Genomic DNA, 55,704 nt, shown 5'->3' on the forward strand with positions numbered 1-55,704 from the left:
CATAGTGTTTCGGTGGTCATAGCGTGAGGGAAACGCCCGGTTACATTCCGAACCCGGAAGCTAAGCCTTACAGCGCCGATGGTACTGCAGGGGGGACCCTGTGGGAGAGTAGGACGCCGCCGAACTATTTTTGAGGGAAAGCCCCGCACCAATGGTGCGGGGCTTTCCTGCGTTATGCCCTTATGCCCTCCTGCCGTTATGCACTCCTACCGTTATGCCTTCATGCGGACGGCTTCACCAATTGGGTGTCGTACGCCAGGATCACCGCCTGGACGCGGTCGCGGGCGCCGGTCTTCGCCAGGATGCGGCCCACATGCGTTTTCACTGTGGACTCGGCGAGATGAAAGCGTTCGGCGATTTCCGTGTTCGTCCAGCCCTGGCCGATGGCCGTGAGGATTTCGCGTTCGCGGTCGGTGAGGGCGGTCAGCCGGGGGTCCTCGGCGCGGTGTTCGGCGGTGCCCGACGGCAGCTGGTCGGCGTAGGCGTCGAGGAGACGGCGGGTCAGGCTGGGGGTGACCACCGCGTCGCCGGAGGCCACCGCCCGGATACCGGCGAGGAGTTCCTCCGGCTGGGCGTCCTTCACCAGGAAACCGGAGGCGCCGGCGCGGAGGCCCGCGTACGCGTACTCGTCGAGGTCGAACGTGGTGAGGATCAGGACTCGGGTGCGGTCACCGGAGGCGACGATGCGGCGGGTGGCCTCGATGCCGTCGAGACCCGGCATGCGGATGTCCATCAGGACGACGTCCGGGAGGAGTTGGGCGGTCATACGGACCGCTTCGCTGCCGTTGCCCGCCTCGCCCGCCACCGTCATGTCGTCCTGGCTCTCCAGGAGCATACGGAAGCCGAAGCGCTGCATGGGCTGGTCGTCGACGATCAGGACGGCGGTCACGGGGCGGGTTCCTCCGGTAGGTGCATTCGGACCCGCCAGCCGCCGGTCGGCTGTGGGAGCGGGCCGGCTTCAAGTGTGCCGTTGTACAGGGCTGTTCGCTCGCGCATGCCGGTGATGCCGCGGCCGCCGGGTGCCTCGGCGCGGCCGCCCGGAGTCACCGTGGGAGCGCCGCGGCCGTCGTCGGTGACGGTGACCGTCACGCCCGTGTCCGAGTGCGAGACGTCGACCGTGGCCGTGGCGCCGGGGCCCGCGTGCTTGAGGGTGTTCGTCAGGGCCTCCTGGACCACGCGGTACACGGTGAGTTCACGGCCCGCTGTGTCCGAGTCGTGGGCCGGGGTGCCGCGCACGGTCATACGGACCGGCAGACCCGCCGAACGTACGCCGTCGACGAGGGAGTTCAGATCGGTGAGGCCGGGCTGCGGGGTGAGATCGGCGTTCGGGGTGTCGTCGCGCAGCACGCCGAGGAGCCGGCGGAGCTCCGTCAGGGCCTCGCGGCTGGTGCCGGCAATGGCCGTGAGGGCCTGGCCGGCGCGCTCGGGGTTCTTCTTGGCGGCGTACGAACCGCCGTCGGCGAGGCCGGTGATGACCGAGAGGTTGTGGCCGATGATGTCGTGCATCTCGCGGGCGATACGGGTGCGTTCGGCCGCGGCCGCCAGCCGGGCCTGCTGGTCGCGCTCCACCTCCAGCTGCCGGGCGCGCTCGACAAGGGAGGCCAGATACTCCTTGCGCGTACGCACCGCCACGGCGAGCAGCACGACCATCACGAAGCCCCACAGCGTGGGCAGGATCTGCTGGTCCCAGCTGTCCTCCGGGTAGCGGACCGCGCCGATCACCGTGGGGACCGCGATCACGGCGAAGGCTCGTAGGAGGGTCATCGGGGAGCGGTGCAGGGCGATGTTGAAGACGACGATGAACTGGAGCAGGGCCGCCTGGGCGATGATGCCGTCCCAGGCGTTGGCGAGGGCCGCGGGGGCCATGGCCAGGAGCGCCGCCACCGGGTGCGTGCGCCGCCACAGCAGCGGCAGCGAGAAGCCCAGGCAGATGAGGAGCACCAGGGTTTCCGACGCATCGCGGTTGCGGGCGACCGTGTGCCAGCCGCCGCTGCTGTAGTCGATGAGTGAGGCCGTCACGTAGAAGGCGGTGAGGAGCAGGTCCCAGACCAGTGGGTGGCGGTGGTCGAAGGCCCGCAGCCGCTGGAGCAGCCGCTGCACATGGGCGGTGAGGGCGGAGGTGTCGCCCTTCGCCGCCGTGGTCTGTGGCCTGGGGGCTTGTGCGGTCACGGGATCATCCTCCTACGCTGCGGCGCGTACCTCACACGTCCCGGCGCTTCAGGAGCAGGCCCGCGGGCCACAGGGTCGCCAGGGCCCACAGGACCAGGGCGAGCAGGGCGGGCCCGGGGGACGCGGCGTCGGCGGGCGGATGCGCGGAGCCGAGGACGCCGGACGCCTGGGCGGGGAAGTAGTCGAGTGCGGTGCGCAGGGCGCTGGAGGGGATCGCGCCGAGTACTTCGGGCAGGACGAGCACCAGGCCGACGAAGGCGCCGATGCCGGCGGGGATCGAGCGCACCAGCGCGCCGAGGCCGAGGGCGATCAGGCTGAGCAGGGTGATCCCGGCGGCGTTCCCGGCCAGGGCGCGCAGGACGCCGGGATCGGTGAGCGAGGCCGCCTTGTCGGTGCCGGCGAGGAGGGGCTGGGTGGCGAGGAACGTGACCAGGTTGGCGGTCAGGGTGACGGTGAGGGCGACCGCCGTGAACAGCGCGGCCTTGCACCACAGGACCGGTGTGCGGCGGGGAACGGCGGTGAGAGAGGCACGGATCAGGCCCGTCGAGTACTCGCCTGCGGTGACCAGGATGCCGAGGACGGCGACGCAGATCGTGCTGATCTGGGTGCCGAGCAGGACGTAGGTGACGGTGTCGATCTCGGAGTCGTCGCCGTCGTAGGACCCGGCCATGACGAAGCCGATGGCCAGGGTGAAGACGGCGGCGGCGAGCAGCGTGATCCAGGTGGAGCGCAGGGTCCACAGCTTGTGCCACTCGGAGCGCAGGACGCGCCGGGAGGTCAGGCGGGGGAGCGGGGTATGGGGGAGCCGGGTGTGGGGGAGCCGGGTGTGGGGGGTGGTCGAGGGGGTTGCGGTGGTCATGCTGCGGCTCCCGTCGCGGAGGTCCCGGAGGTCGTCGTGGTCCTGGAGGTGGCGGTCGGCGCCTGGTATTCGACGGTGTCGCGGGTCAGGTCCATGAAGGCCTGCTCCAACGAGGCGCTGCGCGGGGTGAGTTCGTACAGGGGGATGCCGTGGGCGGCGGCGGTGCGGCCGATGTGCTCGGCGTCGGTGCCGTGGACGTCGAGAACGCCGGGCGTCTCGCTGGAGATCTGGACGCCGGGGGCGGCGAGCCGCTCGCTGAGGGCGGCCGCCTCGGGCGTGACGACCTTGACGGTGGCGGTGCCCGATGAGCGTACGAACGCGTCGACGGTCGTGTCGGCGAGGAGCCGGCCGCGCCCGATGATGATCAGGTGCTCGGCGGTCAGGGCCATCTCGCTCATCAGGTGTGAGGAGACGAAGACCGTACGGCCTTCCGCGGCAAGGGACTTGAGGAGGGTACGGATCCACAGCACGCCCTCGGGGTCGAGGCCGTTGACCGGCTCGTCGAGGATCACGGTGGCCGGGTCGCCGAGGAGCGCGGCGGCGATGCCGAGGCGCTGGCCCATGCCGAGCGAGAAGCCCTTCACGCGGCGCGTGGCGACCTCGCGGATGCCGGCGAGGTCGAGGACCTGCTCGACACGGGAGCGCGGGATGCCGTGGGTGTGGGCCAGGGCCATGAGGTGGTGGAAGGCGCTGCGGCCCGGATGTACGGAGCGGGCCTCCAGGAGGGCGCCGACCTCGTGCAGGGGCGCCGGGTGGGCGGCGTAGGAGCGGTTGCCGATGGTGGCGCGGCCGCGGGTGGGTGCGTCGAGGCCGAGGAGCATCCGCATGGTGGTGGACTTGCCGGCGCCGTTGGGGCCGAGGAAGCCGGTGACGGTGCCGGGGCGGACCTCGAAGGTGAGGTCCTCGACGACTGTCTTGTCGCCGTAGCGTTTGGTGAGTCCGTGTGCCCGAATCATGTCTTCGATGCTGCTGTGCGCGGGGGCGCTGGGCGTCGGACCGGGGGCGGGAGCGTGGCGGAGGGCGTAGTACCGGGGTACGACGGGGGCCCTGACGTGGGGTGGGGGCGCGAGGCGGGGATACGAGGCAGAGGCGCGAGGCAGGGGTGTGGCGGGCTTCAGACCGGTACGTCGTCGTGCGGCCAGCGGGACCGTACCTGTTCGCGGGAGCGCAGCAGTGCCAGGGTCGGCAGGCCGCGGTCCGCTCCGGTGGCGAGCAGTTCGGGCAGCTGCGGCAGCGGGGCCACCGCCGCCACGTCGTCGAGGACGAGGGTGAGTGGTGGGTCGAGCCGACCGGAGGATGACCGTTCGGCCATGCGCCGGCCGTGCTCGACCACGCTTGCGGCGAGCGCCGTGAGGAGGGGCATCGCGCCGGGTTTCGTCTTCGGGTCCTCGATGGGTTCACCCACCACGTAAAGCGTGCCCCCTTCGGCGATGAAGGAATCCAGCGTCAGGGCATCTGTCCGGTTCGGAGTGCAGGCCTCGCGGATGTGCACCGAGAACAGCGAGGACAGGGCACGGGCCGTCAACTCCTGGGCCATGTCGCGGCGTTCGGGGTGCGCGGTGAGTTCGGCTTCGAGTTCACCGCCGGAGCCGCTCGCCGCCTTGGCGTTCGTCCGCAGGATGCGTACCGCCTCCTGGACCTGGCTGCCCTGGGCCCAGCGGTGGACGTGCTTGAACTGGCGGCCGTCCACAGCGGCGGCATGCAGATAGCAGCGCAGCAGGGTCTCGGCGGTGGTGGCCGTCGCCGCGTCCAGCTTGGCGGTGGGGCGTACGGGGGCGAGCAGGGCGCGGGCCCGCGAGGCGGCCGTCTCGCGGTCCTCGCAGCCGCTGCTGGGGGACCAGTGCATACGGGCCGGAGTGTCGCAGAGGTGGGAGGGGTCGTAGAGGAGTACGGGGCCGAGTTTGGCGCGGGCGTCCTTGGTCTCCTCCCAGAGGGTGGGGTCGGAGGTCAGGACGAGGGCTGCGCTCTCGGACTCCTGGATGGCCTGTACGGCGGCGTGGCGGCGGTCTTCGGGAGGGCCGAGGAAGAGGGGGCTACGGGGGGCTGGGACCGTCACCGGTGCCGTGACCGTCGGCTCGGTCGCCGGGCTTCGCACCTCCGGTGCGGGGTCCGGTGCGGTCGGCGCGCGGGAGCTTTGCACCTCCGGTGCCTCCTGCTTTCGCACCTCCGGTGCGTTCTTCTCCGCGCCTCCGGCGCGGTGCTCCCACCCGGCCCGCCCCTCGTCCGCCTCCGGCGCAAGCTTCTCCGGGCCTCCGGCCCGTACCTCTTCCACCTCCGCGCCTCCGGCCCGCCGGGACTTCCGTACCGCTCGCCACCGCGCCAGCGTCCCCATCACAAACACCGTCAGGACCGTGAGGACCATCAACTGCCCGATGAACAGGCCCCAGAAGAGTCCGTAGCCGGAGAAGGCGGAGGCGGGGCTGTCGGGCCAGGCGCCTGCGATGTCGTGCGGCTGGGAGATCAGATGGCGCATCGCGACCGGCGTACGCGCGAAGGTGACGCCCGTGGGCCAGGCGCCCTTGGCGAAGAGGGCGGCCAGGCCCGTCGCCGTCCACACGAGGAGGGTCAGGCCGAGCAGGAAGGCCAGGAGGCCCACGAGCAGGCCGTCGGGGATGCCGCCGTCCCTCTCCGGGCCCCTGTCCGGGCGGCGATCGTGTCGGCGATCGTGACGGCCGTCGAATCGCCGCTCGTGGCCGCGGCCGTATTCAGGCATCACGCCACCGTCGCGTCCGAGCCGCCGAGCTCTTCGTACCGTTCCATTTCCATGCGGGCCGCGCGTTCCTCCGCCTCGCGTTCGGCGGCGAGGAGGAGGTCGTCCTCTTCTTCGACGAGGGTGGACTCGGTCATGGCCCGGTCGGTGTAGACGAGGGGGCGTTCCATCTCGGTGATCAAATGCTTCACCACTTGTACGTTGCCGTTGACGTCCCAGACGGCGATGCCGGGGGTGAGGGTCGGGATGATTTCGACCGCCCAGCGGGGCAGGCCGAGTACCCGGCCCGTGGCCCGTGCCTCGTCGGCTTTCTGGGCGTAGATGGTTCTGGTGGAGGCCATCTTGAGGATCGCCGCGGCCTCCTTCGCCGCCGCGCCGTCGACCACGTCGCTGAGGTGGTGGACGACCGCCACGAAGGACAGGCCGAGCCGCCGGCCGAACTTCAGGAGGCGCTGGAAGAGCTGGGCGACGAAGGGGGAGTTGATGATGTGCCAGGCCTCTTCGACCAGGAAGATGCGCTTCTTGCGGTCCGGGCGGATCCAGGTGTGCTCCAGCCAGACGCCGACGATCGCCATCAGGATCGGCATGGCGATGGAGTTGCGGTCGATATGGGACAGGTCGAAGACGATCAGGGGTGCGTCGAGGTCGATGCCGACCGTGGTCGGGCCGTCGAACATGCCGCGCAGGTCGCCGTCGACCAGGCGGTCGAGGACGAGGGCGACGTCGAGGCCCCAGGCGCGTACGTCCTCTATCGCGACGTTCATCGCCTCCGCCGACTCCGGCTCCGGGTGGCGCAGTTGCTCGACGATGTCGGTGAGGACCGGCTGGCGCTCGACGATGGTCTCGTTGACGTAGGCGTGCGCGACCTTCAGGGCGAAGCCGGAGCGCTCGTCGAGGCCATGGCCCATGGCGACTTCGATGATGGTGCGGAGCAGCGCGAGCTGGCCCGTCGTCGTGATGGACGGGTCGAGGGGGTTGAGGCGGATGCCGGTGTCGAGGGCGACCGTGGGGTCGAGGCGGATCGGCGTTATGCCGAGTTCCTGGGCGATCAGGTTCCACTCGCCGACGCCGTCCTCGCCCTGGGCGTCGAGGACGACGACCTGGCGGTCACGGAACCTCAACTGACGTAGTACGTACGTCTTTTCCAGGGCCGACTTGCCGTTTCCCGACTCGCCGAGCACCAGCCAGTGGGGGGCCGGGAGCTGCTGGCCGTAGAGCTGGAAGGGGTCGTAGATATAGCCCTTGCCGCTGTAGACCTCGCGGCCGATGATCACGCCGGAGTCGCCGAGTCCGGGTGCGGCGGTCGGCAGGTAGACGGCTTGGGCCTGGCCGGTGGAGGTGCGTACCGGAAGGCGGGTCGTCTCCACCTTTCCGAAGAGGAAGGAGGTGAAGGCATCGGTCAGCATGGACAGCGGATCTCGCATGGGCCTGGCGCCTACCTTCTACCTTTACCGTCGGATGCCGGTCGCGAACGGCAGGGTGTTCACAAAGGCCCGGTGGTGCTCACGGTCGCACCACTCCAGCTTGAGATACGACTTGCCTGCCGAGGCCCGGATGGTCCGCTTGTCGCGGGCGAGGGACTCGGGGGAGCGGGCAGAGACCGTGATGTAACCGACCAGGTTGACGCCCGCGGCGCCGCTCGCCAGGTCCTCGCCGCGCTGGTCGAGGCGGGAGTGGGCGGCGATGTCGCGGGGGTCGACGGTGCGGTTCATCTTGGCCTGGCGGCTCGCCTCCGCCTCGTCGTTGGTCTTCTCGGTGAGCATCCGCTCGATGGCGATCTCGGTGGGCTCCAGGTCCATGGTGACGGCCACGGTGCGGATGACATCCGGGGTGTGGACCAGGAGGGGCGCCAGGAAGTTCACGCCGACCGGGGTCATGGGCCACTCCTTGACCCAGGCGGTGGCGTGGCACCAGGGCGCGCGGGTGGAGGACTCGCGGGTCTTGGCCTGGAGGAACGTGGGCTCCATGGCGTCGAGTTCGGCGGGCCAGGCGTTGCGCTTCGTCATGGCCTGGATGTGGTCGATGGGGTGGTCGGGGTCGTACATGGAGTGCACGAGGGACGCGAGCCGGCCCTGCCCGAGCGGCTGGCGTACGCGGATGTCCGCCTCCTGCAGGCGTGAGCAGATGTCGGTGAGTTCACGTGCCATGACGACGGCGAGACCGGCGTCCTTGTCGACCTTGCGGCCCGAGTGCGGGCGCGAGGCGCGGGCCATGGCCTGGGCCTCGGCGGCGAGTTCGCGGGTGTAGTGCATACAGGCCACGAGGTAGGCACGGTGCTGCTCGCTGCTGGTGGAGACCATGGACTGCAGCTGGTCGTAGGAGTTCCGCAGCCAGCCGGGGGATCTGTCGTCGCCGCGCATCGCGACGTCCTTGGCGTGTGCGTCGGGGTCGGCGGGCAGGGTGCGGGCCAGCATCTGCAGCCGGGTCACGAAGCCGTCGCCGTTCGCGACATGCTTGAGCAGGGTGCCGAAGCGGTCGACGAGGGCTTCCTGGTCCTCGCTGTCCCGAAGCCCGACGCCGGGGCCCTCGATCTCGATGGCGGCGGTGACGGTACGGCGGTCGGCGTGCAGCAGTACGGCGATCTCGTCCGGGCCGAAGGGGGCGGCGAGCCAGGTGATCCGGCCGATGCCCGGGGGCGGGCCGACCTCGACCTCGCGCCCGTCGAAGCGGATGCCGGCCTCGGGGGCGGCGGAGCGGTAGGCGGTGCCCGAGCGCAGGCTGCGCTTGTAACTCCGGTTGATCTCGAACCACTTGAAGAAGGTGCGTCCCTTGTACGGGATGTACACCGCCGCGATCGCCAGCATCGGAAAGCCCATGAGGAGCACGATGCGCAGGGACAGGACCGGCACGAGAAGGCCGCACATCATGCCGAGGAAGGCCCCGGCGATGATCAGGGCGATCTCGCCGGTCTCGCGGTTCTTGCCGACGATCGCGTTCGGCCGCGCTCGGCCGATCAGATATGTGCGGCGGGGCGCGACCTGGTGGGACTGGGTCGTCAACGCCCTTCACCTCCCGTGCGGTTGGTCGTGCCTCTGGTGCCGGTGGTGCTGCTCGTGGGACGTGAGCTGTGAGTACTCGTACGGGGTGAGGGTGCGGCGGAGGGGACAGTTCCGCCGCCGCTTGAGGGGGCTGTGCCGCTGGAGCCGCGGCTGCTGTGCGCGGCGACACCGCCGCTGGCGGGGTTCGCGGGGCGCGGTGCGCTGCTCTGCGAGCCGCCGCTGTCGTCGCCGCCGCGGCCACGGCTCGAGTGGGTCTTGATGCCTTGCGAGACGAGCGCCGCCGGGGAGCTGATGACGGCGGCGGCCTTGCCTTCGGCGCTCTGCATGATGCGGTTGCTGCGGCCCGCGGCGATCTCGTCGCCGAAGCCGGGCACGAAGCGGTAGATCATCGCCGAGGCGAAGATGGCGAGCAGGATGATGGCGAGTCCTGACACCACGGCCGAGAACGAGTCCGGGCCCTGGTCGCCGGAGAGGGCCCCGGCGAGCCCGAGCACGATGACGATCACTGGTTTCACCAGAATCACCGCGATCATGATTCCGGCCCAGCGGCGGACGTGGGACCAGAGGTTCTTGTCGACGAGTCCCGCGTACACGACGGTGCCGAGCAGCGCTCCTACGTAGAGCAGGGCGGCCCTGATGACGAGTTCGAGCCAGAGGACACCGGCCGCGAGGATCGACACCAGGGACACCACGATCAGCATGATCGGGCCGCCGCCGATGTCCTCGCCCTTCTTGAGGGCCTCCGAGAACGAGCCGAAGAACACGTCCGTCTGCCCGCCCGTGGTCTTCGCCAGGACCTGGGACACCCCGTCCGTGGCGGACACCACGGTGTAGAGGATCAGCGGTGTGAAGGCGGAGGCGAGCACGGTCAGCCAGAGGAACCCGATGGCCTCGCTGATGGCGGTGGCCAACGGCACCCCGCGCACGGCCCGCTTGGCGATGGCGAGCAGCCACAGGAGCAGGGTCAGGATCGTCGACGCGGCGAACACCACGGCGTACTGCTGCAGGAACTTGGGGTTCGTGAAGTCGACGTTCGCGGTCTCCTTCACGGCGGCGCTGAGCTTGTCGACGGTCCAGGAGGCGGCGTCCGCGCAGCCCTTGGCCAGGGAGGAGAGCGGATCGAGGGCGCCGAGGGCGTCGTCGGCGGGGGATTTGGGGGCGCCGCCTGCGCCGTCTTTGCCGTTTTCGCAGTACTTCTTTGCCGGGCCGATCAGCAGGTCGCAGGGGTCGTCGGACGGCTTGGGCGTGGGTTCGGCGGCAGCGCGCGTGGCCAGCAGGACGGCGGTCGTTTGTACCGCTGCCATGGTGGCGGCGAGCGAGAGGGCACGGTGGCTCTTACCGGGCATACGTGAACCCTCCGTACTGTTCAACGGCCTCGCTGATGTCCTTGGAGGTGGCGGCCGGTTCATCGCCCGGGACCGGGGCGGGGCCGTCCTTCTGCGAGTCTTTGGTGATCTTCCAGTCGTCGCCGGTCCACGTCAGCTCGAACGTCCAGGTCTTCCAGGTCGTCCGTACCGGATCGGTGGAGTTGGTGCCGGACATGCCGATCAGGCCGGTGTACCAAACCGACACCGTGGCGCTGTCGGCGTCATGGCGTACGGCCTTCGTGCCGACAGGGACCGTCCGGGAGACGAAGGTGCTCCCCTTCGGGGGATTGCCGTCGGCGTCCAGGCCCATCCGCGCGAGGAACTCCGGCGAGTAGGCCTTGTCCATGGGCTTCTTGAGCTTGGCAGCCGCCGCACGCGTGTAGATGGAGTCGAGGATCTCGTGGCGGGTACCGGCGTTGAACATGTCGTCGGAACCAAGAGCCACGGCATAGTTCGCCGCCGCACTCTCCGCCCCCTGCCGATCATGAGCGAACCCCGAAGACACCGCCTTCTTGCCGGAGGCCTCCGTGGGGGCGGCGTTCGGGCCGGACTCGTTGCCGTCGTCGGTGGAACTGCCGCCTCCGTCGCCCCGGTTCGCGAACGCGATAGCCGCGATCAGGAGGACGATCACGGTCACGACCGTGATGAGGCTGCGTGGGGAGCGGGCCGCCGGGCGGCGTGGGCCGCCGTAGACGCCGCCGTCGCCTTCGGGGAGCCGGGTGCGGGTCTGGCCCGTGCCGCCCACGCCAGTGCCGTCGTCGAGACTCATAGCGCGTACGCCCCCTCAAGCAATTGCGGAACCGCGTAGTACGACGGTAGCCGTGCTGGTTCCCGCGCGGGCGCGGTGTGGTGACTCGACATCAGGGAGACGCAACCTCTGCCGGTGGGCACGACGGGCGGACGGGTCGGGGACGGGGGCCGGGGCGGTGGGAGGCGCCCGGGGCGGGGACTGCGTGGTCGGTCAGACGGCCATCCCGTACACGATGGTGAACACCGTGCCGAGTGAGCCGATGATGAAGACTCCGGTCAGGCCCGCGATGATCAGCCCCTTGCCCTGCTCTGCGCTGAAGGTGTCGCGAAGCGCCGTCGCGCCGATGCGCTGCTTGGCCGCACCCCAGATCGCGATGCCGAGGCAGAGCAGGATGGCGATGGCCATCACCACCTCGATCATCACGCGCGCTTCGTTGCCCAGGCTCCCGAAGGGACCCCAGTCCGGGGCGATCCCGCCGATGATGGTGGTGATGTCGCCCTTTTCGGCTGCCATAAGCATGTAACTCACCGCCCCTATTGGGTAGTTCTGCACCCTCTGCCGATGTGCAGAGGTCAGGCCTATTCTCGCCGAGAATGCCGCTGTCGCATGACGACTTGGAGTCATTCATTGGCGGAGTTCGTATGGGTTCCGTACGCGCCGCCGCCGGCCGCCCCGCGCAAGGGCACAGGACGGTATACAGAGGCGCGTATGGTCACTCTGTGTATCACGAGGGGTGACGCCGGGCAATGAACAGGCTGTAGTCGTTACGGCGCGTAGGCCCTGGTCGGGGCTGGGTGCGGCGGTGAATGGCCGGTTCTTTGCGGTGGCGGGGCCGGTGCCCGGTGCGCCGTGCCGTAAGTGCCCGTTTTATGGCGTAGTCCGAGCGGATCTTGTCTAGCCTCGCGGGATGCAGACAGGTACTGAACCCACACTTTTGCGTACGGGGCCCACGCTGTCTCGTACCGGGCCCACGTCTTCCCGTTCCGGACCCGCGCTCTCGCGCCGGGGGCTGCTCGGCGCCGCCGTGCTCGCTGGTCCGCTCGCGCTCGCCCTGCCCGGCGCCCAGGCCGATGCCGCCGACGCCGTGAATGCCGCCGGTGCCGCCGGTGCCGCCGACGGTGCGCGGCGGCGGTTACGGCGGCTGGAGGCCGACTACCCGGGGCGTATCGGGGTCGCGGTGCTCGACACCGGGAGCGGACGGTTCCTCGGCTACCGTGCGCGCGAGCGGTTCGCGATGTGCTCGACGTTCAAGGCGCCCGCGGTGGCGGCGGTGCTGCGGGTGGCGCGGCGGGAGGATCCGGGGCTGCTCGACCGGCTCGTGCGGTACACGGCCGCCGATGTGGAGCAGGCCGGTGGTGGCGCAGTTACCAGCAAGCATGTCGAAACCGGGCTGACCGTACGGGAGTTGTGCGATGCGGCCATCACGTACAGCGACAACTGTGCGGCGAATCTGCTGATGCGGCGGATCGGCGGGCCCGGCGCGGTCACGGGATTTCTGCGGACGCTCGGCGACCGGCACTCCCGACTCGACCGCTGGGAACCCGAGTTGAACACCAACCTGCCCGGCGATCCGAGGGACACCACCACGCCCGCGGCGATGGCGCGGAGTCTGGGTCTCATGAGCCTGGGAGGCGCCCTCGCTCCGCCTGACCGCGCGCAGCTGAATGCCTGGCTGGTGGCCAACACCACCGGGGACAAGCGGATCCGGTCGGTGCTGCCCGGGAGTTGGCGCGTCGGCGACAAGACGGGCACCGGTGAGCGCGGCTCCATGAACGACATCGCCGTGGCGTGGCCGCCCGGCGCGGCGCCGCTCGTCATCTGTGTCTATACGACGCGGCTCGACGCGGAGACGCCGGGCGACGACCGGGTGGTGGCCGAAGCGGCGGACATTGCGGTTTCTGCGGTTTCTGCGGTTTCTGTGGGTTCCGCCTTGGTTTGAGGGGGAGTTGCGCACCCTCCGGTCATGTTGTCCACAGGCTATGGACAACATGACCGGAGGAGGCGGCCCCAGGCGGGGCCCGGCAAGATCCATCGCGCCGTCATTAGCAGGTCAGACGGCGCGAAGGCGCCAACTCGCGGCCGCGTAAGGCAATTTCATCCGGTTCGCCCATTGGCGGTAACCCGATGGCCCAATGGTTCAGTCATCGCGTACAACAGCCGACAAACGCACCATGATGACTACGCAGCCCTTGCTTGCCCCCTCTGCGATCGACGCGCTGAGGGACGTACTGACGTCACACGGCTACACGCGCGAGGGCATCGTCGCGCGGGTCGGGATCGAGGCCGCGCAAGGACTCAACCGCTACGACCCCACGCTCGCCCTGCAACTCCTCGGCGAGGGCGATCCGTTGGCAGTGCTGATCCAGCTCTTCATGTGCGGCCGCACGGTGCGGCTCAGGTCCGTGGAGCCCGGGGTCGTACCGCTGCTCGAAACCGCGGGCGAGGGCCTGGTGCGGGCCGCCGTGTATCTCCATCCGTACGAGAAATGGTGGGCGCTCTCCGACTTCCCGCGGTTTCTGCGGCCGGATCCGCAGGACCGCAGGGCCGACGGCGTCCAGCCGATCGGGCCCGATGCGACCCTCCTGCGCCGGGCCACCCTGACGCACCGCGTCGAGTCCGCGCTCGATCTGGGCACCGGCGGCGGGGTGCAGGCGCTGCACCTGAGCGGGCAGGCGGCGCGGGTCACGGCCACCGATCTGTCGCCGCGCGCCGTCAGGTTCGCCGCCACCACCGCCGCGCTCAACGGCCTGGACTGGGAGGTCCTGCACGGTGACATGGCGCAGCCGGTCGCCGGACGGCGCTTCGACCTGGTGGTGAGCAACCCGCCGTTCGCCGTCGGCCCGGGGACCGTGCACTGCGTACACCGCGACTCCGGCCGGCCCGGCGACGGGCTCTGTGCCGAACTGGCGGGCAACGCGCCCGAGTTGCTCACCGAGGGCGGGTATCTGCAGTTCCGGGCGCACTGGCTGCACCGCGCCGGGGAGGACTGGCGGGAGCGGGTCGCCGACTGGATTCCGGGCGGCGCGGGCCTTGACGCGTGGATCGTGCAGCGGTCGGCCGCCGGTGTCGTGCCGTACGTCGACCAGTGGCTGGAGCTCGGCGGCGGCGAGGAGGCGCTCGGCCAACGCGAGGCGTGGCTGCGCTGGTTCGAGGGGCAGAAGGCCGAGGCCGTGGGCATGGGCACCGTGGTCGTACGGCGCAGCGGGCGCGAGCGGTCCGCCGTACGCGTCGAGGAGCTGTCCGCGGAGGCGGGGGAGCTCACCGGCGCCCAGGTCGCGGGGTGGTTCGCCCGGCAGGACTGGCTGCGCGCCCACGATCCGCTCGCCGAGCGCCTCACGCCGGGCCACGGCCTGACCCTGTGGCAGCAGGCCGACCACCGGGACGGCGCGGGCTGGCAGTTGGCGCAGCAGGTGCTCAAGGTGCCCGGTGACGGACTGAATTGGAGCGAGCGGGTCTCGCCGCTCGCCGTGGCGCTGCTCGGCGGGGCGGGCCGGGACGCCACCATCGGCGAGCAGGTCGCACGGCTCGCGGAGGCCGAGGGCACGGAGCCTGGGCGGCTCGCGGAGGCGGCGTTGCCGGAGGTGGCGCGGCTCGTGGAGAGGGGCGCGCTGGTGCCCACGGCGCCGGATGCCACCGGGCCGGGCGGACCCGATGCCGTCCGGCCGGGCGGGCCCGATGCCGCACGGCTGAGCGCGCCGGATGCCCTGGGCTGACCGATACCGGCGCCACCGGCACCCACCAGCGAGGCGCCCGCACGCCTCAGCGAGGACACCCGGTCCCGCCAGCGAGGAACACTGCGTCCGCTCGCGTCGGCGAGAAGTGCCGGGCTTCGTCAGCGGGGCGTCCGCTTCGCGCCAGCGCGAAGCGCCGGGCCCCGCCAGCGCGAAGTACCGGGCCCTGCCAGCGAATAGCCCCCGCCCCGACAGGAAGAAGCCCCCGCTCGCGCCAGCGCGAAGTACCGGGCCCTGCCAGCGAATAGCCCCCGCCCCGACAGGAAGAAGCCCCCGCTCTCACCACCGAGAAGCCCCCGCCCCGCCGGCAAGAACCCCCCCGCTCTCACCACCGAGAAGCCCCCGCCCCGCCGGCAAGAACCCCCCGCTCTCACCAGCGGAAAGCACCCGGCCCCACCGAACAAGGTGTACCCAGGCCCACCCCGCACTGGCCGCGTACGCCCAATGTGGCGCCGCCCGTCCGACCGTAACTTCGAAGTCAACGAAGCAACGAGGTCGACGAGGTCAACGAGGCGCAGAGAGTGCCGGATGTGCCGGGATGTTCCGGACGGAGAGGAAACACCATGTTTCGTAAGAGCGGGAACGAGCCGGCCAGGAACACCTCTGAGGCTCTGCGCCTGGTGAAGGTCAGCAAGGTCTACGGTTCGGGGGACGGCGCGGTCACCGCCCTCGACGGGGTGAGCCTGAGCCTGGCCGCGGGTACCTTCACCGCGGTGATGGGGCCCTCCGGCTCCGGCAAGTCCACGCTGCTGCAGTGCGCGGCCGGTCTCGACCGTCCCGACCGCGGCATCGTGATGGTTGACGGCGCGGAGCTGACGGGCGGCACCGAGGCGGAGCTCACCCGGTTCCGCCGGAGCCACATCGGGTTCGTCTTCCAGCAGTACAACCTGCTGCCCACGCTCACCGTCGCGCAGAACACCGTTTTGCCCCTGAAGCTCGCCGGACGGCGCGTGGACCGGCGCCGGGCCACTCAGATCCTCGACCAGGTCGGCCTCGGCGACCGGCTCGGCCACCGCCCCGACCAGCTCTCCGGCGGTCAGCGCCAGCGCGTCGCGATCGCCAGGGCCCTGGTCACCGAGCCCGGCGTGATCTTCGCGGACGAGCCGACCGGTGCGCTCGACAGCCAGAGCGCACGCGATGTGCTGCGGCTGCTCCAGGAGGCCGTGCGGGTGCACGGACAGACCGTGGTGATGGTGACGCACGACCCGGTCGCCGCCTCGTACGCCGACTCCGTACTGTTCCTCGCCGACGGCCGGATCGCCGGCGAGATGCACGCGCCGACGGTGGACGCGGTCGCCGAGCGCCTGGCGCACCTGGGCGACGAGCGCCCGGCCATGCCGGTGGGGGTGTGAGCGATGCTCTCTCTGGCGATGCGGTCGATCAGACAGCGGCCCGGACGGTTCCTGGCCACGCTGCTCTCCGCCTTCCTCGGCGCCGCGATCATCATGACGTTCAACTCGATGCACGACACGGCGGCAGCGGCGGGAGTGGACGATGTCAGTGCGGAAACGCTCACGCTCACCGCCAGCGTGGTCGGCGGCTACGGCACGCTCCTGGTGTTCTTCGCCATCGCCTCGACCCTGACGGTCAATGTGCGCCAGCGGGAACAGGAACTCCTGCTCCTGCGCAACACCGGGGCGACACCCGCGCAGATCAAGCGCATGGTCGTCGGTGAGGCGGTCGCCGTGGCACTCGCCGGCGCGCTGCTCGCCATCGGCCCGGCGATGCTCGGCGGCCAGGCGCTGCTGCAGGTCTTCAAGGACACCGGGCAGGTCGCGGAGTCCGTGGACCACACGTTCGGTACGGCCGCCCTGATGTCGGGGATCGACATCACCCTGCTCGCGGCTGTCGGCGCCGCGTTCCTCGCGGTACGCAGGGCGACGCGGGCCTTCTCCGGCCGGGGCGGCCAAGTGCTCGGCCGGTGGCGGGTGTTCTCCGGCAAGGCGGCGCTCGGGCTCGGTGCGGTCCTGGTGCTGTCGGCGTTTGTCTTCGACCCCACGGACGAGGCCCTGATGGCCGGTCCCGCCTACGGTGCGATCCTGATCGCGGTCGGCTGCGCGGTCTTCTCGCCCCGGCTCCTTCGCGCTCTGCTCGACGCTCTGGACGGCGCGTTGTCGTCGCTTGCCGGTGCGAGCGGCTATCTGACGGTGCGCACCATGCGGCCGCGGGTCGAGCAGTACTCCGGCATCCTCATGCCGCTGATCCTCTTCACGGGCATGGCCACGGCGACGCTGACGATGCAGTCGGTCGAGAACGACGAGATCAAGGCGTCGGGCCTGGCCAAGACCGTGGACGCGAAGAACCTGGAGACCCTCAACCTGACCGTCGTCGGCATCATCGTGGCCTTCTGCTGCGTGATGCTGATCAACACCCTGTACGCGGCGACCTCTTACCGCAGCCGTGAGTTCGGCCAGCAGCGTCTGGCAGGGGCCACTCCGGGGCAGGTGCTCGGCACGGTCGCGACGGAGAGCGCGGTCCTCACGGCCGCCGGTGTCTTCTTCGGCACGCTGGCGGCGCTCGCCGGGACACTCCCCTTCACCTACGTCCGCACGGACGGCGCGACACTCCTGCCGGACCAGTTCACGGGCGTCTGGTTCGCGGTGGTGGCGGTCGCGGCGGTGGTGACGCTGGTGACGAGCGTCGGGACGGCACGGAAGGTGATGCGCACGCCGGCGGTGGAGACGGTGGCGCTGGCCGCGTAGCAGGAGACGTACAGGTACCAGGAGACGTACAGGTACCAGGAGACGTACAGGTATCAGGCGATGTACGGGTGCCAGGAGACGTACGGGTGCGCGGAGCGGAACTCCCCCGGGGCGGCTGCCAGTTGAGGCAGCCGCCCGCCGCGTTGTCCGTGCCGTGTGGAACAGTTGATCCGGTGGATGCGCTGAGACCTCAGGACCCGGCCCGGATAGGTGCCCACGCGCTTCTCGCCCGGATCGGCGCCGGCGGCATGGGCCAGGTGTATCTCGGACGCTCGCCCGGCGGCCGGCTCGTCGCCATCAAGGTCATCAAGGACGAGATCACCGGGCACCCCGAGGCGCTGGCCCGGTTCCGGCGCGAGGCGGAGACGGTCCGCGCGGTGCGCAGCGCGTACACCGCGAACCTGATCGACGCGCACCTGGACGCCGCACCGTTCTGGCTCGCCACGGAGTATGTGGCGGGGCCCACGCTGAGCGGGGCGGTGAGCGGGCGCGGGGCGCTGCCGCCCGAGACCTGCCGGGCGCTGTTCGCTGCGCTCGCCGAGGCGTTGGCGAGCGTGCACGCGTACGGCGTCACGCACCGCGACCTCAAGCCGCAGAACATCATCCTGTCCACGCAGGGCCCGCAGCTGATCGACTTCGGTATCGCGCGGGGCGCCGGGCACACGGCGCTCACCCGCACCGGTGTGGCGCCGGGGACACCGGGCTTCACCGCCCCCGAGGTGCTGCTGCGCAACGAAGTGGGCGCGGCGGCCGATGTGTTCGCGCTCGGCGCCACGCTCGCGTACGCGGCCACGGGCCGGTCCCCGTTCGGCTCGGGACCGATGGACGCCGTCTCGTACCGGGCCGTGCACGAGCCGGTCGACGTGGCGGGTGTCGAGCCCGCACTCGCGGCGCTCATCGAGTCCTGCGCGGCCAAGGAGGCCGCGGACCGGCCGTCGCCTGGCGAGATCATCGCCCGCTGCGGTGTGACGTCCGCGCTGACCGAGGACGCCTTCTACGGCGGCCTGACCGGTCTCGGCGCGGCGGCCCCGCGCGATCTGCCGACAGCTGTGGCGGCCGGTCTCGTGCCCCAGGGGCACGGTCAGCCCGAGCTCGCGCAGCAGCCGACGGCCGGAGCGGGGTACGTACCGACGCGTGCCGGAGCGGGGTACGTCCCGACGCTGGCGCCGCAAGCCCAGGTCAACACCTTGCGGCGGCGCTCACGGCGGACCCCGTGGCTGGTGGCGGGGACCGTCGCCCTGGTCACAGGCCTGACCGTCGCCCTGACCCTGCAGCTGCTCCCCGACGGCGAGGAAGGCGGGGAGAACCCCTCGAAGAACCCATCAGGCAGCGCCTCCGCGCCGAAGCCGCCCGCGTACATCGAGAACGACCGTGTCTCGCGCGACTTCTGGACCCTCTCGGAGGACGAGACGGAGGCCTTGCACGGCAAGGGCCAGTGCAATCAGGTCGCCGAAGAGCGGCCGCCCGGTGCCGATATGCAGGTGTCGGTGACGGATGCCGACAGCCCGGACAGTGCCACGGTCGCCCGCCGCGCGAAGATCGAGATGCGGATCAAGTACGCCGAGCTGAACGAGAAGAAGCCCGCTCCGTACTACGTGTCCGTGGGAGTCAAACCCCCGCACGACATCGACGCGGAGACGGGCCGGCCCTTCGAGGACCTGCTGACCGAGAACAAGACGATCGGCTACACCAGCAAGCCGGTGGACATCTACTCCAAGTGGAAGACCGGCGGTTACGTCGAGCTGACCTACCCGGACGACTTCGAGAGCCACGCGGCGGGCAGGACCTGGCCCTCCATCCCGGTGCGGAACGACCCCGGCGACTGGACCGTGCTCTTCTACCATGTCAAAGGCGGCCCCAAGGACTACGCGAGCATCATGTGCTCGGGATTCCGAGTGCGGTGACGGGCCGTCACATGGGCGAAATGGCGGTGAACCACGCCCGCATGGGGGAGGGTTGAGTCGTGCGAAAAGTCTGGGTCGTGTCGGGAGTCGGAGCCGGGCTCGCCCTGAGCTTCGTGGCGCTGCTCGTCGTCGGGACGTACATGGTGGCGGGCAACCTCGCCAATGGCATCGGCAAGGGCGCGGTGGGCCTGGCCAAGGGGGCCGTGCCCGCGCAGTACCAGAACCTGGTGCAGAAGTGGGGCAATCTGTGCCCCGCCATCAACCCCGCGCTCCTGGCCGCGCAGTTGTACCAGGAGAGCGGCTGGGACCCGACCGCGAAGAGCCCCGCCGACGCCCGCGGTATCGCCCAGTTCATCCCCGGCACCTGGGCCACGCACGGCATCGACGGCGACAAGGACGGTGACCGCAACATCTGGGACCCGGCCGACGCGATCCCGTCCGCGGCCACCTACGACTGCACGCTCGCCGGATACGTCGAGGACGTGGGCGGCAACGCGACGCACAACATGCTCGCCGCGTACAACGCGGGTTCCTACGCCGTCATAAAGTACGGCGGCGTCCCGCCGTACAGCGAGACGCAGAACTACGTGAAGACGATCACGAATCTGTCGAAGAGCTTCGCCAGGCCCGTCGGCAGGGTCAGCCCTTCGCGCCAGGCCGCCGGGGCGATCTCCTTCGCCCAGGAGCACCTCGGGGAGCCCTATCTGTGGGGCGGTGACGGGACGCCGGAGGACGGCGGCCGGTTCGACTGCTCGGGACTGACGAAGGCCGCGTACAAGTCGGTGGGTGTGACACTGCCGCGGGTGGCCAACGACCAGTACAACGCGGGGCAGCACCCGAAGCGGGACGAACTGCTCCCCGGGGACCTGGTGTTCTTCTCGGACGACCTCACCAACTCGCGGGCCATCCGGCACGTGGGGATCTACGTCGGCGGCGGCTACATGATCGACGCGCCCCGCACCGGCGCGGTGATCCGGTTCACGCCGATCGATACGCCGGATTACTTCGGAGCCACCCGGGTCACCGAAGATGGCGCGAAAGCACTCGCCCAGGGATAGCGGCGGCGAGGCCAGGAGCTGCGACGGCAGCTGCGCGGGCAGCCGGACCGCACGCTCGCGTGGCCGGAACTCTTCGCTTCACCAGGCCTCTGAGCTGCGACGATGAGTCACTCTTCGATAACGTCTGAGTGATCTTTCGGTTGAGTGTGGAACGTAGAGAGGGGAATCGAGCGTTCCCTTGACTGCGGATGACTACAGATGACTGCGGAAGCAGCACACGCAGCACACGCAGCACCGACACGGCGACAGCAGCACTGACCAGCTCTGAAGCACGGGGGTAGACAGGGCGCGCACCAGGCGCGTCCGCGGGCGACTACGGACAAGGGGCCGCGGCACCATGGCTGGACCAGAGGCTGGACCTGAGACCTCAGGGTCGAACCCCGACGTCGGCCTGCTCTACGACATCAACGGCATCGCCAAGGACGCCCCGCACTGGGCCGACCGGATCGTCTCCTTCGTCGGTGAGTACGGCCTGTTGCTCGCCATGGTGCTGCTCGTGCTGTGGTGCTGGCGCAGTGTGCGGCGCCGCGAGGACGCCGAGGTGGCGGTCGCGGGGCTGGTGTGGGCGCCGCTCGCCGCCGGTGTCGCGGTGCTGATCAATATCCCGATCCGTGAGTTCGTGGAGCGGCCCCGGCCCTTCAAGGACCATCTGGGCCTCGAAGTCCTGGTCAAGGGCAAGACCGACTTCTCGTTCGTCAGTGACCACGCCACGCTCGCCATGGCCCTGGGCGTCGGACTCTTCGTGGCCAACCGGAAGTTCGGGCTCATCGGGATCGGGCTCGCCCTCGTCGAAGGGTTCTGCCGGGTCTACATGGGCGTGCACTACCCGACGGACGTCGTCGGCGGCTTCGCGCTCGGCACCGCCGTCGCCCTGCTCCTCGCGCCGCTCGCCATGGCCCTGCTCACCCCGCTCACCAAGGCCGTCTCCCGCTCCGCGCGAGTGGGCCGGCTGGTGCGGGCGCGCACCTCGGACTCCGTGGTTCAGGGCGCGGTCGGGCTGCCGGGGCCGCGCACCGAGCCGTCGGCGGAGTCCGGCGAGAACGACCTGGCGGCCTGACCCCGCGTCTCCTGCACGGCGGACACGACGACATTCGAGTCCCAGTGGCCGCTCCGGTCGAGCGCGCCCCCGCACGTGATGAGCCGCAACTGCGAGTCGGGCACCGGCCCGTACACCTCACGCGTCGGGAACGCCGTCGTCTTGTACGTGTCCACCGACGTCACCCGGAACTGCAGCAGCCGTCCGTCCGCGGCCCGCGTCTCCACCAGGTCGCCCGGAACGAGCCGCCCCAGGCGCGCGAAGACGGCGTCGCGGTAGCGGCCACGCGCGGTCGCGGGGGCGTCCCGGTGCCCCACGAGGACGGTGGGTCCCGGCACCCCGGGGCGGGCGCCGAGCGTGTACCAGCCGACCTTCATCGCGTCCTCGAAACCCGGCACTTGAAGGGCCCTGTCGTCCTCGAGCCCGAGCGGCAGCACCTCCGCGTCCACCTCGATGGCGGGGATGTGGATCCGGCGCGGCGCGCTCGCGAGCTCGGGCACCTGCGCGAGCCGCGGGGTGCGGTCCTGTACGACCGGTGCCCGCGGCGCGGCCCTGCGCGGTGTGCCGTCCCGCGACAGATCGGCGACGGACGCCGTGACCGCCGACTTGACGGACGTGTCCAGCCAGGGGAACTGGTGCAGCAGTACGGCGGCCAGGGCGCAGAGTGCCGAGGCGCTGAACATGAGCCTGACCGCCGTACGCGGAGGGCGTGGTGTGCCGCGTCGGGGTTTCAGCTCCGCTCCTCCTCGGCGGCCGCGCGCGGTGCGCGGTGCCTGCGCAGCAGGATCAGACCGACGCCACCGGCGGCGGCGGCCACGGCGGCGGAGCCGAGGGCGAGGGCGCCGGCCTCGGGGTGCTGTCCGGCGGCGTTCCCGGTCTCGTTCCCGGTCTCGTGCCGGGCGCCGCCCCTGGCCGCGCCGGACGGGGTGGCCTTCATGGCGCCGGTGTCGCGGCCCGGGTCCGTGGCGGTGCCCGTGCCGGGGTCCGTGCCCGTGCCGGACGTCTTGTCCGGGGACGCCATCGTCGGCATCGGAGTCGTCGGTACGGGGGTGGCGGCGCCGTCGGAAGAGGTGGGGGTGCCCACGCCGGGGGACCGGTCCGCACCCGGTGACTGGTCCGCGCCCGGTGACTGGTCCGCGCCAGGGGACTGGGAGGCCTCACCGGACGCCGGCGCCGACTCGGCGGGCGACTGTGAGGCGTCGGGGGACTCGGACTCGGAGGCACCCGCGGCCTTGAGCCCTTCGCCGTCCGCGCCGACCAGGCTCCAGCCCTTGACCTCCTGGCCCTTGGGCTCGTTCGGCTTGTCGTCCTTGTAGTAGTAGAGCGGGTGCGTGTTGTAGATGACCTGCGGCTGGTCGGCGCCCTCGGGGTTGTCCTTCGTCTGCGCCGTATCGCCGCTGACGCCCTCGGCCTTCGTCGGATAGCCCACCGCGGCGGGCCAGTTGGTGGCGCAGTCGCCGGTGCAGTCCGGGGTGTCGGGCTCGTCGTCGTCCCGCAGATAGAGCGGGTTGCCGTCCTTGTCGGCGAGGGCCTGCCCGTCCGGGGTGTCGATGAGCTTCAGCTCACCGGGTTCCGTGGGCTTGTCGACGGCGGCGGCGGGCGCGGAGAGGGTGAGGAGGAGCGCGGCCGCGGCGAGGGTGCCGAGGGCGGCTATTCGGGGTGGCTTGCTTCCGTTCATGGCTGTCCTGCCTGAGGTCCGTGTACGTGGACTCTCAGGGCACCGCCGCGGCGCCGACGGGGCCATCCGGGAGGGGCCGTACGGGGGGCGGTGACACACGTCTGGCCGTGAGCTGTTGCTGCTTGCTGAATCAGCCCCTCTGGGGGGCACCTCCCAGCGGTAGCTGGGGGAGCTTGAGGAGCGGGGTCTGGGGCGGAGCCCCAGTGTCGGGAAGGGGCGGGACCGGGGAATCAGAGAGCCTGCGGGAAGTCGAAGAGCCGCTCAGGGTCGTACTGCTTCTTCAGCTTGCCGAGGCGGGCGGCCGCCGGACCGTAATACGCGGCCCGCCAGTCCTTGAGCGCCGCGTCCGTGTAGTTCTGGTACGCCGCCCCCGACGCGTACCGCCGCATCGCCCCGTGCGTGCCGTTCAGCCACCCCTGCGCCGCCGTACCGGACGTGCCCGCCTTCCACGACGCGATGTACTGCGCGAGCATCCGCTGGCGGCGGTGCACGAACGCCGTGGCCGTCGGGTCGACCCGGTTGACCGCGCCGCCGAGCGCGGTCAGGGCCACGGTGCCCGCGCCGCCCTTGACCTGTTCGACCCGGGCAAGCAGCGCGCGTACCCCCGCGTCGGAGAGCGACTTGGCGAAGAAGTCGGAGCGGGCCGCATATGTCTCGCGGCCGAGCGCGCCCGCCGTGTCGCGGCCGGGTGTCGTGCCGGGCAGGTGGCACTGGTCGTCGTCGGCGAAGCCGGCGCAGCCCGCGTACACCTCCATGGCCTGGGCGTACGAGCGGCGCTTCAGCGAGACGTTCGAGGCGGAGCCGGGACCGCCGGGGCCGTCGGCGAGCCGGTCGACGGCGTTCTGCAGCTCGCCGTACGTGCCGAGCGAGAAGGCCGCGACGGAGACCGTCGGAGTGCCGCCGGGTGCCGCGGCCAGATGCAGGGACGACCAGATCTCGTCGGGCTGGTCGGGGCCCCAGCGCTGCCAGGCCTTGAGGACCTGCGCGGCCTTGCGCCACGGCCAGGTCATATACGCGGAGACGGCCTGCGGTGCCGGGTGGGTACGGAAGCGCAGCTCGGTCACGACGCCGAAGTTGCCGTTGCCCGCGCCGCGCAGCGCCCAGAAGAGGTCTTCGTTCTCGCTTGCGGAGCACACCAGTTGGCGTCCGTCGGCGGTGATCAGAGTGGCCTGCGTGAGGCTGTCGCAGGTGAGGCCGTAGGCGCGCGATGTGACACCGTGACCGCCGCCCAGGGCGAGCCCCGAGACGCCGACCGAGGGGCAGGAACCCGCCGGTACGGTCACGCCCTTGGCGGCGAGCGCCCGGTAGACGTCGATGAGCTTGGCGCCCGCACCGACCGTCGCCGCGCCCCCGGAGGCGCGCACCGTCTTCAGCTTCGATACGTCGATGATCAGGCGGCCGTTGCCCGAGGACCAACCGGCGTAGGAATGACCGCCGTTGCGTATGGATATGGGGGTTTTGTTCTTACGGGCGAAGGCCAGTGCCTCGCGGATGTCCTCGGCGTGCGCGACATAGGCGACGGCCGCGGGCTTCAGCGAGTCGAAGCGGGTGTTGTAGAGCTGCCGCGCCGAGGCCCAGGCGCGGTCACCGGGCCGGACGAGCCCGCCGTCGAGCCCCTTGGCGAGCGCGGTCCACGCGGGGCCGACGGGGCGGCGCGAGGCCAGGCCCGTGCTCATGCCCGCGGTATTCGCCGTCGTCGTGGTCGCGCCCGCGCCGCCGGCCCCGCCGGACCCGGAGCTGCACGCGCTCACCCCCGCCCCCAGCGTGAGTGCGGCCCCTGCGGTGATGACCCTGCGCCGGTCCATGCTGCGGTTCATGTCTGTCGCCTCCCGCAGGACGAGACGACGGCTGTGGCGGGTGGGTTCCACCCCGACCACCCTGGCCGGTCCGAGCCGCGCCCGCACCCCGCCCGCGTACCCCGGCGCGGGGCGGCTCAGGCCCGCGCCGCGTGGTCCTGCTCCCCGGATGCGATGTGCTCCGCGGCGTCCGAGCGGGCCTTGGAGCGGGCGCGGCGTGCGGGGCCCCGCCAGCCGCAACTGCAGCGGGCCGAGCAGAAGGGGCCCTGCTCGACGGTACTGGTGCGGTGCTCGGCCTGCGCCTGCTCCTGGTGTGGTGACACCGCGCCACCGTAGCGACCTTCGGTGAACGCCCGGGAGCGGGGCCGTGTGCGTGACGGGTTGGCCCCGCCGGTCGTTAAGCGGAACGAGACGGGGGGCCGCAGGAGACGGCCAGTGTTGGGGGTAGGCAGGCAATGGTGGCGCAGCAGCACAGGCGCAGGGGCGGTCGTGCCGCCGCTGCCGTGGCGGGCGGGGCGGTGGCCTCGGTGATGTGGGCCACGACCGGATGTTCCGGCGGCGGGGCCGCCGCCGACGACCAGGCCGCCGGCGATCCGGTGGACGTCATGCACCGAGCCGCCGACGCCCTGCGCTCCGCGGGCAGCGCCAAGGCGCGTACGTCGATGGAGATGGCCACCGGCGGCACTCGTGTCACGATCCGCGGCCAGGGCGCCTACGACTTCGAGAAGAGCCGCGGCCGGCTGACGGTGATGCTGCCGCAGGACCCCGCGGGCGTCGACGAGCACCGCCCCATCACCGAACTCCTCGCCCCCGGCGCCCTGTATATGAAGAACCGCGGCGCGGGGGTGCCCGCCGACAAGTGGGTGCGCATCGACACCGCGACGCTCTCGGACGGGAACCTGGTCACGGGCGGCGCCACGGACCCGCTGGTCGCCGCCGAACTCCTGCGCGGCGCACGGCAGGTGACGTACGCGGGCGAGGAGAAGCTCGCGGGCACGCGGGTGCGGCACTATCGCGGGACGACCGATATCGCCCGTGCCGCGGCCCGCGCGGCGGGCAAGAACCGGAAGGTGCTCGAGGCGGCGGCGAAAGGGTTCACCAAGGACACGGTGCCGTTCGACGCGTACCTCGACGACCAGGGCAGACTGCGCAAGATCCGCCACCAGTTCAGCTTCGCCAACGGCGTGCAGGGAAAACCGGCCACCGGCGCGCGCGGTGAGGTGGCAGTCGCCTCGACGACGCTGCTTTACGGATTCGGGGCGCCGGTGCGGGCCGAACTGCCCGCTGCCGAGGACATCTTCGCGGGGAAGATTGCCGGGGGCTAGTCCGCTCCGGGGGGCGCGGGGGTGGTACGGGACGGCGCGGGGGGTGAGTTCGCGTCGCAAATAGCCCGTCCGTGCCATGCGCGGTGCGTAGGGCGCTCCCTACCCTAGGAAGTCGGTGACGGCAGGAAGAGGTGGTGTACGTGGCTGCGATGGCCGGCAAAGCGGCGGTGCACGATCACGTCGCCCTCGCCGAGATCGAGTTGTGCGGTGAATTGATCATCGCGGCGTCCACCGCTGACGAGGAGCGGCTCAGTCCTTCTCGGATCGACGAGGTGCTGAGGGTGTCCGATCCCGAGTCCCGTGCCATGGGCGGCACCGACCGGGACTGACGCCCTGGACCGACCGGCGTCCGGCCGGGCCCCCGCCGGCCGCCCCCGCTCAGGTCGTACCGCCCCTGCTTACGGCGTACCGCCCGCGCTCACGGCGTACCGCCCCCGCTCACGGCGTACCGCCCCCGCTCACGTACGCATCATGCGGGCGATGGCCTTGGTGGCCTCTTCCACCTTCGCGTCGATCTCCTCGCCGCCCTTGACCGCCGCGTCCGCGACGCAGTGGCGCAGGTGCTCCTCCAGGAGCTGCAGGGCGAAGGACTGCAGGGCCTTTGTGCTGGCCGAGACCTGGGTAAGTATGTCGATGCAGTACACGTCCTCTTCGACGAGCCGCTGCAGGCCGCGGATCTGGCCCTCGATACGGCGCAGTCGCTTGAGGTGCTCGTCCTTCTGCTTGTGGTAGCCGTGCACACCCCGGTCGTGGTCGGTGACGGTCGTCTCCGCGGAGGGCGCTGCGCTCGCCGCCGCGCCGGCCTCGGTGGTCGTCATCGCGTCCTCCTGTTGTCCTGCAAGGGCTTTGATACCCCTGGTGGGTATATGGTACCGGATATTTCGGGTCCGGGGCGGACCCCGTGTGGATGACTCTGCCTGATGGGCGACACTGGGGGACGGCCGGTTAGCCGTGGCCGGATGATGCGCCTAGCATCAGCCTGACCGAATCCAAAGCACCCCGAGGACCCCACGTGCGCTTTCGTCTGACCCCCAGGGAGACGAGCTTCTACGACATGTTTGCCGCCTCCGCGGACAACATTGTCACGGGCTCCAAGCTCCTCATGGAACTGCTCGGGGCGGACTCCTCCGCCCGGGCCGAGATCGCAGAGCGGATGCGGGCCGCGGAACACGCCGGTGACGATGCCACTCACGCGATCTTCCACCAGCTGAACTCCTCGTTCATCACGCCCTTCGACCGCGAGGACATCTACAACCTCGCGTCCTCCCTCGACGACATCATGGACTTCATGGAGGAGGCCGTCGACCTGGTCGTCCTCTACCAGGTCGAGGAGCTGCCCAAGGGCGTCGAGCAGCAGATCGAGGTGCTCGCGCGGGCCGCCGAGCTGACCGCCGAGGCGATGCCGCATCTGCGCACCATGGAGAACCTCACGGAGTACTGGATCGAGGTGAACCGCCTCGAGAACCAGGCCGACCAGATCCACCGCAAGCTGCTCGCGCACCTCTTCAACGGCAAGTACGACGCCATGGAGGTCCTGAAGCTCAAGCAGATCGTGGATGTGCTCGAGGAGGCGGCTGACGCGTTCGAGCACGTCGCCAACACCGTGGAGACCATCGCGGTCAAGGAGTCCTGAACCTCGTGGACACCTTTGCGCTGGTCGTGACCATCGGGGTCGCGCTCTTCTTCACGTACACCAACGGCTTCCACGACTCGGCCAACGCCATCGCCACCTCGGTGTCCACCCGGGCGCTGACCCCGCGGGCGGCGCTCGCGATGGCCGCGGTGATGAACCTGGCCGGTGCCTTTCTGGGCAGCGGGATCGCCAAGACCGTCAGCGAGGGGCTCATCGAGACCCCGCACGGACAGAAGGGGATGTGGATCCTCTTCGCCGGCTTGGTCGGCGCGATCGTCTGGAACCTGATCACCTGGTACTTCGGGCTGCCCTCGTCGTCCTCCCACGCCCTCTTCGGCGGGCTCGTGGGTGCCGCGCTCGCCGGTGGCATCGGGGTCATCTGGTCGGGCGTGCTCGAGAAGATCGTCATCCCGATGTTCATCTCGCCGATCGTCGGCCTCGGCGTCGGCTATCTCGTGATGTGCGCGATCCTCTGGCTCTTCCGCAAGTCCAACCCGCACAAGGCGAAGCGTGGCTTCCGGATCGCGCAGACCGTCTCGGCCGCCGGTATGGCGCTCGGCCACGGTCTGCAGGACGCCCAGAAGACCATGGGCATCGTGGTGATGGCCCTGGTCATCGCGGATGTCGAGGACGCGGGCGACCCGATCCCGGTGTGGGTGAAGATCGCCTGTGCCGTGATGCTCTCGCTCGGCACCTACGCGGGCGGCTGGCGGATCATGCGGACGCTCGGCCGGAAGATCATCGAGCTGGACCCGCCGCAGGGCTTCGCGGCCGAGACGACGGGCGCGGGCATCATGTTCACGACGGCGTTCATGTTCCACGCGCCCATCTCGACGACCCATGTGATCACCTCGGCCATCATGGGTGTCGGCGCCACCAAGCGGGTCAACGCGGTGCGCTGGGGCGTCGCCAAGAACATCATCCTCGGCTGGTTCATCACGATGCCGGCGGCGGCGCTCGTCGCCGCGCTGAGCTTCTGGATCGTGAACCTGGCGTTCCTGTGACCGTGAATCCCACGTTCCTGTGGTCGTGAATCCGGCGTTCCTGCAGGCGGCGCCACGCCACGTACACAGATGGGCCCGCACCCCCTGAGGGGTGCGGGCCCTTGCTGTGCGGTGGCACCGCCATGCAGCACCGCACAGCAGTTCCGGGGGCGGGTGCCGCCTATCCGAAGCGGCCGGAGATGTAGTCCTCGGTGGCCTGGACGGACGGGTTGGAGAAGATCCGCTCCGTCTCGTCGATCTCGATCAGCTTGCCGGGCTGGCCCACGGCCGACAGGTTGAAGAAGGCCGTACGGTCCGAGACCCGGGCCGCCTGCTGCATGTTGTGCGTCACGATGACGATCGTGAAACGCTCCTTCAGCTCCCCGATCAGATCCTCGATGGCGAGCGTCGAGATCGGGTCGAGCGCCGAGCAGGGCTCGTCCATCAGGAGCACCTGCGGCTCGACCGCGATGGCGCGGGCGATGCACAGACGCTGCTGCTGCCCGCCGGAGAGACCCGAGCCGGGCTTGTTGAGACGGTCCTTGACCTCGTTCCAGAGGTTGGCGCCCTTGAGGGACTTCTCGACGATCTCGTTCAGCTCGGACTTCTTGTACGAGCCGTTGAGCCGCAGGCCCGCCGCCACGTTGTCGAAGATCGACATGGTGGGGAAGGGGTTCGGGCGCTGGAAGACCATGCCGATGGTGCGGCGGACGTTCACGGGGTCGATGCCCGAGGCGTACAGGTCGTCGCCGTCCAGGAGCACCTTGCCCTCGACGCGGCCGCCGGGGGTGACCTCGTGCATCCGGTTGAGGGTGCGCAGGAAGGTCGACTTGCCGCAGCCCGACGGGCCGATGAAGGCCGTCACCGAGCGGGGCTCGACCGTCATGGAGATGTCTTCGATTGCCTTGTGGCTGCCGTAGTAGGCGGTGAGTCCGCCGACGTCGATTCGCTTGGCCATGGGGATCACTACTTCTTTCGAGAGGGTCGCTTGTCGCATGCAGCCGCGTCAGCGGCCCGTCTTGGGGGCCTTCCAGCGGGCGATGCCGCGGGCCACCAGGTTGAGGATCATGATGAAGCCGATGAGGGCGAGCGCCGCTGCCCAGGCGCGGTCGTACGAGGCGGGGGAGCCGGCCGCGTACTGCTGGTAGATGTACAGCGGCAGCGAGCCCTGGGCGCCTTCGAACGGGTTGGTGTTGATGAAGGGGTTCACCCACACCAGGAGCAGCACCGGGGCGGTCTCACCGGCGATACGGGCGACGGCCAGCATGATGCCGGTCGTGATGCCGCCGATCGCGGTGGGCAGGACCACCTTGAGGATGGTGCGCCACTTCGGGACGCCGAGGGCGAGTGAGGCCTCGCGCAGCTCGTTCGGTACGAGCTTGAGCATCTCCTCGGTGGAGCGGACGACCACCGGCATCATCAGGATCGCGAGCGCCATGGCGCCGGCCCAGCCGGAGAAGTCGAAGCCCAGGATCAGGATCCAGAAGCTGAGGACGAACAGGCCCGCGACGATGGACGGGATGCCCGTCATGACGTCGACGAAGAAGGTGACCGCCTTGGCGAGCTTGCCCCGGCCGTACTCGACCAGGTAGATCGCGGTGAGCAGTCCGATCGGCACGGCGATCAGGGAGGCCAGGGCCACCTGCTGCAGGGTGCCGATGATGGCGTGGTTGATACCGCCGCCCGGCTCCCGGTCGGTGATGACGCCCATGGAGTGGGTCAGGAAGTACGGGCTGAAGACCTTGGCGCCGCGCTCCACGGTCTCCCAGATCAGGGAGGCGAGCGGAATGACGGCGAGCAGGAAGGTCACCCACACCATCGAGGTGGCGAAGCGGTCCTTGGCCTGGCGCTTGCCTTCGACGGTGGTGGCGAGGACATAGCTCACGACCACGAAGAGGATCGCGGCGATCAGGCCCCACTGGATGCGGCTGTGCAGGCCGGCGCCGAGACCGATGCCCACGGCGGCCGCGGCGGAGCCGGCGGCGATCAGGAACGGTGCCCAGCGGGGCAGGCGGGCCGCGCGCAGCGGGGTGGGCACGGAGGCCTGGGGGGTGGGTGTCGTGGTGCTCATGCGTTGGCCCCCGAGTACTCCTTGCGGCGCGCGATGATCAGGCGGGCCGCGCCGTTGACCAGCAGGGTGATGAAGAACAGCACCAGACCGGAGGCGATCAGCGCGTCCCGGCCGTACTCACTGGCCTCGTTGAACTTGCTGGCGATGTTCTGGGCGAACGTGCCGCCGCCCGGGTCGAGCAGGGACGCGTTGATGAGGAAGCTCGGGGAGAGGACCGTGGCGACGGCGATGGTCTCGCCGAGCGCGCGGCCGAGGCCCAGCATCGAGGCGCTGATGATGCCGGAGCGGCCGAAGGGCAGCACCGACATCCGGATGACTTCCCAGCGGGTCGCGCCGAGGGCCAGGGCGGCCTCTTCGTGGATCTTCGGGACCTGCAGGAAGACCTCACGGCTCACGTTGGTGATGATCGGCAGGATCATGATCGCGAGCAGGATGCCGACCGTCATCAGGGAGCGCGGGGCGCCGCCCTGGTACTCGAAGATGCCGGTCCAGCCGAAGTACTGGTCGAGCCAGCTGTAGAGGCCGGTCAGATGGGGCGCGACCACGAGGGCGCCCCAGAGGCCGTAGACGATCGAGGGCACGGCGGCCAGGAGGTCGATCACATAGGCGATCGGTCCGGCCAGCTTGCGCGGGGCGTAGTGCGAGATGAACAGCGCGATCCCGACGGCCACCGGAACGGCGATCACCAGGGCGATGATCGAGCTCACGATGGTGCCGAAGGCGAGGACCGCGATGCCGAACTTCGGCGGGATCGCGTTGGCGTCCCACTCGAAGGTGGTCAGGAAGTTGCCGGTGTTGTCCGAGAGCGCGAGGGCGGCCCGGTAGCTCAGGAAGACCGCGATGGCGGCCATGATCACGAGGAGCGTGATGCCCGAGCCACGCGAGAGGCCGAGGAAGATGCGGTCACCCGGGCGGGTGGCGCTCTTGCCGCGCTTCTTGGGGGCAACTGGTGCGGGGGGAGTGGGAGTTGGTGCTGTCTGCGTAGATATGTCCATGAGGTTCTCCGGTCTGCGGAGCTGCCCTTTCCGCTGTTGCGGTTCGGGGGCAGGAGCTCCGTGGCGGCGGTGCACCGGACGGTGCGGCCGGCTCGCGAGGGGCGAGCCGGCCGCACTCGGGTCAGCTCAGGTTCGCGGCGATCTCGCGGACCTTGGTGATGATCTCGTTCGGGATCGGCGCGTAGTCGTTCTCCTTGAGAACGGCCTGGCCGTCCTCGCTGGCGATGTAGTTCAGGAAGGACTTGGTCGTCGCGAGGGTCTCGGGCTTGTTGCCCTTCTCGCAGACGATCTCGTACGTGACCAGGGTGATCGGGTACGCGCCCTCGGCGGTCGGCTTGTAGTTCAGGTCAAGGGCGATGTCGTTGCCCTTGCCCGTGACCTTGGCCTCGGCGATCGCCTTGGAGGCGTTGTCGACGGTGGCCTTCACCGGCTCCTTGGCGTCGGTCTTCAGGTCGACGGTCTTGATGCCGTCGGCGTAGGAGAGCTCGAAGTAGGAGATGGCGCCGGCGGTCTGCTTCACCTGGCTGGAGACGCCCGCGGAGCCGTTGGCGGACTGGCCGCCCTTGGCCTCCCAGGTCTTGCCCGGCTCGTGCGGCCAGGCGTCGGGGGCGGCGCCCTTCAGGTACTTGGTGAAGTTGTCCGTGGTGCCGGACTCGTCCGAGCGGTGGAAGGCCTGGACCTTGGTGTTCGGGAGCTTGGCGTCCGGGTTCAGCTTCTTGATCGCCGGGTCGTCCCAGGTCTTGATCTTGTCGTTGAAGATGTCGGCCAGGGTCTTGGCGTCCAGGACCAGGTTGTCGACACCGGGCACGTTGTAGCCGACGGCGATCGGGCCGCCGACCATCGGCAGGTCGATGGCCTGGCTGCCCTTGCAGATCTTCTTCGACTTCTCGATCTCGTCCGGCTTGAGTGCGGAGTCGCTGCCCGCGAAGGCCGTCTGGCCCTGGAGGAAGGCGGTGATGCCGGCGCCGGAACCCGTCGGGTTGTACTGCACCTGCACGCCCTGGCAGGCCTGGGCGTACGCCTTGGTCCACGCGTCGATGGCGTTCTTCTGCGCGGACGAGCCGGAGGCCGCGAGCTGGCCCTTCGCGTCGTCGCACTTGATGTTGGCGGCGTTGGTCTCCTTGCCGCTGCCGGTGTTCCCGGTCTCGTCCGAGCCGCACGCCGTGAGGGCCAGGGCGCCGGAGACGGCGAGAGCACCGAGGGTGAGGGCCCGCCGGTTCTTGCGCTGAAGCTTCACTTTCGGGAGTTCCTTCCAGGAGCCGCCGGTCTTCGGCGGCGTGCGAGGGTTTTCCTGTCGTCCGGCACATTGCGGATGCCTGACATCTGGCTCCGCGAACCCGGCGCTTCGAGTGCGCCACGCATCGCGTAAGTCCGAAATTAGGCAGGACAGGTGAAGCGGCCGAAGGTCGAGAGTGAACGGGGGGTGAACCTCGGAGGGCGGTGCGGTTAGGCAACGCGGGCATCACGGTCACCGTGAGGTTACGCAGCGTTACGTCTGCACGTGAGTGTCCTTGTCTGCGCGCCCCGCTCCGTGGTCACCCCGGATCGCCCTCCGGGCTCGTCCTCAAGCGCCGGACGGGCTGAATAGTGAGCCCCTCCCCGCCCCTTCCCGAAAGTCCTGCGCGGACGACGCTCCTCAAACGCCGGAGGGGCTGAAAAGCCCGGCCCCGGCCCCGGGCCACCGGGCCCCCGGGCCACCGGGCCCCCGGGCCACCGGGCCACCGGGCCCTCGGGCCCCCGGGGCCGTCAGGCGAAGTGCAGGGCCGACAGGAACGCGTCCACCAGGTCCTTGTCCCGGGGCTGCGTCAGGCGGTTGCGGGCCGCCGCCGGAGGCAGCCAGAGCAGGCGGTCGACCTCCGAGTTCGGCGTGAAAGTGCCGCCGTCGCACTCCGCCGCCCAGTACCGCACCTGCTTCGGACGCCCCCGCACCACGTAGTGCACCGTGGGCAGGCGCGGGCCGGGGGCGCAGGTGTGGCCGGTTTCCTCCTCGACCTCACGGAGCGCGCCCGCCAGGGCGTCCTCGTTCCGCTTGAGCTTGCCTTTGGGGTGTGACCAGTCGTCGTACTTCGGCCGGTGCACCAGGCAGATCTCCAGGCCCTCGTCGACCGGTGAGCGCCGCCACAGGACACAGCCCGCGGCCAGGATCGGGACGGCGGGTCCGGGGGGCGTCATGACGCGCCCACCGGGCGGCCGGAGCCGGTGCCCGAGCCGCTGCGCTGCCACACCGCCTGGAAGGCGAAGCGGGCCGCCTCCACCTCATGGCGCTGGTCGGCGTGGAGCACGCCGAGGGCGTAGGCCGTGGCCGGGGCGATGCGCGGAGTGCGGGCCGCCGAGGCCGCGGCGGAGGCGGCCTCCGCGGCGTCCCGGTGGCGGTCGAGGGCCCGGCCCGCGCCGAGCAGGCGGACGTCCACGGCCTCGGTGCCGATGACCTCCAGGGCGTACCGGTGGAGGCGGAGCAGCAGCCGTACCTGGTGCCAGGGCGCGTCCTGTGACTCGGGGGCGGCGTCGGCGGCCAGGCCGTGCAGGAGCGCCTCGGCGTTGTAGGGGTGCCCCGCGCGGACGAGGGGCAGCGCGGTCACCGCTTCGTTCAGGCGGGCCTCGACATCCGCGGCGAAGGGTTCGAGGCGGTTGCCGCCCGCCTCCTTGCGCAGCGGCACCTCGCTGGCCAGGACCGCGACGCCGTCCGCGACCGCGTGGAAGCGGGACGAGCCGAGGGCCTGCAGGGCGGTGGAGTGGGCACGGGTGCGGGCCAGGGTGAGCTGGCGCTCGATCAGTGCGCCCGCTTTGGCGGCGCCCACCGTGAGGCCGCCGCTCTGGGCCGGTACGGAGCCGCCCCTGCCGTGCGGGGCCGCCGCAGGGGAGAGCCGGTGCAGCGCCCCGATGAGCCGGTCGAGGCGGGCCGCGTAGCCGTGCTCGCGCGCCAGCGTCCCGGACAGCCAGGCGAGTTCGGCGCGCAGCGTGTCCGACCACTCGGCGTCGAGCAGCGGCCGGAAGGTGTGCAGGGAGCCGCTGATCCGGCGGGCGGCGGCGCGCAGGGCGAGCGCGGGCCCGGCGGCCTCGTCGGAGCCGCTCTCGCGGTGCTGGCGCAGGGCGCGCAGAAACTCCGTGGCCTGCTCGCGCAGATACCGCGCGAGCACCTCCCCCGCCACGGGGTCCTTCTGGTCAGGGTTTCGCTGAGCCACGCCGGCGCCTCCGGGCGTCTATGAGCATCTCCTGTACGTTCCGCAGCGGCTGCCCCGCTGCTTCGCCGTTCTCCGCGGTCGCGTGCCGGGTCCAGTCGCCGTCCGGGCCGAGATGCCAGGACGCGGTGGTGTCCGACATACCGGTCTCCAGAAGGCGGTTGAGCGCCGCGCGGTGGGCCGGGTCCGTGACCCTCACCAGGGCCTCGATACGGCGGTCGAGGTTGCGGTGCATCATGTCGGCGCTGCCGATCCACACCTCGGGCTCGCCGCCGTTGCCGAAGGCGAACACCCGCGAGTGCTCCAGGAAGCGGCCGAGCACCGACCGGACCCGGATGTTCTCCGAGAGTCCGGTGACGCCCGGGCGTACCGCGCAGATCCCCCGTACCCAGATGTCGACGGGCACGCCCGCCATCGACGCGCGGTAGAGCGCGTCGATGACGGCCTCGTCGACCATTGAGTTGACCTTGATGCGGACATGGGCGGGCCGGCCCGCGTGGTGGTGCTGCACTTCCTTGTCGATCCGCGAGATCAGCCCGTCCCGCAGCGACTTGGGGGCCACGAGCAGCCGCCGGTAGGTCTCGCGGCGTGAGTAGCCGGAGAGCCGGTTGAACAGGTCGGAGAGGTCGGCTCCGACCTGCGGGTCGGCGGTGAGCAGGCCCAGGTCCTCGTAGAGGCGGGCCGTCTTCGGGTGGTAGTTGCCGGTGCCGACATGGCTGTAGCGGCGCAGGGTGTCGCCTTCCTGGCGGACCACGAGCGACAGCTTGCAGTGGGTCTTCAGGCCGACCAGGCCGTACACCACATGGCAGCCGGACTCCTCCAGCTTGCGGGCCCACTTGATGTTGGCCTGCTCGTCGAAGCGCGCCTTGATCTCCACCAGGACGAGGACCTGCTTGCCGGACTCGGCCGCGTCTATGAGGGCGTCGACGATCGGTGAGTCGCCAGAGGTCCGGTACAGGGTCTGCTTGATGGCGAGGACGTCCGGGTCGCCCGCGGCCTGTTCCAGGAAGGCCTGCACGGAGGTGGAGAAGGAGTCGTACGGGTGGTGCAGGAGTACGTCGCGCTCGCGCAGGGCCGCGAAGATGTCGGGCGCCGTCGCCGACTCGACCTCGGCCAGATCGCGGTGGGTGCCCGCCACGAACTTCGGGTACTTCAGCTCGGGCCGGTCCAGGCCCGCGATGCCGAAGAGGCCGGTGAGGTCGAGGGGGCCGGGCAGCGGGTAGACCTCGGCCTCGGAGATCTTCAGCTCACGGATCAGCAGATCGAGGATGTGCTGGTCGATGGACTCCTCGACCTCCAGGCGCACGGGCGGGCCGAAGCGGCGCCGCATGAGCTCCTTCTCCAGGGCCTTGAGGAGGTTCTCGGCGTCGTCCTCCTCGACCTCAAGGTCCTCGTTCCTGGTCACCCGGAACATGTGGTGGGCCTCCACCTCCATGCCGGGGAACAGCTCCTCCAGGTGCGCGGGCGCCGCGATGACGTCCTCCACCGGGACGTACCGGCCGGGCGAGGCCTCCAGGAAGCGGCTGAGCAGCGGCGGGACCTTGACGCGGGCGAAGTGGCGGTGGCCGCTGACGGGGTTGCGCACCACGACGGCCAGATTCAGCGAGAGCCCCGAGATATAGGGGAAGGGGTGCGCCGGATCCACGGCGAGCGGGGTGAGGACCGGGAAGATCCGCTGCCGGAAGAGCGTGAAGAGGCGGGCTTGCTCCTTCTCGGTGAGTTCCGCCCAGCGGATGATGCCGATGCCCTCGTCCGCGAGGGCGGGCGCCACGTCCTCCTGGAAGCAGGCGGCGTGCCGCGCCATGAGCTCGCGGGTGCGGGTCCAGATCAGCTCGAGGACCTCGCGGGGCTGCAGGCCGGAGGCGGAGCGGGTGGCCACGCCGGTGGCGATACGCCGCTTCAGGCCGGCCACGCGGACCATGAAGAACTCGTCCAGGTTGCTCGCGAAGATCGCCAGGAAGTTGGCGCGCTCCAGGAGCGGGGTGTGCGGGTCCTCGGCGAGCTCCAGGACCCGCTCGTTGAACGCCAGCCAGCTGCGCTCCCGGTCGAGGAAGCGGCCCTGCGGCAGCTCGGCGCCCTCGCCGTCCTCCTCGTACACGTCCAGATCGGCGTCGATGTCCGGTTCCAGGTCCGAGACCGCCGCTGCCAGGGTGTGTGGCCGGTGAGCCGCGATGGAGCCGACCGACGGCTGAGCGGTCTGGGCGTGCTGCACGGGTGCCTGGGCGCTGGGCTGCTGGTTCATGAGCCCATTCTTCCGCGTATGGGCAGAACCAGGCGCGCCGAGCAGCGACGGGCTGAGAGGGTCTCTCCCTGTCGGAATCGGCTCGGGCGCGTGGGGCTGCATTCCGTGAGGGTCGCAAGTCTGTCTGAATCGTTGGTTACGGCGACATGACGTGCGGGGCATCGGAGCCTTACTCCCCGGCGACGGGGTGCCGTCGTGGTGCGGGGCACCCGGCACCGGGGAGTCGGGGGGCCGACTTTATGTCTCCGTGCGGTACATCAGGTCCGTCTCGTGGGTGGTGAAGCCCAGGCGTTCGTAGACCGAGACCGCCGCCTTGTTGTCGGCGTCGACGTACAGCATCGCCGTCGGCAGGCCGAGCGCGGCGAGGTGGCGCAGGCCGATCGCGGTGAGGGCCTTGCCGAGGCCGCTGCCCTGGGCGGCGGGCCGGACGCCGACGACATACACCTCGCCCAGGCGCTCGGCCTCGTGCACCTTCGTCCAGTGGAAGCCGAGCAGCTCGCCGGCCGCCGATTCGGCGAGGAAGAAGCCCGCCGGGTCGAACCAGGGCTCGCCCTTGCGGTCGTCCAGGTCGCGCTGGGTGAGCGCGCCCTGCTCGGGGTGGTGGGCGAAGGCCTCGGCGTTGGCGGCGAGCCAGGCCGTGTCGTCCTGGCCCGGTACGAACGGGCGGATCGTGACCTCCGCGGGCACCGCGGGTTCGGCGATGGCGTCCTGGTCCAACGGCCGCCGCATCTGGCGCAGTTCACGGAAGAGCGTGAGGCCGAGCACCTGGGCCAGATGCCGGGCCGCGGAGTGCCCGCCGTGCGCCCACACCCGGAGCCGCTTGCCGGAGGCGCCGAGGAGCGCGGCGCCCAGGGCCCGGCCGTGGCCGCGGCCGCGGTGTGCCGGGTGCACCACGAGCTCGCCGGCGGGGGCCTCCACCGGGTCGGTGTCCTCCAGCTGTGCGTAGCCCACCAACTGGTCTTCCACGGACAGGAGCAGATGGCTCACGCCCGCGCGCGGACCTCCGCGCAGCTGCAGCCGGCCCTGCTCGGAAACGGCCTGCTGGCCGTCCGTGCGGGCGGCCTCCGCGATCAGTGCGAGCACGGCCTCGGCCTGCTCGGAGGTGAGCGCGTCGAGGGTCTGGATCGAGCGCGGCGGGACCGCGGGAGCTGCGTCTGTCATGCCCCCGAGCGTACGTCGCCGGGGCCGTTCGGCGTAGGCACGGTGGGCTGCTTCCCGCGCGTGCGGTGGGCTGCTTCCCGTGCGTGCGGTGGGCGTGCGGTGGGTTGCTTCCCGCGCGGTCGGTGCGCCGCGTACCGCGCGGGCAACCAGCTCGTAACCTGCAGACCCCTGTTGCGCTACGCGCGTTGACTCTAGGCTGCGGCTCGCATCGCGCGGATGTTCGCGCGGCTCGGCAGAGGGGAAGCAGGGAGCTCATGTCAGTCAGACCACAACGGCGCCTCACCGGCGGCCGGTTGATCGCGGGGGTGGCGGTGCTCGCCGCGGCCGCCGGAGTCATGACGGCGGCGATACCGGCCGGCGCGGAGGCCGCGCAGGCGTCCGACAAGGGCAAGGGCAAGCGCACGGTCGATGTGCAGTTGCTGTCCTTCAATGACTTCCACGGCAATCTGCAGCCGCCGGCCGGCTCCTCGGGACAGGTCACCGAGCGGCAGCAGGACGGCACCGAGAAGAAGATCGACGCCGGTGGCGTGGAGTATCTCGCGACGTCCCTGCGCAAGGCCCGCGAGGACCACGAGTACAGCGCCACCGTCGCGGCCGGCGATCTGATCGGCGCCTCGCCGCTGCTGTCCGGGCTCTTCCACGACGAGCCCACCGTGCAGGCCCTGAACAAGCTCGACCTGGATGTCAGCAGCGTCGGCAACCACGAGTTCGACGAGGGCCGCAAGGAGCTGGAGCGGATCCAGAAGGGCGGCTGTCACCCCAAGGACGGCTGCTACGAGGACGGAAAGGTCTTCGAGGGCGCCGACTTCCCGTATCTCGCGGCGAATGTGACGGACGAGAAGACCGGCAAGCCGATCCTCAAGCCGTACACCGTGTGGAAGAAGAACGGGGTCAAGATCGGCTTCATCGGTCTGACCCTTGAAGGCACCCCGGACATCGTCTCCGCCGACGGCATCAAGGGCCTGAAGTTCCACGACGAGATCGAGACGATCGACAAGTACGCCAAGATCCTGGACAAGCAGGGCGTGAAGTCGATCGTGACCCTTGTGCACGAGGGCGGTGAGCCCGCCTCGCAGGCGTACAACTACAACTGCGACAGCCCGGGTCCCGGCGACGGCATCTCGGGCCCGATCACCGACATCGCCAAGAAGGTCTCGCCGAAGGTGGACGCCTTCGTCACCGGCCACACCCACCAGGCGTACGTCTGCACCGTTCCCGACCCGGCCGGCAAGCCGCGCATGGTCACCTCGGCGTCCTCGTACGGAAAGCTCTACACGGACACGACGCTGACGTACGACCGCAAGACCAAGGACATCGTGCGCACCAGCGTGAAGTCCGCCAACCATGTCGTACGCCGTGATGTCGCCAAGGCCGCCGACATGACCTCGCTGATCGAGCGCTGGAACAAGCTGGCCGCGCCGATCGCGAACAAGCCGGTGGGCTTCATCTCCGGCGACATCCCGGGCCGTGGCGCGGGTACGCCCGAGCAGCCGCTCGGCGATCTGATCGCGGACGCACAGCTCACGCACGCCAAGTCGCTCGACTCCAAGGCCGTCCTCGCGCTGATGAACCCCGGCGGTATCCGCTCCGACCTGGTGCACAAGGCCAGTGGCAGCGAGGGCGACGGGGTGGTGACCTACGGCGAGGCGTTCACCGTGCAGCCCTTCAGCAACACCGTGAATCTGGTCGATCTCACCGGCGCCCAGCTGATCACCGCACTGCAGCAGCAGGTCAGCGGGCCGAACGCGGCGTCCCCGAAGATCCTGCAGGTTTCGGACGGCTTCACGTACACCCTCGACATGACGAAGTCGGGCGCGGACCGGGTCGTCGTCGACTCCATCAAGCTGAACGGCAAGGCGATCGACAAGGCCGCCACCTACCGGGTCGCCATGAACTCGTTCCTCACGGGCGGCGGCGATGGCTTCACGGAGCTCGGCAAGGGCAAGAACCCGCTGGTCGGAAGCGATGACCTGAAGGCGTTCAACGACTATCTGACGGCGAACTCGTCCGCGGACAAGCCGATCGCCCCGCCGAAGGCGGACCGCATTACCGTCGTGAAGTGAGTGGCACAACGCACGGTCCGTAAGCGAATCGTGAAAAAGATGTGACGCATTTCCGCCCTTACCGGTAGTAGGGACTTGCGGCGGGGGGCGGCACGCATGGTCAGATGAGCCGATGCGTACCACCCCCCACCGCATAACCACGCGTCACGACGATCCGCCCCGCTACCAGGACGAGCACCGCCCCCACCAGCCCCAGAGCCCCCGCCACCAGGGCGTGAATCCGCGCCGGGCGGAGACGGACACCCCGCCGCAGGGCAACCCCTACGACGAGCTGGCCGCCCTCGCGGGCCATCCGCTCGACGAGTTCCTGCACGAGGAGCCCGACAGCGCCGAAGAGGACTGGGCCCCGCCCAACCACCGCCGCGGCAGCCGCCGCCGCAACCGCTTCGCGGGGCTGTCCGTCGCCGCGAAGTCCGTGGTCCTGCTGCTCGTCGCGGCGGCCCTGCTGTTCCTCGGCGACCGCTGGGCGCTGCTTTACACCGAGCACGAGGCGGCCGCCAAGCTCAAGGACTCGATGCACCTCAGCGCCGCACCCGAGGTCGACATCGACGGCTTCCCGTTCCTCACCCAGGCCCTGGACGACCGGCTCGACACCGTCCACATCACCGTCCCCGATGTGGCCGCCGACCGGGTCTCCCTGGCCAAGGTCTCCACGACCGCGTCCGATGTGAAGATCAACAACAGCCTGCTCGACTTCAAGGGCGCCGAGATCGGCGCCATGAACGGCGAAGTGCTGCTCTCCTTCGACGACCTGAACCGTGAACTCGGCGCTTCCCAGGTCACGTTCACCGGGCACGGCCGCGACCAGGTCCTGGCCCGCGGCACGCTGCCCGTCGCCGGGCACGACCTGAAGGTGGCCGCCGAGGCCCGTATCCGGCGCAGCGGCGACCACGGCATCTCCACCCAGATCGGCGGCATGCGCCTGGACATCGGCGACCTGGCGACCTACCGGCCCGGCACCGGGCCGGGCGAGGGCCTGCACCTGAGCCGTAAGTCCGCGGCCGACATCCGCGAGGAGACGAAGAAGGTCAAGGCGCTGTTCGCCGTGCCCGAGGTCGTCGAGCGCCTCGGCGTACCGAAGTCCGCCGTCAGGGCCGCCCTGCACAGCGAGTCCAAGATGGCCGAACTGACCGGCTCCCCGCGGTTCGTGAAGGGCCTGATGAAGGTCAACCTCATCGACGCGGCGATGGGCCACCCCTGGCTCCTGAAGAAGATCGGCCTCGACCCGGCCCTGCTCGACGGCCTCTCCGAACTCACCAAGCCCGAACTCGCCGACCGCCTCTCCCTCGGCTTCCAGCTCCCCAAGCTGCCGGGCGCCGGCGATGTCCGCCTGCAGGACGTGAAGGTGGAGCAGGACGGCATCCGCGTACGACTCGAAGGCTCGGGGCTTACGTTCGGCAAGTGAGGCCGTGGGGGAGGGCGGTTCCGCGGGGTGCGCGGGCGGATCCGAGGGGCGCGGATCGTCGTGCGTTTGTCGCTTCCGTGTCTGTCGGTCCGCCCGCCCTCTGTGATTCGCTCCCTGTCATGACCATGGATCTTGATCGACGGGGATTTCTCAGGGGAGCGGCGGCACTCACCGCCACCGGGCTGCTCTCGTACGCGGGCACGGCGCCCTCCTACGCCCGTGGCGCCCGCACGCTCGGTACGCAGGACTGGATGGCGGGGCTCGGTGACGGGGCCGCGCTGCGGACGCTGACGATTCCGGGGACGCATGACTCGGGGGCGCGCCACGGCGGCCCGTGGACGGAGTGCCAGAACACCTCCATCGCCGCCCAACTCGGCTCCGGAATACGCTTCCTGGACATCCGCTGCCGCGCCATCGACGGCTCCTTCGCCATCCACCACGGCGCGTTCTACCAGGAGCTGATGTTCGGCGACGTACTGATCGCCTGCCGCGACTTCCTCTCCGCCCACCCCTCCGAGACCGTGCTCATGCGGGTCAAGCAGGAGTACTCGGAGGTCGCCGACGCGGAGTTCGGGGCGGTGTTCACCGACTACCTCGACCGGCGCGGCTGGCGCTCCCTCTTCCTGATCGGGAACGCCCTGCCGTCCCTGGGTGCGGCCCGCGGCAAGGTCGTCCTGATCGCCGACAACGGCGGCCTCCCCGGCGGGATCCGCTGGGGCGACACCGCGGTCTTCGACCTCCAGGACGACTACATGGCCGAGCCGTTCGCCAAGTGGCCCCGGATCGAGGCCCAGTTCAAGCAGGCGGCCACAGAGCCAGGGCCCTTTTACATCAACTTCGTCAGCACGGCGGCGGGCCTGCCGCCACGGTGGAACGCGGACCGCCTCAACCCGCAGGTCCACAGCCTCCTGGACGGCGCGGGCCGCGACTGGCGCGGCCTCGGTATCGTCCCGATGGACTACCCCAACACCCGGGCGGGCCTTGTCGAATCACTGATCCGGCACAACTGACGGCGGCTCCGGCGGCTCCAGCGGCTGTGACTGCGGCGGCTGCGGCGGGGGTGTCGGCGCGCCGGGCAGCCTGACCACCGCCACCGTCCCGTCGCCGCCCTCGGCCCGCCGCAGCTCCACCTCGCCGCCGCACTGCTGCACCGTCCGCGCCACGATCGACAGACCGAGCCCCGAGCCCGGCAGGCTGCGCGCGGACGGTGAGCGCCAGAACCGGTCGAAGACATGCGGCAGTTCGTCCTCGGGGATACCGGGCCCGTGGTCGCGCACGGTCAGCTCGCCCCGGTCGAGGCGTACGTCGATCCGGCCGCCCGGCGGGCTGAACTTCACGGCGTTGTCGAGGATGTTCACGATCGCCCGCTCCAGCGCAGGCTGCTCGGCGCGTACGTACCACGGCGCGAGCTCCGTCCCGATCACCAGCTCCGGGCCACGGAGCCGGGCCCGGTCGACGGCCGTGCGCACCGTCGTGTGCAGCCCGACGACCTGCACCTTGGCCGACTCGCCCGTATCGGGCCTGGCCAGCTCCTGCAAGTCGCCGATCAGCGCCGCCAGTTCGGTCATCTGCGCCTTCACCGAGGCGAGCAGCGCCTTGCGGTCCTCCGGCGGAATGGCCCGCCCCGTCTCCTCGCTCCTGGCCAGCAGCTCGATATTCGTCCGCAGCGAGGTCAGCGGCGTCCGCAGCTCGTGACCCGCGTCGGCGATCAGCTGCGCCTGGCGCTCCTGGGAGCTGGCGAGGGCGGCGGTCATCGCGTTGAACGACCGCGAGAGCCGCGCGATCTCGTCGTCCCCTTCGGCCGGGATCCGCACGGTCAGATCCTCGGTCCTCGCCACGTGCTCCACGGCACCGGTGAGTTCATCGACGGGACGAAGCCCGGTTCTCGCCACCCAGAGGCCCGCGGCACCCGCACCGAGGACGCCCACGCCGGCGACGAGGGCGAGCAGGAGCGTGAGGTTGTTGAGGGTGTCGTTGACCTCCGACAGCGGGCGGGCGACGGAGACCGCTCCGTTCACGCCTTCCAGGGGGTAGGTGTAGACCCGGTACTCGGCGCCGTTGGCGGCCGTGGCGTTGTGGATCGTCTCGTCCGAGTTGCCGCGGGCCACGGACACATCGGCCGCGTCGACGTCGATCGCCTTGGTGCCGAACACGATGCAGCTGTTGCCGTCGCCGTCGACCAGCTGGATGGTCTGCTTGAACAGATCAGGGGTGGCCCGGCTGGGGACGGCCGTCCTGCACCGCCCTCCCGGATCGACCAGCTGCAGGGCGTCGGTACGGGTCAGACGGTTGCCGCGCAGGGCGTCGTCGAGCGACTCGTAGAGCGAGTTGCGGACGACGATCCAGCACGCCATCGCGCTGGCCGCGACCGCCACCGCCACCGCCGTGGCGACGAGCAGGGCCAGGCGTGACCGAAGAGGCAGCTCACGAAAGCGCCGCACGGCACCGCTCACTCCGCCCCACCCGACCGCAGTACGTACCCCACACCCCGCACCGTGTGCACGAGCCGGGGCTCGCCGCCCGCTTCCGTCTTGCGGCGCAGGTACATGACGTACACATCAAGGGAGTTGGAGCTCGGCTCGAAGTCGAAGCCCCAGACGGCCTTCAGGATCTGCTCGCGGGTGAGGACCTGGCGCGGGTGGGCGAGGAACATCTCCAGGAGCGTGAACTCGGTGCGGGTCAGCTCGACCTGCCGCCCCGCCCGCACCACTTCCCGCGTCGCCAGATTCATCTTCAGGTCGCCGAACTCGAGGATGTCGTCGTCCTGGGCGCCGATCGCCGTGGCCGCGTACGAACTACGGCGGAGCAGAGCGCGGATCCGGGCGAACAGCTCGTCCAGCTCGAACGGCTTGACCAGATAGTCGTCGGCGCCGGCGTCCAGGCCGGTGACACGGTCGCCCACGGTGTCGCGGGCGGTGAGCATCAGGATGGGCGTCGTGGAGCCGGTGGCGCGCAGCCTGCGGGCGGCGGTGAGACCGTCCATACGAGGCATCTGGATATCGAGGACGAGCAGGTCGGGATGGTACGAGGCGGCCTTCTCGACCGCTTCGAGACCGTCCGCGGCGACTTCGGTGCCGTAGCCCTCGAAGGCGAGGCTGCGCTGCAGTGCCTCGCGCACGGCGGGCTCGTCGTCGACGATCAGAATGCGCTGGGAGTCGCCTTCGGCGGGGCTCATCGGTGTCGGTTCCTTGGGGTACGGGTGGACTTCTGCACTCAGCCTCGCACGGCGCCGCGGCGATTGCGGCGGGCCGCGCTCCTGCTGGGGCGGGGGGCCGTGGCCTTGGCCGCGACCTCCGGGGCCCGCGCGGGCGGGGCGGTGGGGGCGTACAGCTCGGCCGCTATGGCGAGGGCGAGCGCGGTGTCGGTGGGCCGGCCCCACCCGAGCGCTCCGGCGAGCGCGTGCCGGATGCGGTGGACGGTGACGGTGACGGAGACGGGAGCCCGGGTGCCGCGGCGGTGCGTTGTCATGGTCGATCTCCTGCTTCGAGTTCCCTGCTTTTGGTTCCCCTGCTTTGTGTCCCGCTGCTGCGAGTCCCTTACTTCGTGGAGCCGGAGCTACTTCGTGGAGCCGGAGCGCAGCGTGTCCAGGTCCGACTTCACCGTGTTGACCGGGATGGCGAAGCCGAGGCCCACGCTGCCGGAGCTGGAGCCGCTGCCGGAACTGGGCGAGTACATCGCGGAGTTGATGCCGATGATCTCGCCGTTCATGTTGATGAGCGCGCCGCCGGAGTTGCCGGGGTTGAGCGAGGCATCGGTCTGCAGGGCCTTGTACGTGGTCTTCGACGAGCCCGTGTCGCCGTTGAACTGCTGGCCCTCGTACTCGAACGGCCAGCCGCCACCGCCCTGCCCCTGGCCAGGCGACTGCTGACCCTTGCCGCCGTCCTTGGAGACGGTCACATCACGGTCCTTGGCCGAGATGATGCCGCTGGTGACGGTGCCGGTCAGACCCTCGGGGGAGCCGATGGCGACGACCTGGTCACCGACGCCGACCTTGTCGGAGTCGCCGAGCGCGGCCGCCTTGAGGCCCGAGGCGCCCTTCAGCTTGATCAGCGCCAGGTCCTTGCCGGAGTCGGTGCCGACGACATCGGCGGTGTAGGTCTTGCCGTCGTTGGTCTTCACCTTGACCGTCGAAGCACCCGACACGACATGGTTGTTGGTGATGATCTCGCCGTCGGACGTGATGATCACGCCGGAGCCGGTGGACTGCCCGGAGGTGGTGTTCGCCTGTATCTCGACGATGCTGTCGCTGACCGCGTTGGCGACCCCGCTGACGCTGCCCTTGCTGCCCGCGGCCGCGTTGGTGCCGTTGACCCCGGTCGCCGCGGACGCCGTCTTGCCGAAGAACTCCTGCGCGGCGTACGCGGTGCCGCCGCCGACGGCCGCGGCCGCGAGGGCGACGGCGGCCAGCAGGGCGACGGGGCCCTTGGCGCGACGCCGGCTGCCGGGCTGCGGTCCGGCGGCGGGGGCGGGAGCGGGGCCGGGAGAGTACGAGGGCGGCGGCGGGTAGGCGCCGTACGCGCCGTCGTAGTGGGCGGAGGGCGGGGCGGAGGCCGGGAAGGACTGCTGCTGCTCGGGGTGCTGCTCGGGGTTCTCGCCGCTGCGGCGGAAGCTTTCGGTCATGTCTCAGAGCTTTGCCAGCGATCATGAGAGCCGTCTGAGTACGCCCTGAGAAGCCCGGCAGAAGCCTGTATGCCCCAAATAAAGGGCTGCCGCGGCGGAGGGCCGACCCGCGACCGCCCCGCCGCCGCTACGCCGTCGTCACGCGCAGCCGCAGGACTGCCGCACCACGAGCCGCGAGGGGAAGAGGCGCAGCCGCTCACGGCGCGAACCGGCCACCCGCAGCGAGTCGTCGAGGAGCAGATCCACCGCCGCGCGGGCCATCGCGGGCCGGTCCGACGCGACCGTGGTCAGCGGCGGATCGGTGAGCGCCGCCTCCTTCACGTCGTCGAACCCGGCCACGGCCAGCTCGCCCGGCACATCGATCCGCAGCTCACGCGCGGCACGAAGGAGACCGATGGCCTGGTCGTCGGTGGCGCACACCATGGCGGTGGGCCGGTCGGGACGGGACAGGATCTCCAGGGCGATCTTGTAAGCGTCGTAGCGGTTGTACGGCGCTTCGAAGAGCCGGCCCTCGGTGGAGAGGCCCGCCTCGCCCATCGCACGCCGCCAGCCCTCGATGTGATCGGCCACGGGGTCGCCGATGGTGGGCGTCGCCTCCGTGATGCCGAGGCAGCCGACGTAGGCGTGGCCGTGCTCCAGGAGATGGCGGGTGGCGAGCTGGGAGCCGCCGATGTCATCGGTGACGACGGCGACGTCCTCGATGGCCTCGGGGCGCCGGTGCAGCAGCACCACACGGGCGTCCCAGGCCTCGATCTCGGCGGCGGCGTGCTCGCTCGGACCCTGGCTGACCAGGATCAGACCGGAGACACGCATACCGAGGAAGGCCCGCAGATAGTGCACCTCGCGCTCGTCGAGGTAGTCGGAGTTGCCGACGAGCACCATCTTTCCGCGCTCGGCTGCGGCCTGTTCCACGGCATGCGCCATCTCCGCGAAGAACGGCTGGCGCGCGTCCGGCACGATCATGCCTATGAGGTCGGTCCGCCGCGACGCCATCGCCTGCGCGACCCGGTCGGGCCGGTAGCCCAGCTCCTTGATCGCGGCGAGTACACGCTCGCGCGTGGCCGGGGCGACCGGCCGGGGTCCGTTGTTGATGACGTAGCTGACGACCGCGGTCGACGTACCCGCCAGTCGTGCCACATCGTCCCGCGTCACCTTGGCCACGCGCGAAGTCTACGCGGGGAGAGCTACCTCTTTGCAGGTCGTGCGGCAGGTTCCGGAGACTCGGTCGTGGACCTCTCGGAGACAGAAGCCGCAGAAGCCGCAGAAGGCTCGTCCTCGTCACGCGGACGCGGCCTGGCGGCCTTCGCCTTGGCCTCGTCGGCCCCTCGGTCGACCTTCTCCGGCGTCACGAAGCGGTAGCCCACGTTGCGCACGGTGCCGATCAGCGACTCGTGCTCGGGGCCGAGCTTCGCGCGCAGGCGCCGGACATGGACGTCCACGGTCCGCGTACCGCCGAAGTAGTCGTATCCCCAGACCTCTTGGAGCAGCTGGGCACGGGTGAAGACCCGGCCGGGGTGCTGCGCCAGGTACTTCAGGAGCTCGAACTCCTTGAAGGTCAGGTCGAGAACGCGGCCCTTGAGCTTGGCGCTGTACGTCGCCTCGTCCACGGAGAGATCGCCGTTGCGGATCTCCATGGGGGAGTCGTCGCCGGTGATCTGCTGGCGGCCCATCGCGAGCCGGAGCCTGGCCTCGACCTCGGCGGGCCCCGCGGTGTCGAGCAGCACGTCGTCGATGCCCCAGTCGGCGGTGACGGCCGCGAGACCGCCCTCCGTCACGACGAGCACCAGCGGGCAGCCGGGTCCGGTGGAGCGGAGCAGCTGGCAGAGGCTGCGTACCTGCGGAAGGTCACGGCGCCCGTCGATGAGGATGACATCGGCGCCAGGAGTGTCGACGAGAGCGGGCCCCTCCGCCGGAGCGACGCGCACGTTGTGAAGGAGCAGGCCGAGGGCGGGGAGCACCTCCGTCGACGGCTGAAGGGCATTGGTGAGGAGCAGCAGAGAGCTCATCGCGCTCCACCCGCCCGGATCGTCTGACTGTCGTGCACGGTTCGCTCGCCCATAACGTCTGGTTCCTCCTCGGTCCCTGCGAGGACGTTTTCGGCACTGCTTCGTACTTCACGCCGCCGGTGCTGCGTCGGTGCTGGTGCGGCTCCCGCGCCCTGGAATCCGCCGTGCTTTCGCGCCGGTTGTGAGCCCCGGCCTGAAAGCACGAAAGGACCCGGGGGCTGCGCTGCCCGGATCCTTCGCCAAGCAGAATAGCCCACATGACCACGGGACCGGCAGGGCGTGAGACGCGATCTTCTGTGCAGCCGATCACTTCGGAGGTCACCGCGCGGAGCGGGTACGCGACGCTGCGTACCACTTTGCGCACCGTCGACGGGGTGCCGATCGACGCCGCGTACGAGCCGGGTCCCGCCGGGCCGCAGGACCCGGTGATCGTGGTCGCGCACGGCTTCACGGGGGATCTGGAGCGGCCGCACGTGCGTCGCGCGGCGGGGGTTTTCGCGCAGTTCGCGGCCGTGGTCACCTTCACTTTCCGCGGGCACGGGAAGTCCGGCGGACGGTCCACGGTCGGCGACCGTGAGGTGCTCGATCTGGCGGCGGCCGTCGACTGGGCGCGTTCCTTCGGGCACGCGCGCGTGGTGACGGTTGGTTTCTCCATGGGCGGTTCGGTGGTGCTGCGGCACGCGGCGCTCCACAAGGGGCGCACCGATGGGCGCACAGAAGGAGAGGGGCGCACAGAAGCGGGCGCTGACGCAGTCGTCGCGGTGAGCGCCCCGGCGCGCTGGTACTACCGCGGCACGGCTCCGATGCGCCGGCTGCACTGGCTCGTCACACGTCCCGTGGGGCGGGTGGTCGGGCGCCATGTGCTGCGTACCCGCATCTATCACCGCGACTGGGATCCGGTGCCGCTGTCGCCGGTCGAGGCGGTCCCGCTGATCGCTCCGGCCCCGCTCCTGATCGTGCACGGCGAGCGGGACCCGTACTTCCCGCTCGACCACCCCCGCATGCTCGCCTCGGCGGCGGCCGGGGCGGCGGAGCTGTGGCTGGAGCCGGGGATGGGGCACGCGGAGCACGCGGCGGACGACCAGCTGCTCGCGCGGATTGCGAGATGGGCCACCTCTGTCTGAGCCCCGGCGCGGTCCGGCACGGTGCGCGGAGCACGGATACTTGGGCGGTACGAAACGAAAGGAGTCGCGTCATGGCACACGGCACCATCCGCTACTGGGCGGCCGCCAAGTCCGCGGCCGGTGTCGCCGAGGAGCCGTACGACGCGGCGACGCTCGCCGAGGCCCTGGATGCCGCGCGCGGGCGACACCCCGGCGAACTCGTCCGCGTCCTGCAGCGATGTTCGTTCCTGATCGACGGTGACCCCGTGGGCACCCGCGGGCATGAGACCGTGACGCTTGCCGAGGGCGGCACGGTCGAGGTGCTCCCGCCGTTCGCAGGAGGGTGAGGCACCCGCGATGAGTCAGCAGCCGTACGAACCGTATGAGCCCTACGACCCGTACCAGCAGCCGCCCGGCGACGCGTATCAGCAGCCACAGCAGCCGCAGCCCGGGGAGCATCACCAGCAGCCCGGGGAGCACCACCCGTACCCACAGCTGCAGCCGTACGAGCCGTCCTACGACGCTTATGCGCAGCAGCAGCAACAGCAGCAGTGGCCGCAGGGCGGGGGGCACGAGGTCCCTCAGGGACACACGCAGACCTTCCAGGGGCAGACCTGGGACACGGAGTACCACCAGCAGCAGGTCACGCCCCAGTCCCAGCCGCAGTCCCAGCCGCAGGTGACGGGCGCGGATACCGCCTATCTGCCGCCGCAGGGGTACGTGGCGGAGCCGCTGCCCGCCGAGACCGCTGCCGTCGGCGGAACCGTCCCGCCCGCGGCCCAGGCGCCTGCGGCCCAGGCGCCTGCGGCCCAGGAAGCCGCGGTGCCGTCGCCCGACTACGGCCCGCCCACCGTCACCGGCAACACCCGGGTCACCGACGCCCAGCGGGCTCGGGCCGAAGGGCGCTCGCCCGTCATCGAGCCCGGGATGCAGCCCGCCGCGATCACCGCGGCCCTCGGCCTGCTGCTCGCGGGCGGCGCGGCCATCGGGACGTACGCACTGCTCGTACCGCTGCTCGCGCTGCAGGCCCTGACCGCCGCGGGCTGGTTCAGGCTCAACGGCATGTGGCCCGCGCGGCAGGGCATCGCGCTCGCCTTCCTGGGCGGTGTGGTCGCCGACGCGGTGGTCCTGGTCGCGGGCCGGGAGAACGCGCCCGCCGCGATCCTCGGCACCGGCGGAGTCTGGGTGCTGCTCACCCTCGTCCTGCAGCTGCGCAGCCACGCGGGTGCGGACGAGCGGATGTACGGCCTGATGGCGACGGTCACTTCGGCCGCGCTCGCGGTCCTCGGGGCGGGCACGCTCGCGGCGGAGCCGGCGGCCGTGTCCGTGGGCGCGGCGGCGGTGGCCGCCGCCGTGATCGCGCGGGCCCTCCCGCTTCCCGGACCGGCCTCCGTCGTGGTGGCGCTGCTCGCCGCGGCCGGCGCGGGGATCGCGGTCGGCGGGATGACCGCGCTCGGGGCCGGGGGCGCGCTGCTCGGGCTCGGCGCCGGGGTGTGCGCGCTCGTCGGCCTGCGGGTGGCGAGCTACGACTACCCGTCCCGCTTCGTGCACATGACCGCCGGGGTCGCGCTGCCGCTGACCGCGGCTGTGCCCGCGCTCTATCTGCTGGGGCGCGCCATCGCCTGAGCGTCACGACTGCCTGAGCGTCACAACCGCCTGAGCGTCACAACTGATCGACAGGTCCCCCGACGAGCGCCCGCCGAGGCTTCGCCGGGGGACCCGTCGTTTAGGCTCGCGCTCAACGTCCGTTCCGGCGTGGGATTTCCAGTGGGGGGAAACACCGAGCCATGCGCGCTTTGCGAATAGTTCTGATCATCGCTGTCATCCTCGGCGGCCTCTTCGTCGCCGCCGACCGCATAGCCGTCGGCTTCGCCGAGGACGAGGCGGCGGAGCGGCTGCGGACCAGCGAGGGCCTGGCGCAGACCCCCGACGTCTCCATCAAGGGCTTTCCCTTTCTGACCCAGGTCGCGGGCGGCGAGCTCGACGACGTGGAGGTTGGCATCGACGGCTTCGAGGCGTCCAACGGCGGCGGCAAGGTCAGGATCGACGAACTGACCGCCAAGATGCGCGGGGTGGCCTTCTCCGACGACTACAGCTCCGCGACCGCGGCCGAGGCCTCCGGGTCCGCGCGGATCGCGTACGACGAACTCCTCAAGGCCGCGAAGGTCGAGCCGGTGCAGGTGGCGCCCGGTGTCACGGCCAAGGTCGTCGGTCTGTCCGACGGCGGCAACGGCAAGATCAAGGTGGCCATCGAGGCCACCGTCCTCGGCAAGACGCTGCCCAGGCCGGTCGAGGTCGTCAGCTCGGCCACGGTCGAGGGCGGCAAGAGGGTGCAGGTGCACGCCGACGCGCTGCCGAAGCTGGGGGCGGTGGCGATCGCCGAGCAGCGGATGCGCCAGATCACCGACTTCCAGCAGGTCATCGACGGACTGCCGGCCGGGATCAAGCTGGACAAGGTCGAAGCGGCCCCGGACGGCGTCTCGGTCACGGTCACGGGCTCCCAGGTGAAGCTGGTCGGCTGAGGCTCAATTGATTCAGCCCGTCCGGCGCCTGAGGACAAGCCGTCCGTAGGACTCGGGACGGGGCGGGAGGACTTCGGGACGGGGCGGGGTGGGGGAACAAGCCGCTGACGTCCGGAGAGTGAGACGGTCACGTCCGGGAAGCAGATGTGACGGGTGCGACACCGCGCCCCGAGGCCTCCCGCACGGGCCCCGTGGGGCTACCCGTCCCGCAATGCGGACGATCGTGTCTCAGGATCCGACACGCCGGTGACACGGCAGGCACCGCATCCCTACGATCGGTCGCATGAAGCGACAGGCGGACCTTACGAAGCGGCGGGCAGTAGACCTGTGCCGCGTCGCCGCCATGCTCTGTCGCACCTTCTGAGCGGGAGCTCCGACTCCCGTATCCCCGGGCCCCCTTGACGCCTTCCGGCGGCTTCCGGGCCACCCCCGTGCCATGTGCGCCGCACCGTCGCGCACCCGCACCCCCTCTTCGCGCACCATCCCGCCGCAACTGCCCCGGAGGAGAACGAGCATGAGCCGCAGCGACGTCCTGGTAGACGCCGACTGGGTCGAGGCGAACCTCGACAACCCCAAGGTCGTCATCGTCGAGGTCGACGAGGACACATCGGCGTACGACAAGAACCACATCAAGAACGCCGTCAAGATCGACTGGAAGACCGACCTGCAGGACCCGGTCCGCCGTGACTTCGTCGACCAGGAGGGCTTCGAGAAGCTGCTCTCCGCGCGCGGTATCGCCAATGACGACACGGTCGTTCTCTACGGCGGCAACAACAACTGGTTCGCCTCGTACGCCTACTGGTACTTCAAGCTCTACGGCCACGACAGCGTGAAGCTGCTCGACGGCGGCCGCAAGAAGTGGGAGCTGGACTCCCGCGACCTGGTCGACGGCGCCGAAGTGCCGCAGCGCCCCGCGACGACGTACAAGGCCAAGGCGCAGAACACCGCGATCCGCGCCTTCCGCGACGACGTGGTCAAGGCCATCAACACCGAGAACCTGGTCGACGTGCGCTCGCCCGACGAGTTCAGCGGCAAGCTGCTCGCCCCGGCCCACCTGCCGCAGGAGCAGTCGCAGCGTCCGGGCCACGTGCCCAGCGCCCGCAACATCCCGTGGTCCAAGAACGCCAACGACGACGGCACCTTCAAGTCGGACGACGAGCTCAAGCAGCTCTACGCCGACGAGCAGGTGGACCTCGCCAAGGACACCATCGCGTACTGCCGCATCGGTGAGCGCTCGGCCCTGACCTGGTTCGTGCTGCACGAGCTGCTCGGTGTCGAGAACGTCAAGAACTACGACGGCTCGTGGACCGAGTACGGCTCGCTCGTCGGCGTCCCGATCGAGCTCGGCTCCAACTGACATCGACTGACCGGAACCCGGAGGACATTGACTCATGTGTGGAGCACAGGCCGGCGGCCCCGACGCCTCGACGATCAAGCCCGGTGAGACCACCATCCAGGGGCAGGTGACCCGCGACGGCGAGCCCGTCACCGGGTACGTCCGTCTCCTCGACTCGACCGGCGAATTCACCGCCGAGGTCCCGACCTCGGCGACCGGACAGTTCCGCTTCTACGCGGCCGAGGGCACCTGGACCGTGCGCGCCCTCGTGCCCGGCGGCACGGCCGACCGCAAGGTCGTGGCGCAGACCGGCGGTCTGGCGGAGGTCGCCATCGCGGTCTGAGACCGCTCTCCGTACGCCGGAGGGCCGCACCCCTGGGGGTTGGACGCTTACCAGGACAACGGGTGCGGTCCTCCGGTTCTGCCGTTCCTGGCCCGGTGGCGGGACGCGGCGGCCGCGCATGCCGGGCCCTGCGCAGGCCTTGCGCCGGTCCCTGTCCTCGCCCTGATTTCCGTCCTACGCTGGAGTTATGTACGCGCGAAGGCGGCACGCCTACTTCGCCATGATGGGCCTCTGCATCGGCCTGTTCGTCCTGGCGTGGGCCGTCGTACGCCTCTGGTCGATCCCCGTGGCCGTCGGCATGTGTGTGGTCGCCATGGTCATCCCGCCCCTGGCCGCCATCGTCGCCAACCGCCGCGGCCCCGAAGACCGCTGGTGGGACGACCCCTCGGGGGACGCGAAGTCCGACGAGTGGTGGGACGAACTCGACGGCAAGCGCCGCCGGTGACCCCCGGTGACCGGCGCCGTTCCCCGGGGCGGCCCACCTCGCAGAGAAGGGCGGGGACGGGCGGACTAAGCTGGTGCGCGGCCCGTCCGCTCATACCGCTCACGAGGAGCACCCCGTGCTTGAGGCATTCTTCTCAGCCCTGCTGGTTCTGGTCTGCGTCGGCGTTCTCGCGTTCGCCGGACTGACCGTGAAGAAGCTGTACCAGGGTCAGCGCTGACCTCCGCTCCTACACAGATCGCCTGAGTAGCTCATGATCGAGATCCCGTCCGACCTCCATCCGGACCTCGTGCCCCTCGCCTTCCTCCTCGGCAACTGGGCCGGCGCGGGCGTGCACGACTTCCCCGGCTCCGAGAAGTGCAACTTCGGCCAGGAGGTCAGCTTCAGCCACGACGGGCGGGACTTCCTCGAGTACCGCTCGCACACCTGGGTGCTCGACGCCGAGGGCAACAAGGTCAAGCCCCTGGAGTCCGAGTCCGGCTTCTGGCGCATCGACAAGGACCGCAAGGTCGAGGTCGTGATGGTGCGCGACGACGGTGTCGTGGAGGTCTGGTACGGCGAGCTCGCGGACAAGAAGCCGCAGATCGACCTGGCCACGGACGCGGTCGCGCGGACGGCGGCGTCCGGCCCGTACAGCGGCGGCAAGCGGCTCTACGGCTATGTGAAGAGCGACCTCATGTGGGTCGGCGAGAAGCAGACCCCCGAGGTGCCGCTGCGGCCTTACATGTCGGCGCAGCTGAAGAAGACCGTGACGCCCGAGGACGTGGAGTCCTGGGCCAAGGATCTGGGCGACCTGCCGGACGACGGCATCGCCTTCTTCAAGTAGGCACACGCAGACTTCAAGCGAGTAGGCACACGCAGACTCCGAGAAGGCGCAAGCACGTCACGAGCTCGGCGCACCTTCAAGCGGCGCACAGAGAGTTCTCAGAGTCTTTTGAGACGGGGCCGGTACCTGTGGACAGGTGACCGGCCCCGCTCGTATCTCCGCCCGCGCCCTCGTCGTCGCCTCCGACCCGCACAGCCGTGACCTGCTCACCTTGTCGCTGCGCCTGGCCGGCTGCGATGTGGCCACCGCGCGCAGCGGCGTCGAGGCCCTCAACGCCGCCTGGTCGCAGCGCCTGGACCTGCTGGTGCTCGACCCCGACCTGCCGGATCTCGACGGCCACGAGGTCGCCCGCATTCTGCGCCGGGACGGACCCGACATACCGGTTGTCTTCGCGGCCAGGCCCCTGCGACTCGAGGCTGTCGTGGGTGAGGCACGCCTACACTTGACGACGTGGTGAGCACCGACTGGAAGAGCGACCTCAGACAGCGCGGCTACCGGCTGACGCCGCAGCGCCAGCTTGTCCTCGAAGCGGTCGACACCCTGGAGCACGCGACCCCGGACGACATCCTCGCCGAGGTGCGCAAGACCGCCTCCGGCGTGAACATCTCCACGGTCTACCGCACCCTGGAACTCCTGGAGGAGCTGGGCCTGGTCAGCCACGCCCACCTGGGGCACGGTGCGCCGACGTA

The 55,704-nt window shown here is 70.5% G+C and carries 54 protein-coding genes and 1 rRNA gene (1 of these 55 only partly in view); 26 read left to right on the plus strand and 29 right to left on the minus strand.

The window, feature by feature from the left end:
* Positions 1-8: 8 nt before the first annotated feature.
* Positions 9-125 (plus strand): 5S ribosomal RNA (rrf, locus tag ACFQVC_RS34720).
* A 95-nt stretch (positions 126-220) separates the two neighbouring features.
* Here the strand turns inward: rrf and ACFQVC_RS34725 are convergent.
* From ACFQVC_RS34725 to ACFQVC_RS34770, 10 genes are all read right to left on the minus strand, one after another.
* Positions 221-889 carry a response regulator gene (locus ACFQVC_RS34725; protein WP_381838199.1) on the minus strand — a complete coding sequence of 223 codons (669 nt, stop codon included), beginning with the start codon at positions 887-889 and terminating at the stop codon, positions 221-223.
* A complete protein-coding gene (locus tag ACFQVC_RS34730; RefSeq protein ID WP_381838201.1) occupies positions 886-2,169 on the minus strand; it encodes a sensor histidine kinase in 1,284 nt (427 codons plus the stop codon). Before ACFQVC_RS34730 ends, ACFQVC_RS34725 begins: the two co-directional genes overlap by 4 nt.
* Before the next feature lie 31 nt (positions 2,170-2,200).
* Complete coding sequence (locus ACFQVC_RS34735) at positions 2,201-3,028, minus strand: ABC transporter permease (protein ID WP_381838203.1); 828 nt, start codon at positions 3,026-3,028, stop codon at positions 2,201-2,203.
* Complete coding sequence (locus tag ACFQVC_RS34740) at positions 3,025-3,984, minus strand: ATP-binding cassette domain-containing protein (RefSeq protein ID WP_381838204.1); 960 nt, start codon at positions 3,982-3,984, stop codon at positions 3,025-3,027. Before ACFQVC_RS34740 ends, ACFQVC_RS34735 begins: the two co-directional genes overlap by 4 nt.
* A 158-nt stretch (positions 3,985-4,142) precedes the next feature.
* Positions 4,143-5,741 carry a TraM recognition domain-containing protein gene (locus tag ACFQVC_RS34745; protein WP_381838206.1) on the minus strand — a complete coding sequence of 533 codons (1,599 nt, stop codon included), beginning with the start codon at positions 5,739-5,741 and terminating at the stop codon, positions 4,143-4,145.
* A complete protein-coding gene (locus ACFQVC_RS34750) occupies positions 5,741-7,162 on the minus strand; it encodes an ATP-binding protein (RefSeq protein ID WP_381838208.1) in 1,422 nt (473 codons plus the stop codon). Before ACFQVC_RS34750 ends, ACFQVC_RS34745 begins: the two co-directional genes overlap by 1 nt.
* 24 nt (positions 7,163-7,186) lie before the next feature.
* The gene (locus ACFQVC_RS34755) at positions 7,187-8,737 is read right to left on the minus strand and encodes an SCO6880 family protein (protein WP_381838210.1); all 1,551 of its coding nucleotides are present in this window, start codon (positions 8,735-8,737) and stop codon (positions 7,187-7,189) included.
* Positions 8,734-10,083 carry a hypothetical protein gene (locus tag ACFQVC_RS34760; RefSeq protein ID WP_381838212.1) on the minus strand — a complete coding sequence of 450 codons (1,350 nt, stop codon included), beginning with the start codon at positions 10,081-10,083 and terminating at the stop codon, positions 8,734-8,736. The genes ACFQVC_RS34755 and ACFQVC_RS34760 overlap by 4 nt, the downstream gene beginning before the upstream one ends.
* A complete protein-coding gene (locus ACFQVC_RS34765; protein WP_381838214.1) occupies positions 10,073-10,873 on the minus strand; it encodes a hypothetical protein in 801 nt (266 codons plus the stop codon). The genes ACFQVC_RS34760 and ACFQVC_RS34765 overlap by 11 nt, the downstream gene beginning before the upstream one ends.
* Before the next feature lie 192 nt (positions 10,874-11,065).
* Positions 11,066-11,374, minus strand: coding sequence for a hypothetical protein (locus ACFQVC_RS34770; RefSeq protein ID WP_160505898.1), 309 nt, complete (start codon positions 11,372-11,374; stop codon positions 11,066-11,068).
* A 388-nt stretch (positions 11,375-11,762) separates the two neighbouring features.
* On the opposite strand from ACFQVC_RS34770, the gene bla reads away from it, so the two are divergent.
* The 7 genes from bla (at position 11,763) to ACFQVC_RS34805 (ending at position 21,307) form a co-directional block, all read left to right on the plus strand.
* A complete protein-coding gene (bla, locus tag ACFQVC_RS34775; protein WP_381838216.1) occupies positions 11,763-12,794 on the plus strand; it encodes a class A beta-lactamase in 1,032 nt (343 codons plus the stop codon).
* A 232-nt stretch (positions 12,795-13,026) separates the two neighbouring features.
* Positions 13,027-14,568: a DUF7782 domain-containing protein gene (locus ACFQVC_RS34780; RefSeq protein ID WP_381838218.1), complete on the plus strand. Its 1,542-nt coding sequence runs from the start codon at positions 13,027-13,029 to the stop codon at positions 14,566-14,568.
* 581 nt (positions 14,569-15,149) lie between these two features.
* The gene (locus ACFQVC_RS34785; protein ID WP_381838220.1) at positions 15,150-15,938 is read left to right on the plus strand and encodes an ABC transporter ATP-binding protein; all 789 of its coding nucleotides are present in this window, start codon (positions 15,150-15,152) and stop codon (positions 15,936-15,938) included.
* Between the two features lie 3 nt (positions 15,939-15,941).
* Positions 15,942-17,288: an FtsX-like permease family protein gene (locus ACFQVC_RS34790; protein ID WP_381838222.1), complete on the plus strand. Its 1,347-nt coding sequence runs from the start codon at positions 15,942-15,944 to the stop codon at positions 17,286-17,288.
* Positions 17,289-17,461: 173 nt separating this feature from the next.
* The gene (locus tag ACFQVC_RS34795; RefSeq protein WP_381838224.1) at positions 17,462-19,192 is read left to right on the plus strand and encodes a protein kinase domain-containing protein; all 1,731 of its coding nucleotides are present in this window, start codon (positions 17,462-17,464) and stop codon (positions 19,190-19,192) included.
* Positions 19,193-19,251: 59 nt separating this feature from the next.
* The gene (locus tag ACFQVC_RS34800; protein WP_381838226.1) at positions 19,252-20,250 is read left to right on the plus strand and encodes a bifunctional lytic transglycosylase/C40 family peptidase; all 999 of its coding nucleotides are present in this window, start codon (positions 19,252-19,254) and stop codon (positions 20,248-20,250) included.
* A gap of 337 nt (positions 20,251-20,587) precedes the next feature.
* Positions 20,588-21,307 (plus strand): phosphatase PAP2 family protein, encoded by a 720-nt coding sequence (locus ACFQVC_RS34805; protein ID WP_381838228.1) that lies wholly within the window; start codon positions 20,588-20,590, stop codon positions 21,305-21,307.
* Here the strand turns inward: ACFQVC_RS34805 and ACFQVC_RS34810 are convergent.
* The 4 genes from ACFQVC_RS34810 to ACFQVC_RS34825 all read right to left on the minus strand — a co-directional run bounded on the left by ACFQVC_RS34810 (position 21,232) and on the right by ACFQVC_RS34825 (position 25,083).
* Complete coding sequence (locus tag ACFQVC_RS34810) at positions 21,232-21,969, minus strand: sortase domain-containing protein (protein WP_381838230.1); 738 nt, start codon at positions 21,967-21,969, stop codon at positions 21,232-21,234. The genes ACFQVC_RS34805 and ACFQVC_RS34810 overlap by 76 nt on opposite strands.
* Positions 21,970-22,016: 47 nt before the next feature.
* Entirely contained in the window at positions 22,017-22,964 is a 948-nt protein-coding gene (locus ACFQVC_RS34815) for a COG4315 family predicted lipoprotein (RefSeq protein ID WP_381838232.1), read from the minus strand.
* 230 nt (positions 22,965-23,194) lie between these two features.
* On the minus strand, positions 23,195-24,769 hold the full coding sequence (locus tag ACFQVC_RS34820) for an FAD-binding oxidoreductase (RefSeq protein WP_381838437.1): 1,575 nt from the start codon (positions 24,767-24,769) through the stop codon (positions 23,195-23,197).
* Between the two features lie 128 nt (positions 24,770-24,897).
* Positions 24,898-25,083: a hypothetical protein gene (locus ACFQVC_RS34825; RefSeq protein ID WP_381838234.1), complete on the minus strand. Its 186-nt coding sequence runs from the start codon at positions 25,081-25,083 to the stop codon at positions 24,898-24,900.
* Positions 25,084-25,215: 132 nt separating this feature from the next.
* Between ACFQVC_RS34825 and ACFQVC_RS34830 the strand changes: the two genes are divergently transcribed.
* Both ACFQVC_RS34830 and ACFQVC_RS34835 read left to right on the plus strand, forming a co-directional pair.
* On the plus strand, positions 25,216-26,085 hold the full coding sequence (locus tag ACFQVC_RS34830; RefSeq protein WP_381838236.1) for an SCO4651 family lipoprotein: 870 nt from the start codon (positions 25,216-25,218) through the stop codon (positions 26,083-26,085).
* Between the two features lie 149 nt (positions 26,086-26,234).
* Positions 26,235-26,414 carry a hypothetical protein gene (locus tag ACFQVC_RS34835; RefSeq protein ID WP_381838439.1) on the plus strand — a complete coding sequence of 60 codons (180 nt, stop codon included), beginning with the start codon at positions 26,235-26,237 and terminating at the stop codon, positions 26,412-26,414.
* A gap of 129 nt (positions 26,415-26,543) precedes the next feature.
* On the opposite strand, the gene ACFQVC_RS34840 is transcribed toward ACFQVC_RS34835, so the two are convergent.
* Positions 26,544-26,903, minus strand: a complete 360-nt coding sequence (locus ACFQVC_RS34840; RefSeq protein WP_381838238.1) for a metal-sensitive transcriptional regulator — start codon at positions 26,901-26,903, stop codon at positions 26,544-26,546.
* Positions 26,904-27,097: 194 nt separating this feature from the next.
* Here ACFQVC_RS34840 and ACFQVC_RS34845 point away from each other — a divergent pair, with 194 nt between their 5' ends.
* On the plus strand, positions 27,098-27,718 hold the full coding sequence (locus ACFQVC_RS34845; protein ID WP_381838240.1) for a DUF47 domain-containing protein: 621 nt from the start codon (positions 27,098-27,100) through the stop codon (positions 27,716-27,718).
* Positions 27,719-27,723: 5 nt separating this feature from the next.
* The gene (locus ACFQVC_RS34850) at positions 27,724-28,722 is read left to right on the plus strand and encodes an inorganic phosphate transporter (protein ID WP_381838242.1); all 999 of its coding nucleotides are present in this window, start codon (positions 27,724-27,726) and stop codon (positions 28,720-28,722) included.
* 160 nt (positions 28,723-28,882) lie between these two features.
* Here ACFQVC_RS34850 and pstB read toward each other — a convergent pair whose 3' ends face one another.
* The 8 genes from pstB to mshD form a co-directional block, all read right to left on the minus strand.
* Positions 28,883-29,659, minus strand: coding sequence for a phosphate ABC transporter ATP-binding protein PstB (pstB, locus tag ACFQVC_RS34855; protein WP_381838244.1), 777 nt, complete (start codon positions 29,657-29,659; stop codon positions 28,883-28,885).
* 48 nt (positions 29,660-29,707) lie between these two features.
* The gene (gene pstA, locus ACFQVC_RS34860; protein WP_381838246.1) at positions 29,708-30,772 is read right to left on the minus strand and encodes a phosphate ABC transporter permease PstA; all 1,065 of its coding nucleotides are present in this window, start codon (positions 30,770-30,772) and stop codon (positions 29,708-29,710) included.
* Positions 30,769-31,767 carry a phosphate ABC transporter permease subunit PstC gene (pstC, locus tag ACFQVC_RS34865; RefSeq protein ID WP_381838248.1) on the minus strand — a complete coding sequence of 333 codons (999 nt, stop codon included), beginning with the start codon at positions 31,765-31,767 and terminating at the stop codon, positions 30,769-30,771. The genes pstA and pstC overlap by 4 nt, the downstream gene beginning before the upstream one ends.
* 121 nt (positions 31,768-31,888) lie before the next feature.
* A complete protein-coding gene (gene pstS / locus ACFQVC_RS34870) occupies positions 31,889-33,004 on the minus strand; it encodes a phosphate ABC transporter substrate-binding protein PstS (protein ID WP_381838250.1) in 1,116 nt (371 codons plus the stop codon).
* 509 nt (positions 33,005-33,513) lie between these two features.
* A complete protein-coding gene (locus ACFQVC_RS34875; RefSeq protein WP_381838252.1) occupies positions 33,514-33,939 on the minus strand; it encodes an NUDIX hydrolase in 426 nt (141 codons plus the stop codon).
* Positions 33,936-34,949 (minus strand): CHAD domain-containing protein, encoded by a 1,014-nt coding sequence (locus ACFQVC_RS34880; RefSeq protein ID WP_381838254.1) that lies wholly within the window; start codon positions 34,947-34,949, stop codon positions 33,936-33,938. Before ACFQVC_RS34880 ends, ACFQVC_RS34875 begins: the two co-directional genes overlap by 4 nt.
* On the minus strand, positions 34,930-37,290 hold the full coding sequence (locus ACFQVC_RS34885; RefSeq protein ID WP_381838256.1) for an RNA degradosome polyphosphate kinase: 2,361 nt from the start codon (positions 37,288-37,290) through the stop codon (positions 34,930-34,932). The genes ACFQVC_RS34880 and ACFQVC_RS34885 overlap by 20 nt, the downstream gene beginning before the upstream one ends.
* A 135-nt stretch (positions 37,291-37,425) precedes the next feature.
* Positions 37,426-38,349, minus strand: a complete 924-nt coding sequence (gene mshD / locus ACFQVC_RS34890) for a mycothiol synthase (protein WP_381838257.1) — start codon at positions 38,347-38,349, stop codon at positions 37,426-37,428.
* 254 nt (positions 38,350-38,603) lie between these two features.
* On the opposite strand from mshD, the gene ACFQVC_RS34895 reads away from it, so the two are divergent.
* The 3 genes from ACFQVC_RS34895 (at position 38,604) to ACFQVC_RS34905 (ending at position 42,827) form a co-directional block, all read left to right on the plus strand.
* Positions 38,604-40,412 carry a bifunctional metallophosphatase/5'-nucleotidase gene (locus tag ACFQVC_RS34895; RefSeq protein WP_381838259.1) on the plus strand — a complete coding sequence of 603 codons (1,809 nt, stop codon included), beginning with the start codon at positions 38,604-38,606 and terminating at the stop codon, positions 40,410-40,412.
* A gap of 112 nt (positions 40,413-40,524) precedes the next feature.
* Complete coding sequence (locus ACFQVC_RS34900; protein WP_381838261.1) at positions 40,525-41,817, plus strand: LmeA family phospholipid-binding protein; 1,293 nt, start codon at positions 40,525-40,527, stop codon at positions 41,815-41,817.
* Between the two features lie 125 nt (positions 41,818-41,942).
* Positions 41,943-42,827, plus strand: a complete 885-nt coding sequence (locus ACFQVC_RS34905) for a phosphatidylinositol-specific phospholipase C (RefSeq protein WP_381838440.1) — start codon at positions 41,943-41,945, stop codon at positions 42,825-42,827.
* On the opposite strand, the gene ACFQVC_RS34910 is transcribed toward ACFQVC_RS34905, so the two are convergent.
* The 6 genes from ACFQVC_RS34910 to ACFQVC_RS34935 all read right to left on the minus strand — a co-directional run bounded on the left by ACFQVC_RS34910 (position 42,807) and on the right by ACFQVC_RS34935 (position 48,443).
* Positions 42,807-44,270: a HAMP domain-containing sensor histidine kinase gene (locus tag ACFQVC_RS34910; RefSeq protein ID WP_381838263.1), complete on the minus strand. Its 1,464-nt coding sequence runs from the start codon at positions 44,268-44,270 to the stop codon at positions 42,807-42,809. The genes ACFQVC_RS34905 and ACFQVC_RS34910 overlap by 21 nt on opposite strands.
* The gene (locus tag ACFQVC_RS34915; protein WP_381838265.1) at positions 44,267-44,992 is read right to left on the minus strand and encodes a response regulator transcription factor; all 726 of its coding nucleotides are present in this window, start codon (positions 44,990-44,992) and stop codon (positions 44,267-44,269) included. Before ACFQVC_RS34915 ends, ACFQVC_RS34910 begins: the two co-directional genes overlap by 4 nt.
* A 38-nt stretch (positions 44,993-45,030) precedes the next feature.
* A complete protein-coding gene (locus ACFQVC_RS34920) occupies positions 45,031-45,285 on the minus strand; it encodes a hypothetical protein (protein ID WP_381838267.1) in 255 nt (84 codons plus the stop codon).
* An 87-nt stretch (positions 45,286-45,372) separates the two neighbouring features.
* Positions 45,373-46,437 (minus strand): S1C family serine protease, encoded by a 1,065-nt coding sequence (locus ACFQVC_RS34925; protein ID WP_381838269.1) that lies wholly within the window; start codon positions 46,435-46,437, stop codon positions 45,373-45,375.
* A 138-nt stretch (positions 46,438-46,575) separates the two neighbouring features.
* Positions 46,576-47,598: a LacI family DNA-binding transcriptional regulator gene (locus ACFQVC_RS34930; protein ID WP_381838271.1), complete on the minus strand. Its 1,023-nt coding sequence runs from the start codon at positions 47,596-47,598 to the stop codon at positions 46,576-46,578.
* A 23-nt stretch (positions 47,599-47,621) separates the two neighbouring features.
* Positions 47,622-48,443 (minus strand): winged helix-turn-helix transcriptional regulator, encoded by an 822-nt coding sequence (locus ACFQVC_RS34935; protein ID WP_381838273.1) that lies wholly within the window; start codon positions 48,441-48,443, stop codon positions 47,622-47,624.
* 257 nt (positions 48,444-48,700) lie between these two features.
* Between ACFQVC_RS34935 and ACFQVC_RS34940 the strand changes: the two genes are divergently transcribed.
* The 11 genes from ACFQVC_RS34940 to ACFQVC_RS34990 form a co-directional block, all read left to right on the plus strand.
* Positions 48,701-49,567, plus strand: a complete 867-nt coding sequence (locus ACFQVC_RS34940) for an alpha/beta hydrolase (RefSeq protein ID WP_381838275.1) — start codon at positions 48,701-48,703, stop codon at positions 49,565-49,567.
* A gap of 71 nt (positions 49,568-49,638) precedes the next feature.
* Positions 49,639-49,893 (plus strand): MoaD/ThiS family protein, encoded by a 255-nt coding sequence (locus tag ACFQVC_RS34945; protein WP_381838277.1) that lies wholly within the window; start codon positions 49,639-49,641, stop codon positions 49,891-49,893.
* A 10-nt stretch (positions 49,894-49,903) separates the two neighbouring features.
* Complete coding sequence (locus ACFQVC_RS34950) at positions 49,904-51,172, plus strand: hypothetical protein (RefSeq protein ID WP_381838279.1); 1,269 nt, start codon at positions 49,904-49,906, stop codon at positions 51,170-51,172.
* A gap of 161 nt (positions 51,173-51,333) precedes the next feature.
* Positions 51,334-52,068, plus strand: a complete 735-nt coding sequence (locus ACFQVC_RS34955) for an LmeA family phospholipid-binding protein (RefSeq protein WP_381838281.1) — start codon at positions 51,334-51,336, stop codon at positions 52,066-52,068.
* A gap of 283 nt (positions 52,069-52,351) precedes the next feature.
* Entirely contained in the window at positions 52,352-52,432 is an 81-nt protein-coding gene (locus tag ACFQVC_RS34960; RefSeq protein ID WP_350310325.1) for a putative leader peptide, read from the plus strand.
* Between the two features lie 150 nt (positions 52,433-52,582).
* On the plus strand, positions 52,583-53,425 hold the full coding sequence (locus ACFQVC_RS34965; protein ID WP_381838283.1) for a sulfurtransferase: 843 nt from the start codon (positions 52,583-52,585) through the stop codon (positions 53,423-53,425).
* A 34-nt stretch (positions 53,426-53,459) separates the two neighbouring features.
* A complete protein-coding gene (locus ACFQVC_RS34970; protein WP_381838285.1) occupies positions 53,460-53,747 on the plus strand; it encodes a DUF1416 domain-containing protein in 288 nt (95 codons plus the stop codon).
* A 187-nt stretch (positions 53,748-53,934) separates the two neighbouring features.
* The gene (locus ACFQVC_RS34975) at positions 53,935-54,192 is read left to right on the plus strand and encodes a DUF3099 domain-containing protein (protein ID WP_381838287.1); all 258 of its coding nucleotides are present in this window, start codon (positions 53,935-53,937) and stop codon (positions 54,190-54,192) included.
* A 250-nt stretch (positions 54,193-54,442) separates the two neighbouring features.
* Complete coding sequence (locus ACFQVC_RS34980) at positions 54,443-55,015, plus strand: heme-binding beta-barrel domain-containing protein (protein ID WP_381838289.1); 573 nt, start codon at positions 54,443-54,445, stop codon at positions 55,013-55,015.
* A 136-nt stretch (positions 55,016-55,151) separates the two neighbouring features.
* On the plus strand, positions 55,152-55,472 hold the full coding sequence (locus ACFQVC_RS34985) for a response regulator (RefSeq protein WP_381838291.1): 321 nt from the start codon (positions 55,152-55,154) through the stop codon (positions 55,470-55,472).
* Positions 55,466-55,704 carry the 5' portion of a Fur family transcriptional regulator gene (locus tag ACFQVC_RS34990; protein ID WP_381838293.1) on the plus strand. 202 nt of this gene lie beyond the right edge of the window, so 239 of the gene's 441 nt are visible here — the first part of the coding sequence; the start codon lies at positions 55,466-55,468; the stop codon falls past the right edge of the window. Before ACFQVC_RS34985 ends, ACFQVC_RS34990 begins: the two co-directional genes overlap by 7 nt.

Source organism: Streptomyces monticola, assembly GCF_042665355.1.
GTDB classification, from domain to species: domain Bacteria; phylum Actinomycetota; class Actinomycetes; order Streptomycetales; family Streptomycetaceae; genus Streptomyces; species Streptomyces monticola.

Excerpts from the sequence above, each read along its gene's own strand:
- ACFQVC_RS34735 (WP_381838203.1), bottom strand. The coding sequence starts at position 3,028 with ATGACCACCGCAACCCCCTCGACCACCCCCCACACCCGGCTCCCCCAC.
- ACFQVC_RS34740 (WP_381838204.1), bottom strand. The coding sequence starts at position 3,984 with ATGATTCGGGCACACGGACTCACCAAACGCTACGGCGACAAGACAGTC.
- ACFQVC_RS34745 (WP_381838206.1), bottom strand. The coding sequence starts at position 5,741 with ATGCCTGAATACGGCCGCGGCCACGAGCGGCGATTCGACGGCCGTCAC.
- ACFQVC_RS34750 (WP_381838208.1), bottom strand. The coding sequence starts at position 7,162 with ATGCGAGATCCGCTGTCCATGCTGACCGATGCCTTCACCTCCTTCCTC.
- ACFQVC_RS34760 (WP_381838212.1), bottom strand. The coding sequence starts at position 10,083 with ATGCCCGGTAAGAGCCACCGTGCCCTCTCGCTCGCCGCCACCATGGCA.
- ACFQVC_RS34765 (WP_381838214.1), bottom strand. The coding sequence starts at position 10,873 with ATGAGTCTCGACGACGGCACTGGCGTGGGCGGCACGGGCCAGACCCGC.
- ACFQVC_RS34770 (WP_160505898.1), bottom strand. The coding sequence starts at position 11,374 with ATGCTTATGGCAGCCGAAAAGGGCGACATCACCACCATCATCGGCGGG.
- bla (WP_381838216.1), top strand. The coding sequence starts at position 11,763 with ATGCAGACAGGTACTGAACCCACACTTTTGCGTACGGGGCCCACGCTG.
- ACFQVC_RS34780 (WP_381838218.1), top strand. The coding sequence starts at position 13,027 with ATGATGACTACGCAGCCCTTGCTTGCCCCCTCTGCGATCGACGCGCTG.
- ACFQVC_RS34785 (WP_381838220.1), top strand. The coding sequence starts at position 15,150 with ATGTTTCGTAAGAGCGGGAACGAGCCGGCCAGGAACACCTCTGAGGCT.
- ACFQVC_RS34790 (WP_381838222.1), top strand. The coding sequence starts at position 15,942 with ATGCTCTCTCTGGCGATGCGGTCGATCAGACAGCGGCCCGGACGGTTC.
- ACFQVC_RS34805 (WP_381838228.1), top strand. The coding sequence starts at position 20,588 with ATGGCTGGACCAGAGGCTGGACCTGAGACCTCAGGGTCGAACCCCGAC.
- ACFQVC_RS34810 (WP_381838230.1), bottom strand. The coding sequence starts at position 21,969 with ATGTTCAGCGCCTCGGCACTCTGCGCCCTGGCCGCCGTACTGCTGCAC.
- ACFQVC_RS34815 (WP_381838232.1), bottom strand. The coding sequence starts at position 22,964 with ATGAACGGAAGCAAGCCACCCCGAATAGCCGCCCTCGGCACCCTCGCC.
- ACFQVC_RS34820 (WP_381838437.1), bottom strand. The coding sequence starts at position 24,769 with ATGGACCGGCGCAGGGTCATCACCGCAGGGGCCGCACTCACGCTGGGG.
- ACFQVC_RS34830 (WP_381838236.1), top strand. The coding sequence starts at position 25,216 with ATGGTGGCGCAGCAGCACAGGCGCAGGGGCGGTCGTGCCGCCGCTGCC.
- ACFQVC_RS34835 (WP_381838439.1), top strand. The coding sequence starts at position 26,235 with ATGGCCGGCAAAGCGGCGGTGCACGATCACGTCGCCCTCGCCGAGATC.
- ACFQVC_RS34840 (WP_381838238.1), bottom strand. The coding sequence starts at position 26,903 with ATGACGACCACCGAGGCCGGCGCGGCGGCGAGCGCAGCGCCCTCCGCG.
- pstB (WP_381838244.1), bottom strand. The coding sequence starts at position 29,659 with ATGGCCAAGCGAATCGACGTCGGCGGACTCACCGCCTACTACGGCAGC.
- pstA (WP_381838246.1), bottom strand. The coding sequence starts at position 30,772 with ATGAGCACCACGACACCCACCCCCCAGGCCTCCGTGCCCACCCCGCTG.
- pstC (WP_381838248.1), bottom strand. The coding sequence starts at position 31,767 with ATGGACATATCTACGCAGACAGCACCAACTCCCACTCCCCCCGCACCA.
- ACFQVC_RS34875 (WP_381838252.1), bottom strand. The coding sequence starts at position 33,939 with ATGACGCCCCCCGGACCCGCCGTCCCGATCCTGGCCGCGGGCTGTGTC.
- ACFQVC_RS34885 (WP_381838256.1), bottom strand. The coding sequence starts at position 37,290 with ATGCAGCCCCACGCGCCCGAGCCGATTCCGACAGGGAGAGACCCTCTC.
- mshD (WP_381838257.1), bottom strand. The coding sequence starts at position 38,349 with ATGACAGACGCAGCTCCCGCGGTCCCGCCGCGCTCGATCCAGACCCTC.
- ACFQVC_RS34895 (WP_381838259.1), top strand. The coding sequence starts at position 38,604 with ATGTCAGTCAGACCACAACGGCGCCTCACCGGCGGCCGGTTGATCGCG.
- ACFQVC_RS34900 (WP_381838261.1), top strand. The coding sequence starts at position 40,525 with ATGCGTACCACCCCCCACCGCATAACCACGCGTCACGACGATCCGCCC.
- ACFQVC_RS34905 (WP_381838440.1), top strand. The coding sequence starts at position 41,943 with ATGGATCTTGATCGACGGGGATTTCTCAGGGGAGCGGCGGCACTCACC.
- ACFQVC_RS34915 (WP_381838265.1), bottom strand. The coding sequence starts at position 44,992 with ATGAGCCCCGCCGAAGGCGACTCCCAGCGCATTCTGATCGTCGACGAC.
- ACFQVC_RS34920 (WP_381838267.1), bottom strand. The coding sequence starts at position 45,285 with ATGACAACGCACCGCCGCGGCACCCGGGCTCCCGTCTCCGTCACCGTC.
- ACFQVC_RS34925 (WP_381838269.1), bottom strand. The coding sequence starts at position 46,437 with ATGACCGAAAGCTTCCGCCGCAGCGGCGAGAACCCCGAGCAGCACCCC.
- ACFQVC_RS34935 (WP_381838273.1), bottom strand. The coding sequence starts at position 48,443 with ATGAGCTCTCTGCTGCTCCTCACCAATGCCCTTCAGCCGTCGACGGAG.
- ACFQVC_RS34940 (WP_381838275.1), top strand. The coding sequence starts at position 48,701 with ATGACCACGGGACCGGCAGGGCGTGAGACGCGATCTTCTGTGCAGCCG.
- ACFQVC_RS34945 (WP_381838277.1), top strand. The coding sequence starts at position 49,639 with ATGGCACACGGCACCATCCGCTACTGGGCGGCCGCCAAGTCCGCGGCC.
- ACFQVC_RS34950 (WP_381838279.1), top strand. The coding sequence starts at position 49,904 with ATGAGTCAGCAGCCGTACGAACCGTATGAGCCCTACGACCCGTACCAG.
- ACFQVC_RS34955 (WP_381838281.1), top strand. The coding sequence starts at position 51,334 with ATGCGCGCTTTGCGAATAGTTCTGATCATCGCTGTCATCCTCGGCGGC.
- ACFQVC_RS34960 (WP_350310325.1), top strand. The coding sequence starts at position 52,352 with ATGAAGCGACAGGCGGACCTTACGAAGCGGCGGGCAGTAGACCTGTGC.
- ACFQVC_RS34965 (WP_381838283.1), top strand. The coding sequence starts at position 52,583 with ATGAGCCGCAGCGACGTCCTGGTAGACGCCGACTGGGTCGAGGCGAAC.
- ACFQVC_RS34970 (WP_381838285.1), top strand. The coding sequence starts at position 53,460 with ATGTGTGGAGCACAGGCCGGCGGCCCCGACGCCTCGACGATCAAGCCC.
- ACFQVC_RS34975 (WP_381838287.1), top strand. The coding sequence starts at position 53,935 with ATGTACGCGCGAAGGCGGCACGCCTACTTCGCCATGATGGGCCTCTGC.
- ACFQVC_RS34980 (WP_381838289.1), top strand. The coding sequence starts at position 54,443 with ATGATCGAGATCCCGTCCGACCTCCATCCGGACCTCGTGCCCCTCGCC.